The 57,671-nt window shown below is 43.4% G+C and carries 43 protein-coding genes, 1 tRNA gene, 1 rRNA gene and 1 pseudogene (1 of these 46 running past the window's edge); 21 read left to right on the top strand and 25 right to left on the bottom strand.

Going from position 1 to position 57,671, the window contains the following annotated elements; all coding sequences use genetic code 11:
* From BW947_RS00240 to BW947_RS00220, 4 genes are all read left to right on the top strand, one after another.
* Window positions 1-860, top strand: the 3' portion of a protein-coding gene (locus BW947_RS00240) for a methyl-accepting chemotaxis protein (protein WP_076496250.1). 772 nt of this gene lie to the left of the window's left edge; only the last 860 of its 1,632 coding nucleotides appear in the window; its start codon lies beyond the left edge, outside the window; the stop codon is at window positions 858-860.
* Between the two features lie 549 nt (window positions 861-1,409).
* Entirely contained in the window at window positions 1,410-2,747 is a 1,338-nt protein-coding gene (locus BW947_RS00235; protein ID WP_076496247.1) for a Na+/H+ antiporter NhaC family protein, read from the top strand.
* Window positions 2,748-2,876: 129 nt separating this feature from the next.
* Entirely contained in the window at window positions 2,877-3,605 is a 729-nt protein-coding gene (locus BW947_RS00230) for a 23S rRNA pseudouridine(2604) synthase RluF (protein ID WP_076496245.1), read from the top strand.
* A 621-nt stretch (window positions 3,606-4,226) separates the two neighbouring features.
* A complete protein-coding gene (locus tag BW947_RS00220; RefSeq protein WP_076496242.1) occupies window positions 4,227-4,841 on the top strand; it encodes an FMN-binding negative transcriptional regulator in 615 nt (204 codons plus the stop codon).
* Window positions 4,842-5,291: 450 nt separating this feature from the next.
* On the opposite strand, the gene BW947_RS00215 is transcribed toward BW947_RS00220, so the two are convergent.
* On the bottom strand, window positions 5,292-7,448 hold the full coding sequence (locus BW947_RS00215) for a S46 family peptidase (protein WP_076496239.1): 2,157 nt from the start codon (window positions 7,446-7,448) through the stop codon (window positions 5,292-5,294).
* Between the two features lie 284 nt (window positions 7,449-7,732).
* Entirely contained in the window at window positions 7,733-8,908 is a 1,176-nt protein-coding gene (locus BW947_RS00210) for an aromatic amino acid transport family protein (RefSeq protein ID WP_076496717.1), read from the bottom strand.
* 675 nt (window positions 8,909-9,583) lie between these two features.
* Between BW947_RS00210 and BW947_RS00200 the strand changes: the two genes are divergently transcribed.
* Window positions 9,584-10,138, top strand: coding sequence for a TMEM165/GDT1 family protein (locus BW947_RS00200; RefSeq protein ID WP_076496235.1), 555 nt, complete (start codon window positions 9,584-9,586; stop codon window positions 10,136-10,138).
* Window positions 10,139-10,185: 47 nt separating this feature from the next.
* Here the strand turns inward: BW947_RS00200 and norR are convergent, their stop codons facing one another.
* The gene (gene norR / locus BW947_RS00195; protein WP_226060100.1) at window positions 10,186-11,835 is read right to left on the bottom strand and encodes a nitric oxide reductase transcriptional regulator NorR; all 1,650 of its coding nucleotides are present in this window, start codon (window positions 11,833-11,835) and stop codon (window positions 10,186-10,188) included.
* Window positions 11,836-12,016: 181 nt separating this feature from the next.
* Here norR and norV point away from each other — a divergent pair, with 181 nt between their 5' ends.
* Together norV and norW are read left to right on the top strand one after the other, a co-directional pair.
* Window positions 12,017-13,531 (top strand): anaerobic nitric oxide reductase flavorubredoxin, encoded by a 1,515-nt coding sequence (gene norV / locus BW947_RS00190; RefSeq protein ID WP_076496234.1) that lies wholly within the window; start codon window positions 12,017-12,019, stop codon window positions 13,529-13,531.
* The gene (gene norW, locus BW947_RS00185; RefSeq protein WP_076496231.1) at window positions 13,524-14,690 is read left to right on the top strand and encodes an NADH:flavorubredoxin reductase NorW; all 1,167 of its coding nucleotides are present in this window, start codon (window positions 13,524-13,526) and stop codon (window positions 14,688-14,690) included. Before norV ends, norW begins: the two co-directional genes overlap by 8 nt.
* Before the next feature lie 163 nt (window positions 14,691-14,853).
* Here norW and katB read toward each other — a convergent pair whose 3' ends face one another.
* The 5 genes from katB to fkpA all read right to left on the bottom strand — a co-directional run bounded on the left by katB (window position 14,854) and on the right by fkpA (window position 21,711).
* Window positions 14,854-16,329, bottom strand: coding sequence for a catalase KatB (katB, locus tag BW947_RS00180; protein WP_076496228.1), 1,476 nt, complete (start codon window positions 16,327-16,329; stop codon window positions 14,854-14,856).
* Window positions 16,330-16,636: 307 nt separating this feature from the next.
* A complete protein-coding gene (locus tag BW947_RS00175; protein ID WP_076496226.1) occupies window positions 16,637-16,879 on the bottom strand; it encodes a YgjV family protein in 243 nt (80 codons plus the stop codon).
* An 82-nt stretch (window positions 16,880-16,961) separates the two neighbouring features.
* Complete coding sequence (locus BW947_RS00170) at window positions 16,962-17,399, bottom strand: PaaI family thioesterase (protein WP_076496223.1); 438 nt, start codon at window positions 17,397-17,399, stop codon at window positions 16,962-16,964.
* A gap of 345 nt (window positions 17,400-17,744) precedes the next feature.
* Window positions 17,745-20,357 carry an extracellular exonuclease ExeM gene (gene exeM, locus BW947_RS00165; protein WP_076496220.1) on the bottom strand — a complete coding sequence of 871 codons (2,613 nt, stop codon included), beginning with the start codon at window positions 20,355-20,357 and terminating at the stop codon, window positions 17,745-17,747.
* Window positions 20,358-20,940: 583 nt separating this feature from the next.
* Window positions 20,941-21,711, bottom strand: a complete 771-nt coding sequence (gene fkpA, locus BW947_RS00160; protein ID WP_076496217.1) for an FKBP-type peptidyl-prolyl cis-trans isomerase — start codon at window positions 21,709-21,711, stop codon at window positions 20,941-20,943.
* Window positions 21,712-21,865: 154 nt separating this feature from the next.
* Here fkpA and BW947_RS00155 point away from each other — a divergent pair, with 154 nt between their 5' ends.
* The 6 genes from BW947_RS00155 (at window position 21,866) to pepN (ending at window position 28,610) form a co-directional block, all read left to right on the top strand.
* Window positions 21,866-22,816, top strand: a complete 951-nt coding sequence (locus tag BW947_RS00155) for a WD40 repeat domain-containing protein (RefSeq protein ID WP_076496215.1) — start codon at window positions 21,866-21,868, stop codon at window positions 22,814-22,816.
* Window positions 22,817-22,825: 9 nt separating this feature from the next.
* Window positions 22,826-23,038, top strand: a complete 213-nt coding sequence (locus tag BW947_RS00150; RefSeq protein ID WP_076496214.1) for a SlyX family protein — start codon at window positions 22,826-22,828, stop codon at window positions 23,036-23,038.
* A gap of 63 nt (window positions 23,039-23,101) precedes the next feature.
* The gene (gene def, locus BW947_RS00145; RefSeq protein WP_076496213.1) at window positions 23,102-23,659 is read left to right on the top strand and encodes a peptide deformylase; all 558 of its coding nucleotides are present in this window, start codon (window positions 23,102-23,104) and stop codon (window positions 23,657-23,659) included.
* Window positions 23,659-25,062 carry a COG3014 family protein gene (locus tag BW947_RS00140; RefSeq protein WP_076496212.1) on the top strand — a complete coding sequence of 468 codons (1,404 nt, stop codon included), beginning with the start codon at window positions 23,659-23,661 and terminating at the stop codon, window positions 25,060-25,062. The genes def and BW947_RS00140 overlap by 1 nt, the downstream gene beginning before the upstream one ends.
* A gap of 69 nt (window positions 25,063-25,131) precedes the next feature.
* Window positions 25,132-25,725 (top strand): penicillin-binding protein activator LpoB, encoded by a 594-nt coding sequence (lpoB, locus tag BW947_RS00135; protein WP_208606960.1) that lies wholly within the window; start codon window positions 25,132-25,134, stop codon window positions 25,723-25,725.
* A 251-nt stretch (window positions 25,726-25,976) separates the two neighbouring features.
* Entirely contained in the window at window positions 25,977-28,610 is a 2,634-nt protein-coding gene (pepN, locus tag BW947_RS00130) for an aminopeptidase N (RefSeq protein WP_076496211.1), read from the top strand.
* Window positions 28,611-28,655: 45 nt separating this feature from the next.
* On the opposite strand, the pseudogene BW947_RS00125 reads toward pepN, so the two are convergent.
* Window positions 28,656-28,876, bottom strand: a pseudogene (locus BW947_RS00125) (IS4 family transposase); the annotation flags it as partial.
* 289 nt (window positions 28,877-29,165) lie between these two features.
* Here BW947_RS00125 and BW947_RS00120 point away from each other — a divergent pair.
* Window positions 29,166-31,058, top strand: coding sequence for a methyl-accepting chemotaxis protein (locus tag BW947_RS00120; RefSeq protein WP_076496210.1), 1,893 nt, complete (start codon window positions 29,166-29,168; stop codon window positions 31,056-31,058).
* 151 nt (window positions 31,059-31,209) lie between these two features.
* Here the strand turns inward: BW947_RS00120 and BW947_RS00115 are convergent, their stop codons facing one another.
* Window positions 31,210-32,646 (bottom strand): sensor domain-containing protein, encoded by a 1,437-nt coding sequence (locus BW947_RS00115; RefSeq protein ID WP_076496208.1) that lies wholly within the window; start codon window positions 32,644-32,646, stop codon window positions 31,210-31,212.
* Window positions 32,647-32,974: 328 nt separating this feature from the next.
* Here BW947_RS00115 and BW947_RS00110 point away from each other — a divergent pair, with 328 nt between their 5' ends.
* Entirely contained in the window at window positions 32,975-33,871 is an 897-nt protein-coding gene (locus BW947_RS00110; protein ID WP_076496206.1) for a DUF72 domain-containing protein, read from the top strand.
* Between the two features lie 81 nt (window positions 33,872-33,952).
* Here BW947_RS00110 and BW947_RS00105 read toward each other — a convergent pair whose 3' ends face one another.
* The 10 genes from BW947_RS00105 to ohrR all read right to left on the bottom strand — a co-directional run bounded on the left by BW947_RS00105 (window position 33,953) and on the right by ohrR (window position 49,064).
* Window positions 33,953-35,422 (bottom strand): inorganic phosphate transporter, encoded by a 1,470-nt coding sequence (locus tag BW947_RS00105; protein ID WP_076496203.1) that lies wholly within the window; start codon window positions 35,420-35,422, stop codon window positions 33,953-33,955.
* Between the two features lie 226 nt (window positions 35,423-35,648).
* Window positions 35,649-37,334 carry an OpgD/OpgG family glucan biosynthesis protein gene (locus tag BW947_RS00100; RefSeq protein WP_076496201.1) on the bottom strand — a complete coding sequence of 562 codons (1,686 nt, stop codon included), beginning with the start codon at window positions 37,332-37,334 and terminating at the stop codon, window positions 35,649-35,651.
* 465 nt (window positions 37,335-37,799) lie between these two features.
* Window positions 37,800-39,272 carry a carbon starvation CstA family protein gene (locus BW947_RS00095; protein ID WP_076496714.1) on the bottom strand — a complete coding sequence of 491 codons (1,473 nt, stop codon included), beginning with the start codon at window positions 39,270-39,272 and terminating at the stop codon, window positions 37,800-37,802.
* Between the two features lie 444 nt (window positions 39,273-39,716).
* Window positions 39,717-41,219, bottom strand: a complete 1,503-nt coding sequence (lysS, locus tag BW947_RS00090) for a lysine--tRNA ligase (protein ID WP_076496198.1) — start codon at window positions 41,217-41,219, stop codon at window positions 39,717-39,719.
* Between the two features lie 29 nt (window positions 41,220-41,248).
* Window positions 41,249-42,347, bottom strand: a protein-coding gene (prfB, locus tag BW947_RS00085; protein WP_167368899.1) for a peptide chain release factor 2 whose coding sequence is annotated in 2 segments (ribosomal slippage) — window positions 41,249-42,271 and window positions 42,273-42,347 — 1,098 coding nt in all. Because the reading frame shifts where the segments join, the coding sequence is not laid out codon by codon here.
* A gap of 474 nt (window positions 42,348-42,821) precedes the next feature.
* On the bottom strand, window positions 42,822-44,486 hold the full coding sequence (locus tag BW947_RS00080; protein ID WP_076496196.1) for a methyl-accepting chemotaxis protein: 1,665 nt from the start codon (window positions 44,484-44,486) through the stop codon (window positions 42,822-42,824).
* Between the two features lie 120 nt (window positions 44,487-44,606).
* A complete protein-coding gene (chrA, locus tag BW947_RS00075) occupies window positions 44,607-45,755 on the bottom strand; it encodes a chromate efflux transporter (protein ID WP_076496195.1) in 1,149 nt (382 codons plus the stop codon).
* Between the two features lie 203 nt (window positions 45,756-45,958).
* Window positions 45,959-47,131, bottom strand: coding sequence for a 23S rRNA (uracil(747)-C(5))-methyltransferase RlmC (rlmC, locus tag BW947_RS00070; RefSeq protein ID WP_076496713.1), 1,173 nt, complete (start codon window positions 47,129-47,131; stop codon window positions 45,959-45,961).
* Between the two features lie 123 nt (window positions 47,132-47,254).
* Window positions 47,255-48,430, bottom strand: a complete 1,176-nt coding sequence (locus BW947_RS00065) for a glycerol-3-phosphate dehydrogenase/oxidase (protein WP_076496194.1) — start codon at window positions 48,428-48,430, stop codon at window positions 47,255-47,257.
* A 136-nt stretch (window positions 48,431-48,566) separates the two neighbouring features.
* Window positions 48,567-49,064 (bottom strand): transcriptional regulator OhrR, encoded by a 498-nt coding sequence (ohrR, locus tag BW947_RS00060; protein ID WP_076496192.1) that lies wholly within the window; start codon window positions 49,062-49,064, stop codon window positions 48,567-48,569.
* A 129-nt stretch (window positions 49,065-49,193) separates the two neighbouring features.
* Here ohrR and BW947_RS00055 point away from each other — a divergent pair, with 129 nt between their 5' ends.
* The 3 genes from BW947_RS00055 to BW947_RS00045 all read left to right on the top strand — a co-directional run bounded on the left by BW947_RS00055 (window position 49,194) and on the right by BW947_RS00045 (window position 51,629).
* Window positions 49,194-49,619: an organic hydroperoxide resistance protein gene (locus BW947_RS00055; RefSeq protein ID WP_076496189.1), complete on the top strand. Its 426-nt coding sequence runs from the start codon at window positions 49,194-49,196 to the stop codon at window positions 49,617-49,619.
* Window positions 49,620-49,911: 292 nt separating this feature from the next.
* Window positions 49,912-51,357, top strand: a complete 1,446-nt coding sequence (locus BW947_RS00050) for a cytochrome C biosynthesis protein (RefSeq protein ID WP_076496186.1) — start codon at window positions 49,912-49,914, stop codon at window positions 51,355-51,357.
* A gap of 86 nt (window positions 51,358-51,443) precedes the next feature.
* Entirely contained in the window at window positions 51,444-51,629 is a 186-nt protein-coding gene (locus BW947_RS00045) for a hypothetical protein (protein WP_006080378.1), read from the top strand.
* Between the two features lie 82 nt (window positions 51,630-51,711).
* Here the strand turns inward: BW947_RS00045 and BW947_RS00040 are convergent, their stop codons facing one another.
* Genes BW947_RS00040 through BW947_RS00030 form a run of 3 tightly spaced genes read right to left on the bottom strand, consistent with a single transcriptional unit; the run spans window position 51,712 to window position 52,995 of the window.
* The gene (locus tag BW947_RS00040; RefSeq protein ID WP_076496183.1) at window positions 51,712-52,002 is read right to left on the bottom strand and encodes a hypothetical protein; all 291 of its coding nucleotides are present in this window, start codon (window positions 52,000-52,002) and stop codon (window positions 51,712-51,714) included.
* Between the two features lie 31 nt (window positions 52,003-52,033).
* Window positions 52,034-52,579: a class I SAM-dependent methyltransferase gene (locus tag BW947_RS00035; RefSeq protein ID WP_076496181.1), complete on the bottom strand. Its 546-nt coding sequence runs from the start codon at window positions 52,577-52,579 to the stop codon at window positions 52,034-52,036.
* Window positions 52,580-52,584: 5 nt separating this feature from the next.
* A complete protein-coding gene (locus BW947_RS00030) occupies window positions 52,585-52,995 on the bottom strand; it encodes a hypothetical protein (RefSeq protein ID WP_076496178.1) in 411 nt (136 codons plus the stop codon).
* Window positions 52,996-53,451: 456 nt separating this feature from the next.
* On the opposite strand from BW947_RS00030, the gene fccA reads away from it, so the two are divergent.
* The 3 genes from fccA to BW947_RS00015 all read left to right on the top strand — a co-directional run bounded on the left by fccA (window position 53,452) and on the right by BW947_RS00015 (window position 57,244).
* Window positions 53,452-55,242, top strand: a complete 1,791-nt coding sequence (fccA, locus tag BW947_RS00025; RefSeq protein WP_076496176.1) for a fumarate reductase flavoprotein subunit FccA — start codon at window positions 53,452-53,454, stop codon at window positions 55,240-55,242.
* Between the two features lie 206 nt (window positions 55,243-55,448).
* On the top strand, window positions 55,449-56,438 hold the full coding sequence (locus tag BW947_RS00020) for a 2-hydroxyacid dehydrogenase (RefSeq protein ID WP_076496173.1): 990 nt from the start codon (window positions 55,449-55,451) through the stop codon (window positions 56,436-56,438).
* 68 nt (window positions 56,439-56,506) lie between these two features.
* Complete coding sequence (locus tag BW947_RS00015) at window positions 56,507-57,244, top strand: dienelactone hydrolase family protein (protein ID WP_076496170.1); 738 nt, start codon at window positions 56,507-56,509, stop codon at window positions 57,242-57,244.
* A gap of 127 nt (window positions 57,245-57,371) precedes the next feature.
* Here the strand turns inward: BW947_RS00015 and BW947_RS00010 are convergent.
* Window positions 57,372-57,448, bottom strand: a tRNA-Asp gene (locus BW947_RS00010).
* 36 nt (window positions 57,449-57,484) lie between these two features.
* A 5S ribosomal RNA gene (gene rrf / locus BW947_RS00005) occupies window positions 57,485-57,600 on the bottom strand.
* Window positions 57,601-57,671 lie beyond the last annotated feature (71 nt).

The raw sequence follows: 57,671 nt of genomic DNA, 5'->3' as shown, positions 1-57,671 counted from the left end.
CGCAGTTACAAGAAATGGTTATCGCAATTATTAGTCAAACCAAAGATGTGAGTCACACTGTTGAAAACTTAGCAACAAAATCGGCGACAACAATTAGCATCAGCCATGAACAAGAGCAGTTTGTCGATACTATAGTCACCGCTGTTAATCAAATGAGTGCGGCGGTGAGAGAAGTTGCCACAAATGCTCAGCACACGGCCAGCGAAATCACTAAGGTGAATGATCAAACGATAGAAGGTAAAAAAGTATTATCGCAGTCAGTCGATCATATTCAGCAACTTTCTGAATCGGTAAAAAATGCGGTGGTCGTGATCGAAAAACTCGCCGTTAACTCAGCCAATATTGCCTCGGTACTCGATGTGATCCGCTCCATTGCTGAGCAAACAAATCTTTTAGCACTTAATGCTGCTATTGAGGCCGCTCGCGCAGGTGAACAAGGCCGCGGCTTTGCTGTTGTCGCCGATGAGGTGCGTACCTTGGCGAGCCGAACAGGCTCTTCAACCCAAGATATTCAGCGCATGATTGAAGAATTACAACGCGGTGTAAACGATGCGGTGAGAAGTATTGAATCAGGCGCCAGCTTAACCGCGTCCACAGTCAGCCTCGCCAACCAAACTCAAGATGCCTTAGATGAAATCTTAAATTCCACCGCTAAGGTCAGTGACATGTCCACCCAAACCGCAACTGCGACTGAAGAACAAACCCACGTGACTGAGGAAATTAACCGTAACTTGACAGAATTATCTGATAAAACAAGATACTGTAATTCAGTTATTCAAGAAACACAGCAAATCGTGATCAACACAAAAACCATTTGTAGTAATCTTCAAAAAGAAGTGGCGCGCTTTAAAGTTGCATAGTCTGGCTAGTTTATAACAGGAAACGATTGTCGCGATAAAGAGTGCTCAGTGTTGGCACTCTTTATTTAAGCCTTTTATAAGTCTGTTTATGGCACGACAGCTAAAACGGATGCCACTTTTTTAGGCTTTACAAATTGTAAGATAAATTTGAACTCACAGCAAAATGGACTCGTATCAACGCGGTAAACTCGCGCCATCATTCGTTCAAAAATCATCCTAAATATCCCAATTCAATTCTATATTTGTTTTTTATATAGAAAAAAATCATATCAAAACCATATAAAAACCAACTATTTTCCCGTTAATGAAAATAAATAAGCAGTTGATTTTTATCACCAATAATTAGTGACCATTATGTTATACAACCAAATGATAACCTCACGATCACAATGGAAGTAAGAACGTCTAGACGTCTAAATTGACACAATACTGAGGATCAAATATGCTTCGCCTTAAGTTGCTAGGATACGATGCTAAAGCGACACCCATTTAAACGAGTTTTACCGCTAAGGATATTGCGGAAAAACGCCAAGCGAAAGAGAGATAACATTGAGCGATTCATCAACAGTAACATCACAGCACAGCCCGGCATCTTTCGTTGCCCTGTTGCCATTATTTGTCTTCTTAGGTCTTTTTATTGGCGCTGGCGTATATTTTCAAAGCCAAGGTGTCGACTTTGCTTTTTATCAATTACCGAGTGTTATCGCTATTTTACCCGCGATCATGCTGGCGATAATTTTATCTAAGCAAAAATTAAATCAATCAATTGATACCTTTATTGGCGGTATTGGTCACAGCAATATTATTGCTATGTGTTTGATTTATTTGTTAGCAGGCGCCTTTGCTGCCGTTGCTAAAGCTACTGGTGGCGTCGATGCCACGGTTGCGCTAGGTTTATCATTAATCCCATCGAATCTGTTATTACCCGGATTTTTTGTCATTGCCGCTTTTATTGCAACTGCTATGGGCACCTCAATGGGCACCATAGCTGCTGTCGCACCCATCGCCCTTGGCGTCGCCGACCAAGCCCAAATCGACTATGCGCTGATGGCGGGCGCCGTGATGTCTGGTGCCCTATTTGGTGACAATTTATCGATTATTTCCGACACCACCATTGCAGCCACTCGTACCCAAGGTTGTGATATGAGAGATAAATTCCGTGAAAACCTGATTTTCGCTATCCCAGCATCATTGCTAACGTTAATTGCGTTTGTATTCGCAGGCCAAGGCCAAGCGGAGTTAGCCGCACAGAATATTGATTTTATTAAGGTCATTCCTTATCTGACCATTTTGATCTTAGCCGTGGCGGGTCTGAACGTATTTGTAGTGTTAACTTTAGGTATCTTGCTCGCGGGCGCAACCGGTTTATTGACCATGGATTACGACGTGATCCAATTTGGTAAAGATATTTATGCCGGCTTTAGTAACATGCAGGAAATTTTTATTCTGTCTATGTTGGTTGGTGGTTTAGCAGCACTGATGCAACAACAAGGTGGGCTCGCCTTCGTTAGCAAACAGATTGAAAAGCTGATTGCGCGTTTTTCAAAAGCACAAGGTGAAGCATCGTGCCGCGCAGCAGAGCTCGGTATGGCTGGCATAGTCGCAGTGACTAACACTTGCGTGGCCAACAACACGGTTTCTATCGTTGTAACCGGCGATATTGCCAAGGACTTAGCCGAAAAACATGGCGTGAGTCCAAAACGTGCCGCCAGTATATTGGATATATTCGCATGTATTATCCAAGGGTTAATCCCTTACGGCGCCCAAGCTTTACTTATCGCCTCGACCTTTAGCATCACACCACTGGCTGCGGTATCACACGCTTGGTATTGCATGATTTTAGCCGTAGTGGCCGTTGCGATTGTGATTTTACGCAAACGTCATTGATAGGTAGCACTGTACTTATCGCGTGTTTAAAAGCAGCTTGTAATAACTCATTTAAATACCGATAAGTACCATTAAAGGAGCCGGATTCGGCTCCTTTTTTATGTTTAAATTCATCAACATTGGATTACTATGCGCCTCGCAAAATACCTCGCCCAATGTGGCATAGGCTCACGCCGTGAAGCCTGCCGTTTGGTTGAGGCAGGGCGCATCACGCTCAATGGCCACATCGCCCGCCACACAGATCCTATCCATTTAGACGAGTCATTAAACTGCCTCGATAACATTGAGCTTGATGGCGCGCCCATCACTAAAGCTGAAACACTCGCCTATTGGATATTTAACAAAGCTGTGGGCACAGACTGCCGCCTGCTGGAGCAGGATGAAACTAGCCTTATACACTTGCTTCCTAAAGTGCCAAGACTCTATCCCGTCGGCAGGCTCGATAAAGATTCTCGCGGCCTACTGCTGTTAACTAATGATGGCGAACTGACCCATAAACTGATGCACCCCAGTTTTACCCACAGCAAAATCTACCATGTGCGCCTCGACAGGCCATTTAATGATGATTTTGTTGAACAAATGGCCAGTGGAGTACGTTATAAAGACCTGCAAACCCTGCCCTGCTACGTCAACCGACTCAGTTCGGACAGCTTTGAAATCGTACTGACTCAAGGACTGAATCGACAAATCCGCAGGATGTCCAAGGCGCTCGGGTATCGCGTTATCGATCTTGAGCGTATTGCCATAATGACACTGAATTTACGCGAATTGGCATTGGGTGAGTTACAAGAAGGCCAAATGCGGCCATTAACAGAATCAGAAATTGCAGAGCTAAAAGCAGTACTGGCGATAAAATAAATAGATGGTTGGTTGGGATATTACATTAAGCAAGTAGTTGTTAATCTTCTGCCCCAAAGCAAGATCTTAGAGCCTTCCAAGTTTAGTTTGAATGCTTTAATCAAAATCAAAGTCGTAGGGCTTCACCCCACACCCGACCAAGGAGGACTGCTCGTCCTATCCTCCTTGGATGCTCCAAGATGCCCCCAACGGAGTTGAAAGCCCCTTGTGCTCATTGACAAATTTGCTATCGCTTCCGAAGGATGCGTCCCTGCACCTGCGAAAGCTAGTCGGTCATCCATGACCGAACTCACGCACTCTTTATTAAATCAAGAGCTCTATTCGCCCTGCGGCAACTCCGAGGGGAGGTGTATTCCTTGGAGTTTTGAGTCGTTAGATAGCGATTCATCAGCAAAAATAAGCGCGAAAAATGAGAAAGCTAAAACGATATCAAGTAATTACCCACCAAACTGTATAAAAAACAGCTACCGCAAAAAAGCAAATTCCTATAGCATCATTTATACCAATTAACATGGATGCGGCAGTGGCCATATTTAAGATTGAGTCAACAAACGATTTATGCCCTGCAAACAGCGAAGCGCATAAATACTAAGCCGTTAACCGCTATCGTAGTAGAGAATCATGTACATACCTAAGAATCTTGAAGTAAAAGATCCATTAGTAATCAGTGAGCTAATAGCTGAAAATGGATTTGGAACACTAATCAGTGCTGATCTAACTGCTACACATTTACCACTCATTTACGAACCGGATGATAAAGGGCTTGGTTTTCTATTTGGTCACTTTGCTAAATCAAATACCCATTGGGAAATTGCTGAGAATCAGAGGGTTTTAGTTATTTTTCAAGGGCCACATGCCTATATTTCACCAAGTTGGTATGTAACTAAACCAGCTGTACCAACTTGGAATTATTCAGCGGTTCATTGTTATGGTTACCTCAGTATTCTTGATGACGATGAGAATCAGCAGGTTATGGCTGAACTTATTGTTAAATATGAACCTGAGTTGTTAAATAACATTGATATTATGCCTGCTGATTATCAGTTAAAGCTTCGTAGCGGTGTTGTCGGATTCAAAATTGCAATTGACGAGATTCAAGCTAAAGAAAAATTAGGACAACATCGCAAACCAGAAGATCAAAAGGGAGTATTTGCGAGTTTACAAAAATCTAAGGATTTAAATGCTGCCAGTTTATGTGCTTACATGGAAAAGAGAAATGTTGGTACAGGCAGTTAACAAACCGTGTTATTCGGCCCTTAGACGCTCACAAGTTCGCGAGTATACGCGGAGCGTTAATCCATAGTAATTTTAATCCGAAACTGACGAGTTAGAGCAAAGTATCAATCACGTTTATATCCAAAAGTATGTTGCGTAATCTTTTTCAATCCACAGGTTACGTTAACACTAAAAAGGTGAGCCATGGTGATTTGCGAGACGACCGTCCGCCCCATGGACGGGGCGGTCGAGCATCCACGGATGGACTTGCTGCGTGTCGGTGAGCTAATGCCATGGCAAGCCTATCAAAACTGCTACCACAAGCGATTACACAAAAAATAGCGATAAACCCAGTGAGTTTATCGCTATTTTATTATCTTGTTATGGCTGGATTCAAAGAGCACTAAGTCGCGCTTAAATACTAGTAATCCGAATAACGCTAAGCCGCACCATTGCTGGTGCGGCAATGGCTTACTTAACGATTTCCATCTCAGCTAATAAATTGTCGGCATGATCTAAATACTTCATTACCCACAACATATAGCGGCTATCCACTTGGATAGAACGGTTGATGTTATCGTCATACGCCCAGTCACCGATTATGCTTTCATACACACCATCAAACAATAAACCGACTAATTCAGCGCGGCCGTTTAGGGTGGGTGAACCTGAGTTACCGCCGGTTGTGTCTAACGTCGACAGGAAGTTAACCGGTACAGAATCGATGGCTTTCACATAGAAATCACCGTATTGCTTTTGCTTAATCAGCGCTAACTCTTTCTTCGGTGCATCGAATGGCTCAACCCCTGTGTCCTTTTGCACTATGCCTTCAAGGCGAGTGAAGGGCAAAGCTTGTAGACCATCTTTTGGCGAGTAGCCTTTCACATGACCAACCGTGACACGCAAGCTTGAGTTTGCATCGGCATACACAGGCTTACCTTGCTCTAGATTATAGGCAATGATGGCATCCATATATTGCGGACGCACTTTCATCAGCTCGCCATCCAGTTCTTTTTGTTGCTTTTCTTCAGCCATATCAGTGTCGTACATAGCGACAGCGAATTGAATAAACGGATCTTTAGAGGCTTTAAAATCGGCAACCGATTTATCCATCCACGCCAGACGCACGTCTTTTTTGCCTAACTCAGTTTTGGCATACATTTTATCCAGCATTTTCGAAAGTTTAGCTTCGCTGAACTTTTTATCGATACCAAAAGCTTTATCCAATGCTGGTAGACGTTTGTCCTCTGACAATGCAGCGTAGCGTTTTAACATATCGAACAGCACGGCTTTATCAACACTTGGCGCATAACGACGGTCAATACGTTCCATGCTGGCTGTTAGACGCGGCATATCTCGCTCTTGAAAACCTGGTTCACGTTGTATATCAGGTAGTTGTTTCTCATTCGCTAAACGATATAAATCGCGTGCTGTCGGTAATAGAGTGGTATTGCCGATGTAACTTAGCAGCATGTCACGCTCTTGATGCGCCTTGCCTTTAGCAATTAACGCGTCTAATTGCGCTAAGGTTTTGCCGTATTTCGCTTCACGCTTACTGTCTTTGGCAATCCACGCTGCAAGCTCTGCTTCACGGGCTTTACGGTCATTCAACATGGTTGATTTGCCGTAAAACTCAATCATCGAGGTGAAGTTTTTTGCGTAATTAGCAAGGCCAGCAATTTGGCTCTCGTACTTAATTCGCTCGTCACTGCCCTCTGGAGCGGTATCTTTAATGATCTCAATAAAGCGTTCGCGCAGTAACTTACCTTCTGGATAAGCCCACTCAAATTGATTTTGTACTTCATTGGCGGTGCGATAACGGTTAGTGCGACCTGGGTAGCCAGCCACCATGACAAAATCGCCATCACTCACGCCTTTAGCCGAGACTTTTAAAAAGCTTTTTGGCTCGTATGGCACGTTATCGCTGCTGAAATCGGCAGGTTTGCCCGCTTTAGACACATAGGCGCGATAGAAAGAAAAATCGCCTGTGTGACGTGGCCACATCCAGTTATCAACGTCGCCACCATATTTACCCACGCTCGCCGCGGGGTTATAAACCAAACGTACGTCGCGAATTTCTAACTGTTTTACCAGATAGTACTCAAGCCCGCCGTGGAAGCTATACACTTGGCAACGGTAGCCCTCTTCTTTTTCACATTCGGCAACTAAGGCTTTTTCTTGGTTTTCAACGCCTTGATAAAGGTCGCTACCCACTTTACCTTCAAGCCCGCTTTGTACGCGCTCAGTTACATTGGTCACATCTTCAGTGACGTATACGCGAGAGCCTGGCGTGGCAGGCAATTCATCGGCGAAGGTTTTGGCTAAGAAGCCTTCTTCAAGCAGGTTTTTTTCCGGCGTAGAATTGTATTGAATCGCACCATAGGCGCAGTGGTGGTTAGTGACCACCAATCCCTTTGGTGATACGAATGAAGCGGTACAGCCGCCAAGGCTTATTACGGCGTTCATCGGGAATTGCGTCAGTTTAGAAATTGATGTTGCATCAATTTCTAGCCCCTTTGCTTTTAGCTCATCGGCCATAGCAGGCAATTGGTGGGGCTGCCACATACCTTCGTCAGCCTGAGCGCCAAAACTGGCGGCTACGGCAACTGTGAGTAACCATTTTTTCATTGTGTTAAGTCCATTTTATATAAATGAAGCCACGCGCAAGCTGGGCTATTTTATGGTGTTAATCTTGTTGTTTTTAATTTTAAATATTTAGCGTAAAACCCTGTGATAACGCGCTTTAAAGCCTAAAAAGCAAAAAGTCAGGCACAGGGCCTGACTTTATCACATTGAGCACACGCTACAACAGACTCAGACAAATTCGCTTACAAAGCAAATACATCTCATCAACGTTACCTGATGGCATTCGCTAAAGCTACCTCTTCTAATCGCCAATTAATGACAATCAGTTAGATAGCAACAAATAGCTGGGCACCAATAATCACGGCGCCCAATAAACCTGCCAAGACTAACGCACCTACACCACCAGATACTTGATAACCGCCCAGTTGTGTTTGGCGTTGACGCAATGCCATCACAATCGGCAAGAAGATGATCATCACCACCAATGGCACGGCAGCAAATCCCAGTACCGCCACAAAACCTTCTGGTAGATATAAGGCACACAACACTGGTGGAACAAAGGTTAATAGCCAAGTCTGAATCCGGCCTACAAATGTTTCTTTCGCGCGGGTTAATTCGGCGACAAAATCATACAAGCTTAAGGTCACGCCAAGAAATGAGGTCACTAGGGCTAAATCAGCAAATAACGAGATACATTTGCTGATCCAAGGCGTATGGACAATATCTTGTAATGCAGTGATTAGCATAGGTAATGAGCCGTTAAATGCATTAATGTCGTAACCTCCAACGGTACCCAGCGTCACCAATAACCAGAGCACATAACAAGCTAATGGAATGGTCGAACCGATTAATAATACTTTACGCAGTGATACCGCATCACCATCGAGATAACGCACTAACGTCGCGATACAAACGTGGAAACCAAAAGAGGTAAATACTACCGGAATTGCCGCCATCCAACTGTTGGTCATAGACTCGGCAATGGCGCCCGTCGCCATGCTGGCAATACTGACTTCAGGCAATAAAAATAATACGACGACCACTAGCAGTAGAATCATTAACGAAAATAAGAAACGTGAAACCTTATCAACCCAAGCCACACCGAGCGCCGCAAAACCGCCAAGCACTAAGGTGAATAACAGTACCGCGGCTTGATTATCAAGCACGATATCAAACATATTTTTCGCTTTAAGCACTAATAGCGATGATCCACCGGTGAGATAAGCAGCAGTCAAAGCAAATAATAAACTTAAGAAAGAAGCGCCTTGAATTATCTGGCCTTTTTTACCCAGCAATTTACCGGTAATAACATGCAAATTATCACCTACACCAGTGCGTAAGTTAATTTCAAGCATAAGCAATGAGGTATAAGCAGATACGCCCCAAATAACCACCAGTAATACTAACGCCGGAATAATACCTAAGGCTGCAGTAGCAAGAGGTAAAGCTAACATACCTGCGCCAATGGCCGTCCCGGCAACAATGGCGACTGAACCTAACATTTTTGGATTCACACAATAGTCCTGTTCAATGATTAATTATTATTTTATTTAAATTTTAGTTGAGTGTTATCTCAGTAAGACTTGAACCAATAACCTTTTATGCCTTAAATCAAACTAAGCGACATATCACTTAAAGCATCCAATCGGATCGGTGCATAACGGATCAATTGACCCCAATAGCTTTGAATGTTTCAATCCAGTCGCCATTGAGGCTAACTAAATCGAGCGCTGAGAAATGGTATGAGTTTCAATGGTGATTATCCAAATGAACAAACCGATAACGATATCGATTAAATAGATTGTTTGGGACATTAACAGAGCCAAACCCAGTGGGCAAGCCAGTTGTGAACAAAGATGAATGGTGCTAAATACAGTAACAAGCTTATAGCGAGGCGATAAACGAAAAAACACAAACTCGCCTTCATTTAACCCACTTTCATCCGCTTCCGCTTGAAACTGTATTTCACTTAGGTATAATGCCAACCTCGCTTCGGGGGAGTAGCTAACTGGATTTCGAGCCATCGTCATCTAGGGTGAACATCAACATACTTGGCCACACGCCATGGTGTTCATAGCAAATCATCGATTTGCCCAGCAAGACCTGAGCACAATGACTGCACCTAGGGGTGGACAGTTTATTGTGCTTATGTCTTAACCACCCCTAAAGGATCACACTTGGAAGCCCTACTTGCCTCAACCTTTATGGTTGCCATCGCCGAAATTGGTGATAAAACTCAATTACTTACACTGATTCTCGCCGCAAGATTTAAAAACAAAACTACCATTATTCTTGGTATTTTTCTATCGACGTTATTCAACCATTTTGCCGCCGCTTGGATTGGCCAGTGGGCGATTAACTGGGTCAGCCCAGATCTTACTCGTTATTTAGTTGCCGCGTCGTTCTTCGCAATTGCCCTTTGGGTGTTAATCCCAGATAAAGTCGATGCAGAAGAGAGCCGTTTCTATAAAATGGGCCCCTTTTTAGCCACCTTTATCCTATTTTTTATCGCCGAAATGGGCGATAAAACGCAAATAGCAACGGTAGTGTTAGCCGCAAAATACGATTCATTAACTATGGTGGTTGCAGGCACGACCTTAGGCATGTTGCTTGCTAATGTACCGGTAGTGATTGCGGGGCATTTCAGCGCCGATAAATTACCCATGCAATGGATACACCGTGGCTGCGCGGTACTATTTGCCTTATTGGGAGTGGCAACCTTGTTTGTCTAAGAACAGCATAATGCGATTAAATGGAGATAAAACCTCTGCATTTAATTTTATGCTTTCAGACCTAACCGTTTCGCGAGTCGATGCAAATTACCGGTATCGACTTGCAATATTCTGGCGCACACCGCCCAATTTTGTTGATTCGCTGCTAAAACTTGGCGGATAAGTTGACGCTGATAGGCCTCTGTTGAGGCCCTAAGCCCTAGTATTGTGGTATCTAATAATGACGATTCGCGAAGTTCGGCCGCTATTACAGACGGGGCTTCAATGGTTTTTACCACAGGCTCGACTCGCGCCGTTGGCTCATTGCTCACATTGGCTTGGGGTTGAATGACCACAGGATCAAACTGGAAATGTTTATCACTTAAGCTGATATACGCCGTTTTTAGTTCGGCTTTTGCTAACACCGCCGCCCTGTGTATTGCATGCTCTAATTCGCGCACATTACCCGGCCAGGCATATTGTTCTAATAACTGCTGCGCTGATGGCGTGATGCTAATATGCGTAAGCCCTAGCTTTGCCCTACAGCGCTCCAGAAAAAAACCGGTTAATAACACGATATCTCGGCCACGCTCCCTCAATGGGGGAACATTAATCGGGAACACACTTAAACGATGATAGAGATCGAAACGAAAGCGGCCCTCTGTTGCCTCTTGATGTAAAATACGGTTAGTCGCCGCAATAATCCGAGTATTTACTTTTAGACTCTTATCACTCCCCACCCGTTGTAATTCACCAAATTGTAAAACTCTCAATAGTTTAGCTTGTAAGCTTAGGGGTAATTCGCCAATTTCATCTAAAAATAAAGTGCCATTATTGGCTAATTCAAACTTGCCTTGTCTGTGGCTAATGGCGCCAGTAAACGCGCCTTTGACATGACCGAAGAGTTCACTTTCGGCAACGGACTCAGGCAGTGCTGCACAGTTTAAGTAAATAAGGGGCTTATCGGCTCGCGTCGATTGATTATGTATCGCCGCTGCGACTAGCTCTTTACCTACTCCAGTTTCACCTGTGATTAAAACCGATAAATCAGTATTGGCTACCGCGCTAATCTGTTGTTTTAACGATTGGATCTCAGTCGATTGCCCAATAATCTCCTGCTGACTAGCAAGACGATTTAACACTTCAGTGCCGCTTGATACCTCCACGACTTGGGATTCTAGCTTTTGCATTAACAAAGCCGTATTTAAGCTGGCCGCGGCAAGTGCACTGATCACTCGCAGTTCGCTATCACTAAAACTATCAAACTGCTGTGGATTAAAACCGTCGATAGTTAATGCACCAATCAAGCGATCATGGGCGATTAACGGTAAGCCAATACACGCATGCACCTGTAAGTTATCGCTATGATTAGGGATTAATCCATCATATGGGTCAGGTAGTTGGCTATCAGAAGGGAAACGTACAACATCACCCGCACGAGCAATGGCCTCTAATCTTGGGTGTTCACTAATCTTAAACCGCCGCCCTAACACCTCAGTAAATAGGCCATCAATCGCCAACGGAATAAATTGCTGATCCTTAAAAACCAGTAAGGCTGCTGCGTCACAATTAACCCGGCGCCTTACAACAGCGAGCAAGCGCTCGAATCTATCCTCGGCTGAAAGACCAATCGTTAAATCTAATGCTAATTGGGTGAGATCGGCTTGAACATACATATTAAAGACTCGCGGTATCATAATGACAATAAATACTGTCATTATGATACCGCGATCAATGGTCATAATGACACTGACATTTGCATTTAAATATATAATGGATATATTTCAATTAGTTACGGATTTGGCATAAGAAGTGCAATCTTAAGGGAAGCAGAGAGTTAAGCCGCGGCTATAACATACTGATCCTCTAACGTATCTTTCTTATCTAATAGGTGTATTTATGACAATTCATGTAAAAAACAATATCCACTGGGTTGGTCAACGCGATTGGGAAGTTCAAGATTTTCATGGTACTGAATATAAAATCACCAAAGGCACGAGCTATAACAGTTATCTGATCCGCGAAGAAAAAACCGTGCTAATTGATACGGTTGATCATCGCTTTAGTCAGCAATTCTTACAAAACCTTGAAGCTGAAATTGATTTAAACGATATCGATTATATTGTGATGAATCATGCCGAAGAAGATCACTCCGGCGCGCTAACGGCTCTCATGACCAAAATCCCTAATACACCGATTTATTGCACTGAAAATGCTGTCGACTCTATCGTAGGTCACCATCACCATCCAGAATGGAATTTCATTACTGTTAAAACTGGCGACAGTCTCGATGTTGGTAATGGTAAGCAACTGATTTTTATTGAAGCGCCAATGCTGCATTGGCCTGATAGCATGATGACGTATCTGACTGAGGATGCGGTTTTGTTTAGTAATGATGCCTTTGGTCAACATTATTGTGATGAGCGTCTTTTCAACGATGAAGTCGACCAAAATGAATTGATGGAACAATGTCTACGTTACTATGCCAATATTTTAACGCCATTTAGCAGCCTAGTAACCGCTAAAATTCACGAAGTATTAAGCTTTAATTTACCAGTAGATATGATTGCGACAGCCCACGGTATTGTGTGGCGCGACAATCCTGCGCAAATTATTCATCAGTATTTGGCTTGGGCTGATGCTTATCAAGAAGACCGCATCACTATTTTCTACGATTCTATGTCAAACAACACCCGCATGATGGCAGATGGCATTGCCCAAGGTATTCATGATGTTGACCCAAATGTTGCAGTAAAAGTATATAACGTTGCCCGCCATGACAAAAATGAAATCCTAGCACAAGCATTTAGATCTAAAGGTATTTTGGTGGGCTCATCCACTATGAATAACGTGATGATGCCTAAAATTGCCGCTATGTTAGAAGAAATCACTGGCTTACGCTTTCGTAATAAAAAAGCCGCAGCTTTCGGTAGTTATGGCTGGAATGGTGGCGCTGTCGATAGAATTCATACCCGTTTAATGGATGCTGGATTTGAAACCTCTGTCGGCTTAAAAGTTAAATGGCGCCCTGATCGTGACGCGATGCAAGAATGCCGTCAACACGGACAACGTATTGCCAAAGAATGGGCATTGCGCCCACTCGACAGCGCAAATAGTCGTTCGATTATCAATCAGGTTATGTCTAAACCTAGTCAAGCCGTTAATCAAAACGCAGCACCTGCCATTACGCCAGCGCCAGCGCCAGCAAAAAATGCAAGCCTTGTAGTGGATGATGCACAATCTATGATTTGTACTGTTTGCCAATGGGTTTACGATCCTAAAGACGGTGAGCCCAATCAAGATGTCGCGGCTGGTACACCTTGGGCACAAGTGGCTGATGACTTCCTCTGCCCTGAATGTGGCCTTGGTAAAAGCGTCTTTGCGGTAAAGAAAAGTGAGGTGAACCATGCCTAGACCTATCGTCATTATTGGTAGTGGTTTTGCGGCGTATCAATTAGTGAAAACGCTACGCCGATTAAACACTGAGCAGGCTATTACCTTAATTACCGCTGACTCGGGTGATGAATACCATAAACCAGATTTAAGCCATGTATTTAGTCGCCAGCAAATGGCGGCAGATCTGATTAAATTAACAGCCGCAGAGTTTGCTAAAGAACAACAAATTGATTTGCTCAATCACAGTGAGGTCACTCACATAGACAAAGATCGCAAAGTGGTCTTTTGCACTCAGGGCCGCGAAGTCGCCTATGAGAAGTTAGCGCTCGCTACAGGCGCACGGCCTTTTATTCCTAAAATGAGTGGCGATGCCATTAATGCTATTCATACATTTAACAGCTTAAGCGAGTATCAAGCCTGCCAAGCCAATATACGCAGTGCAGCAAAAGTACTCGTTATCGGCGCGGGGTTAGTCGGAGTTGAGTTAGCAATGGATCTAGCGACTGCGGGTAAACAGGTCTTTTTAGTCGACCCGCAGGCAAGTCTAATGGCAAACTTATTGCCTGAGATGCTAAGCCAAAAACTTGCTGCGGTGTTAGCCAAGCAAGGGGTAACCGTGCAATTACAAACTCGGGTAAGTCAACTGCAACACCAAGATAGCAGTATTGCTGTAAGTCTCGATAACGACCTGCACTTTACTTGTGATGCGGTGATCTGCGCAGCAGGCCTAATACCTAACAGCCAACTTGCGCAAAATGCGGGTCTTGAGGTCAATAAAGGCATCATAGTTAATGAGTACTTACAAACAAGTGATAGCGATATTTATGCACTAGGAGACTGTGCTAACATCAATGGTCAAAGTATGGCCTATTTGCAACCAGCATTACTGAGTGCCAACGCACTGGCAAGCACCTTGTTAAATCAAGCCACTGCGGTGAATTTCCCTGCGATGCTCGTTAAAGTAAAAACCCCCTTATTACCGATGCAATTAGGCGGTATTACGGTTAGTAACGTTCACCGCTGGCGAGTCGATATTGATGCCCAAGGCACCTGTATTAAAGCATTAGATGCAGATGAAATGTTACTCGGATTTATCGTAACAGAAGATAAAATGAAACAAGCTTTTGGATTATTAAAGCAACTCAATAGCCCAAATACTGTGCTCGCTGCAGCTTAATGACGGCGTTGGCATTACCTAATTTGACATTGATTTAGACGTTACTTGCCTATTAATCAACGAATGAACGCTATTTAATGGGCGCTATTTAAAGGTAAAAAACCGAGAGTGAATATCACCTCGGTTTTTTCATTTAAGCCATTATATAAGTATGACTAATACTCTATAAACCTAACGCTTGCTTTATACGTTGGCCGTAATCAGCATCGGCTTGGGTGAAATGCCCTACCATGCGTTGCTGCACATCTAAACTCGCCTGACACAGTGAACCTGAAATAGTCGCTACTAAACGTGCTTTCTCGTCTTCACTAAAGATGCGATACAAATTACCTGCCTGAGTATAATCGTCTTGGTTATAACGACTATAACGCGCAGCCTCACCTTCTAATCGAAGTGGTGGCTCAGTAAAGCTAACCGGTTCCACTAAGGCCGATGGGGTACTGTTTGGGCCATAGTTGGGACTAGCATCACCACCGGTTTGACTATGGCTAAACGGGCATTGTGTACCTGCCATAGCACCGCCACGTTGATGATGATTTGCCTTAGCTGCGTGTGGGCAGTTTACCGGTAACTGGTTGTAGTTAGCACCTATACGGTAACGCTGAGCATCAGCATAGGCAAACAAACGCGCTTGTAACATTTTATCTGGCGAGGCGCCTATGCCGGGCACTAAATTGCTCGGTGCCAATGCCACTTGCTCAACTTCAGCAAAGTAGTTTTGTGGCATACGATTCAGTTCTAACACACCAATCTCAAGCAATGGATAGTCGCTATGTGGCCAAACCTTAGTTAAATCGAATGGGTTAATTGCGTAAGTATTCGCATCTGCCTCGGGCATAATCTGTACATTGACACTCCAGCGCGGGAAATTACCATCAGTAATCGCCGCTACCATATCGCGCTGTGATGAATCAGGATCAATTCCTTTTAATTTATCTGCCTGCTCATTGGTTAAGTTGACCACGCCTTGCTGAGATTTAAAGTGAAACTTCACCCAAAAACGTTCGCCCTTGGCATTCCATAGCGAGAACGTGTGTGAACCATAACCATGCATCTGACGGTAGTTGGCCGGAATACCACGATCCGACATTAAAATCGTAACTTGATGCATGGCTTCAGGGTTTAGCGACCAAAAGTCCCATATAGCCTGAGGATCTTTCAAGTTGGTCTGCGGATTACGTTTTTGCGTGTGAATAAAGTCAGGAAACTTTATGCCATCACGGATGAAAAACGTTGGCGTATTGTTACCCACAATATCGTGATTACCGCGAGTAGTATAAAAACGTAGACCAAAGCCGCGTGGATCGCGTTCTGCATCGGCAGAACCCATTTCGCCGCCCACGGTAGAGAAACGTATAAAGGTTTCAGTTTGCTTGCCCACACCATTGAAATGGTCGGCAATGGTAAAATCACTTAAATCTTTCGTCAGCGTAAATGTGCCATATACACCGGTACCTTTAGCATGCACGATACGCTCAGGAATACGTTCACGGTTAAAATGGGCCAATTTTTCAATCAGATGCCAATCTTGTAATAATAAAGGCCCGCGCTCACCGGCTGACAGAGAGTTTTGATCGTCTGCAACGGGGGCACCATTTTGGCTCGTTAAGTACTGATTTGTTAAATTCTGTTGACTCATATCTTGTTCCTCAATCTTGATGGGTAATTAACCACGTTTCAATTAGATCATAAACAGTAGCCATGGCTTGTCTCCTTGGCGGGCGACGTGTTGTCGATGGAGCAAGAATAGATAATCACCGCAAAACAATAAAGCGATTAAAGTAGATTCAAACAATCTACAAATAAGATTAAACATTGTTACGATAAGACAATTAAACGATGGCGTAAGCTAAGCTGCCCCAGAGCTGCGATAAGCGACTATCGAAAATCAAAGGGGCTGGTTAGGGGCTGGTTAGATACGAGCAAACAGAAGGTATAGATTGGGGTTAATGAGCGGGTGAGTCGGTTTCACGGTAAAGCTTAATCAAATAATACGCATCAATTAATACGATAAAAAAGTTAACTAAGGCAACGGGATAAGCACTAATTGCGATACCATACGCCACAAATAAAGCTGCGCCGATGAGATTCCACCAGCGTAACTTTTTGATGTTTGACATCATCAGCGAAATTGCCACTACTACCGAAGCTAAATAACCAATCCATTCCCAAATTGTTGCACTATCCATAGCGAATCCTTAATCAGATGTTATTTAGATCAAACGATTGATACGCTACTCACACTACTGGCAGTAGGCTAGTCTATTGCGTTTAGCGTTTAACAACCGCTGCTGTCATACGAGAAATACACGTCAATTCACCCGCACTGTTGTGGATTAAAATTTCCCACACTGAGCTACGTTTACCCAAATGGATAGGCTTAGCTGTAGCCGTTAATACGCCATTACGAGAAGCACGTAGATGGTTGGCGTTAATCTCTTGTCCAACACAATAATATTGTTCAAAATCAACCGCAAAATTTGCAGCATAACTGGCAACCGTTTCAGCAAGAGCAACATTCGCGCCGCCATGCACTATGCCCAAAGGATTATGTACCGCTGGGCTTGCTGGCATCGTTGCCTTTAAATAATCGTCACCAATCTCACTAATTTCTATCCCTAAGGTCTGCATTAATGTGCCTTTACCACTCATCCCAGCGTCTAAACGCACACAATCTTCTAAGGTGATGGGTCTAAACCAAATACTCATTGCAACTTCCTAGTCAATAAAACCAATCTGCAGTTTACTGCGAAGTGGATGAAGTTCAACTTATTTACTTTATACTCATGTTATTAACCTTCATGTTATTAACCTAAGTGTAAAAGCGACTCAAACTGACTAGGGCTGCAACTACCTACAGTGGCTAAATCAAGCTAAAAGAGACCTAAATCACCACGGTATTTGATATGCCAAGCCTATTCAAAATATATTTGTCCGGTGTCATTAATACACCAATATCTAAAAATAAGGCGTTAAAAACAATAAAAAAAGGATGGTTTCCCATCCTTTTTTATCAGTTTAGCTCACAAATTTACCTTGTGAGCACAAGCCAGCCTAACGGCGGCGACGCTGCAAACCAAACAAGGATAGTAAGGCTAAGCCTAAGTAGCCCAAAGCACCGCCATCATTTTTAGGTTTAGGTGTCGGTGTGGGGGTCACAACAGGGGCAGGATAGCTTAAGGCAACAATCACAGGATCGTGATCTGATGCCGAGAAAGCATTTTCAGATTTGGCCAACTTACCAGAGAACTTTTTACCATATTCAAACAGGTTAGATTCTACTGAGTTGATGTGCCAATCCTCAATATCCACTAAACGATTAGCAAGGCTAGCATTAGCTAAAGCGTGGTCTAAGTTACCTAACTCACCGTTATAGCTGTAAGAATATGTGCCTACGCCATGAGCTTTAGTGTTGAGGTTGATCAAGCCATAACCTTTTTCAATCTTACTACCTTGGCGTTCAAACACTTTGCCATCAAGCGTCGTCCAAGAAGCCGTCATGATGTCACGATCTGACTTGCTCGCATCAAAGTCAGTCAGCACTCGGATTGGATCTTCCATACCGTAGGCGTTCATATCACCAATCACCAGTATATCGCCCTTAACGTCTTTTAGCGTTTCACCCAACACTTTAGCCGCGGATACACGGAAAGCATTACACTTGCCCTGTTGATCGGCTGGATCAATTGAGTCTTCGAAATTAATCCAATCTTCTAAGCATCCTGAACCTTTAGATTTGAGATGGTTAACAACAACAGTTAAGGATTCGTTATGGATCTTAAATGCCTGCGCTAAGCTGTGACGTTGGTAAGCATCGTTACCCGGATTTACCTCAGCTTTATCATCTTTAGTGCGCGTGACAGAACCAGCACTAGCATGTTGTTCAGGGGTTATAATCGTTTGGGCTGCGCCCGCTAAGGCCACTTTGCCGCCACGATATAACATGCCGACGGTAATCGCGTCAGTACCAAAGTATTGACCGTCATATTTATCGGCATCTGCAATTTCAACAAAACTATAAGCATTTTCAGGCGTTTGTTTGTCATTCAGCGCATCAACCAAATCCTTAATCGCGCTTTTTTCGCCAAAACCGTTGTTAGCAATTTCCATCAAACCAACAATATCGGCGTTCATGGCAGTAATTGCGCTAACAATTTTAGTGCGTTGCAACACCATTTCTTCAAGCGTTAATGCGCCACGATTGCTACCAGATGGATTGGTGTTGCCACCATCGACATCGTTAAAAAAGTTCAACACGTTAAAGCTGGCAACGCGAATATCACCTTTAGTCGCAACGCTGGGCGCATCGGTTCTGTCATCACCACGAATAAAATCACCCGCTGTAATTTTGTTAGTTGCCACTAAACGATAAGCGCCGTAGCTATAACCAATAACACCCTGCAGATTAGTCAGTTGATCGCCCACACGGATGTAACCCGTTTCCACGTTGAAATCGGGGAAGTATGGGATCTCGCCATCGGCAGGTTTGTAATCGGACTCAATAAAAAGTTGGTTTTCGAGGTTAGACTTAACTAACGCTGTCGCTTCAGCAGAAAGTGCAGGGTATAACTGTGTTGGTTTCATCAAAGGCGCTTGATAAGACACTAACATGTTGTTGCGGCTACCTGCATAGTCAAAGCTAAAGGTACGGCTAATCTTAAGATCGCTACCCGCATCTAACACAACATTCATACCTTCATAGCGCTCTAACGCTTGGGCTAACGTTTCACCATCGGCCACATAAAATGGTACTGGGGCAGGAACATCACCTTTAGCGCCGACTTCAAATTTTTTATCGGCCTTAATATCGATTTGAGTTAAGCCAAAGTATTCTTTTACCTTACCCTGTACGCAAACTTCGACTCCTGGTTGAATCGATTCAGGTACGGCTTCACCTAAGAATACAAATACGCCATCGGAGGTATACGGTGAGTTATCACCCTTAACTTCTTGTAAATAAAAACCTTTAAATAAACTTTCGCCGCGGGCAGTAACTACGCCGCGCACAGTCACTTCAGCTTCAGATTCAAATACTCCTTCAGAAACATACGGGCTAGACTCGCCCGCACCTTGCACTTGATATATAGGCACAATTTTAGCGCCAGTGCAGCTAAAGACGGGAGTTTCTGGCTCTGCCGGCGTGTCTAGTGAACCTAAACCGGAGAAGGTATCTTTAGGTAATTGTTCCCACTGCGCCGCGTTGAATACTGTATTGGCGATTAATGAATCTAACTTACGCTTTAGGGTAACGTCTAATCCCCAACCGACAGGAGTTGGCACATCGCCAATAATATCAACAATTGCATCATCTTTAAGTAGAGCAACGGCATCACCACCATTAAAGCTTAAACTACCAGAGTAACTATCTACGCCTTGAGGAAGCGTAATTGCGCCAGCCGTATTTAAAATGACTTTAGTGGATTTAGATTTGATCGATTGACCATCGAGTGCCACCATATCTGATGCTGTTGTTGCACCATCTTTATAACGGACCAGTTTATAACCTGTAAGATCAATTGCCGTATCGCCGCTGTTATAAAGTTCAATTGCTTTGTTATTTGAGCTGCCTTCAACATACTCGGTAATCATCACATCGGCGCTTGCCATCATAGGCAAAGCCGCCGCGACAGCTAAAGAAACAGCCGTTAATTTTTTAACATTTTCCATATTACCAACCCCATTATTACAATATTACCGCTAACGTTCTGTTAACGTGCAAAGGGATTATTCCAGAGTTGGATGTGAAAAAACAGAGGTGCAGCTCGCACATTACAAACGTAACATATTGATGAGTAAGTTGTTATGCGCAAATACTTGTTCATAAAACAGAACAACATAATAAATTAAAAACATTAACTATGTAAAAACAATCAGTAAGCAAAATACATGTCGGATAAAATCTGTCGTTGAATACAACAAATTATGAACAACATTTTGATATGATATTTTTAAGACATTATTCGGTATGGGGTACTTATTAATAAATAAGAAACAGGATACTTTAGATACATAAAAAATATCATTAAAGCTTAATTTAGTGTTCATTATCTTGAAATATAATTGCAATTAACACTGATGGCGATATGTTTACTGCAACGGTAATAAATAAGAAATGAAACATTATAAAAGTCTGTAAACCCGTTAATTCTAAGTATTAAGTTAAGTCAGAATTCTGATAATTATTTTTAAAAGACAAAAAAATACCGCCCATTAAGGAGCGGTATTATTAATGGCTATATTATATGGCCAATTATTTTTTAGCAGGCTCAACAGCAGGTTCAACGGCTGCTTTTTCAACTGACTTTAATTCAACTTCAAAAATCAGTGTTGAGTTTGGTGGAATAGTACCAGTATCGCGATCACCATAAGCTAGGCTTGATGGGATAACAAACTTAAACTTAGCACCAACAGGCATTAACTGAACGCCTTCTGTCCAACCAGGAATCACGCGATTTAGCGGGAACTTAGCCGTTTCGCCACGCTTGTAAGAGCTATCAAACTCAGTGCCATCGAGTAAAGTACCCACATAATCCACTTCTACAGTGTCTTCAGCTGCTGGCTTTTCGCCCGTTGCTGGCGTTAATACTTCATATTGCAAGCCCGACTCAGTGGTAACAACACCAGGCTTCGCTTTATTTTCTTCTAGGTATTTTTTACCATCTTCAATATTTTTTGCAGAAATGGCAGTAGCTTGTTCCTGACGCTTATCGTTTAGTTTTTTATCTAAACTCTGAAGAATGGTTTGCATATCTTCTTCAGTTAATTTCAACTGGTCATTCAAGCCATTAGTGAAACCAGTGACAATTAAAGTGCGATCTACTGGTAGACCTAACTCTTCTTGCTCTTTAATGTGACCTGACATGTAGCGACCGATTGAAGCGCCGACACTGTAAGCTTCTTTTTGCGCTTCTGTCGTCAACTCAACATTAGCACCAGCACTTTCTGTTTTTTCTTCTTTATTACAAGCAGATAGCCCAATAATGGCCAATGCTACTAACGATAATTTATAAATCGATTTCATTAAAGCTTCCTCAGCATCCTCAAGCGGTTACAATAACCTAAGCGCGACAACTTTATCCTAATTATCTCGGTTATACCAACTAGATTCTTTACGGGTTAACAGTGATTAATCTCACTTGATCAACTATAAAGACAGCAACTTAGGGAGCAAGTTCATGAAGAAAAACCTACTGCTGGTAATTTGTACGGTTCTTCTTGCTGCTTGTCACCCCAAAGCAGAAGATATTAGCGTGCTCACCACAGAACCAAGCTATAGCGCTAGCTTGTCAAGTAATGGGCAATTTGCCCTAGTTGCAACCCAAAGTAGCGGAGTGCAATGTTGGGATCTCAATACTCATACACTTAAATACCAATGGATACATGGCAATATCAATACCGGAGTCACTGGCACAGCAATTTCTCCCAATGGGATATTTGCCGCGTCCTTAAGCCGAGATTCTGTCGCTATGTGGAAAATTGCCGATGGTAAATCTTTAGGTTGGTGGTCTTTACCTTCATCCGGTGAAAGCGTCGCAATAGCAGACAATGGTGCGCTGCTTATTGGTTTAAGCGATGGTTCGGTTATATCGCTCAATGCAGCCCAAAGTGCTTTAATCCAATTTCTTGGTCATAAAGATCGCGTTAATAGCGTGGCACTCTCCGCAGATGGCCGTATAGCATTAACGGGCTCAAATGATATGCAAGCAATCCTTTGGCAAGCACAAACCGGACAACCGTTACATACCTGGACCTTAGACAGCCGTATAACCAAAGTGGCACTTAACGATAGTGGCAGTTTAAGCTTTATCAATGGCAGCACCAATGAAGCAAAAATTTGGGATAGCGCTAGTGGTAACCTTTTAAATAAACTGGATATTCAGCGCCGGCAAATGAACTTTTCGGCGGTAAGGTTTGTCAATCAAGATAGCCAAATACTCACAGGAACCCCCGCCAGAGAAGTGATACTCTGGCAACGAGATACCGGTAAGGAAATCGGCAAATGGCAGATTTCACTTACTAAAAACAGCCAAAGTCGAGGAGCCGTTGTATACTCAGTAGCAATTAGAGATACCAATAAAATCGTTAGTATCAGTAGCCAAGGCTTAGTTGAAACTTGGCAGCAATAGAGGTTAGTCATGCAAGGCGTACAAACACAGATTGAAGAGCTAGAAACTAAATTGGCTTTTCAGGAGCTCACCGTCGAAGAATTAAACCAAGAAGTGATCAAGTTAAATCGGCTCGTCTCCCATCAGCAGCACCAAATTCATATGTTAATTGGTAAGTTGCAAGACATGGAGCCGAGTAATATGGCCACTCAGGCTGAAGAAACGCCGCCACCACATTATTAACCTAATACTGTTAGTGAAGACTTTGATTAACAGGCGGGCAACGCAAAATATCCAGGGAATGCGATGTTTACATTTTTAAGACCCACAGCTCCCGTTTTATTACCCATAGCGTTAGTGGGTGAAGACATTCTCACGCAACGGGCCATCACGGTGCAACACTTTGACGCGGCGCTTACTGAGCTTGCCGAGCAAATGTCTGCCAGTATGACCGCGGCCCAAGGTGTTGGCATTGCAGCCCCGCAAGTACACAGCCCTTTAGCCCTATTTATTATGGCTTCACGCCCCAACGAGCGTTATCCCGATGCACCGAACATGGCGCCTGTGGTGGTGGTTAATCCGCGCATTGTTTATGCTTCGAGTGACTTAGTCGACGGGGAAGAGGGTTGCCTGTCTGTGCCTGGACAAAGATTTAGCATACAAAGACATAAAACCATTGAAGTCCGTTATCAGAATTTACAAGGCGAGTGGCAACAGGCAGAATTAACTGACTTTATTGCACGTATTTTTCAACATGAATTCGATCACCTTCAAGGGATCACTTTGCTTGAGCGTTCGCGGATGCCAGAACAAACACACACTTTGTCAGCCCAACCTACTACCGTAAAAGGTGAAGCACAATAATGAAACTGTCCTTCGTTACCCCTTTATGCCGACCTTTTACAGCGCCAGTATTAACGCTAGGTTTAGTATTAGGCTTATCAGGATGCGCTTACAACAGTATTTTTATTAATTATCCTGCACAAATTGAGCCGATTAAACAGCAACTTAATAGTGCAACTCCATTGGCGGATATTGATAAACTAACAAGTAATATCACAGGTAAAGATGGCCTACTCTACGCCCAAGAAGCTGGCCGTATAACCCAAGTAGCAGGTGACTTTGCGCGCAGTAAACAATATTACCAACAAGCGGTCGATGCCTATATCGCCTTTGATGATAAAGCCAAAATTAGTGCTAGCGGCATTGGTGCCACCGCAAGTAGTTTAGTGTTAAACGATAATGCGATCCCCTATCGAGGTCCTGGATATGAACGTATTATGTTGCATCAATATCAGGCACTTAACTATTTGTTTAGTGGCGATTATCAAGGCGCTTTAGTTGAGGTTCGTCGCAGTAACGAGCTGCAAAGTAGCGAGCAAGAGCGCTATCAAAAATCACAACAGTCAGTGCAGGCCATGGCAAACGGCACTATCGATGCCGAAGTGAACAAGCTAGGTCAGGCGGCGGGGACAGTGACCAGCTCCTTCTTAAACGCCTACAGTTATTACACTACCGGCCTGCTGCATGAAGTGTTGGGCGAGCCTAATGATGCTTATATCGATTATCGTAAAGCCGCACAAATCACTCCCGATAATACTTATTTACAACAAGATCTTGTGCGCCTAGCTAAGCAACTTGCTATGCCACAATATGATGAGTTTAAACGCCGTTGGGGTGATGCTAAGCTACCTAATCCACAAGATGGCCAAGTTATTTTGATGGTCGAGCGTGGCTTTGTGCCCGCAAAACAATCTCTCACAGTACCCTTTACCATCCACGGCAACTGGCAGACCGTGTCGTTAGCGACTTATATGCCAAACAATACTTTTGTACCAGAGACGCAAGTACAAGGCTTAGGTACAGTGCTGAAAACAGAACCAATTGCTAATATAGATGCGTTAGCTATCACTGCACTGAAAGAAGAACTGCCCGCCACGTTAGTGCGCCAAGTGGCTCGGGTGTACGCTAAGTCGGAAATGGCATATCAAGTCGAAAAAAGTGGCAGCCCTGGTAATAATGCCGCGAATATCGGAAGTATTGCCATGCAGATTTTTAACGTAGTAACGGAGCAAGCTGACCGCCGTAGTTGGTTAACGCTTCCAAAACAAGCACAAATCGGGCGGCGTTATCTAAACGCAGGTGAATACACTTTGCAGATAGATAAAGCGCCACCGGCAAAAATTGATGTTGCAGCAGGCAAAACCACTCTAGTCTGGGCAATTGATACTGGTAATTACACCCGTATTTATTCAATAATCATCTAGTCTAGCGCAAGATGAATTTGGATAAGACGCGTGTTATTGGGTTTATACAATCACAAAATGGAACTGACTATGAAACAATTTAAACTGATTTTTGTGCTGGCTGCGGTGATCGGGCTGGCTGCATGTCAATCTAAAGTTGAGTATGGCGATGCCACCGAAGTTGAAACCGTCAACGAAAACTTTGGCTCAACCGATCTTCAAGCTATTGCGGCCAAAATGGTCGATAGCATGATGACATTCCCACCGATTGTGGCAATGACAGCCAACAATCGCCCGATTCTGTTCGTCGATAGCATCAAAAATAAAACCTCTGAGCATATCGATACCGAATCAGTGACCGACTCTATCAGTAACAAACTATTACGTTCAGGTAAGTTCCGTTTTATCGATATGACCAAAGTAGATGCCGTTCGTAAGCAGCTAGATTACCAAAACAACACTGGCATGGTTGATCCCTCAACCGCTATTAAGTTTGGTCGTCAAATCGGCGCTCAATACATGTTATACGGCAATTTATCCAGCATCGTTAAGCAAGACGGTAGCACTAAAGACGTGTACTACAAGATGACAATGCGTTTAATGGATTTAGAAACAGGCTTAATTGAATGGTCTGATGAAAAAGAAATCCGTAAAACAAAGTCTAAGTCTTTCTTGGGCTTATAATTATCTTATCGAACTCAATACTGCAGGTATCGAGTTTTCACAAAGCCAGCTTAAATGCTGGCTTTTTTTTACATATTTAACATTGGTTATCCTAGGTAAATAAGGTAGTGTACTCGGCCAAAATACCCTGCAATGATGACGCTATAAATTACCCCTGCTGCCAGCTAAGGGCCCACCTTAGCCATGCAAGCTTGTGTGATAGCGAACGCTCACTCTGCAGCTTAAAAATCAATTTTTGAAGGATTTAAGTTGTGAACTTGTTTAAAGCCAGTTTGGTTGCCCTTACCTGTAGTGTATTAATGTCGTGCGCAACGCATAGCACGCTGAATACCGCACCGCGCGATACCAGTGCTTATATCAGTCAATATCAGGCGGCACTTCGCTCACAGCTCATTTCAGATGTTCGTTATGAACTGGATTTTAAACTCACGGGTGAGGCTGAGTTTTCTGCCACGTCAAAGGTCACATTTAGGTTAAGTGAAGTCCCAAAACAGTTAAGCCTAGACTTAAATAAAGCACAGATAAAACGATTTTTAATCAATGGCACAGCGATATACCCCAACTATAATGGCGCCTACATCAGTTTAAATACGCGTCTACTAACCTCGGGAGAAAACACTGTTGAGGTGCAATTTACCCGCGCTCACAGTACCAACGGTGAAGGTTTACATCGTTTCCAAGATCCGGTAGATGGCAAAGTTTATCTTTATTCTCATTTTGAACCCGCTGCAGCTCAACAGATGTTTGCGGTGTTTGATCAACCCGATATCAAAGCTAACTATCAAATTACTGTCACCGCCCCTAAAGACTGGCAAGTGATTAGCTCAATGCGTGAAACACAAGTCACTCCAGCAGGTGCTTATAACCGCTGGAGCTTTCCTGACACGCCTAAACTGAGTCCATATAACTTCTCGATGCACGCTGGCCCCTACCATGTGTGGCAAGATAATTCAGGTCGTTATCCAATGCGTTTATTTGCCCGTGAATCAGTGGCAAATCAAGTGACACCACAAGATTGGTTTACCTACACTAAACAAGGGTTAACTTTCTTTGATAACTACTTTGGCATTGCTTACCCGTTTAAGAAATACGATCAAATTCTAGTACCAGACTTTCTCTATGGCGCCATGGAAAACGCAGCCGCAGTGACTTTTTCTGAAGATATTTTCCTGCATAAAGCGGCGATGACAGCCGATCAAAAGCAAAGTCTTGCTGGCGTTATCATGCACGAAATGGCACATCAATGGTTTGGCGATCTCGTCACCATGAAATGGTGGAATGGTCTATGGCTTAATGAAAGCTTTGCTTCTTTCATGGGCACACTCGCGACTCAAGAAGCAACTGAGTTTACTAATGCGTGGCGTAATTTTTATGCCACCGGTAAACAAAAAGCCTACGAGCAAGATAGCCTAGTCACCACTCACCCCATTGAAGTGCCTGTCGCGACAACCCAAAATGCCTTTGATAATATCGATGCGATTACTTATCAAAAAGGCGCATCAACACTAAAACAACTGCGCCACTTGCTAGGCGATATGGTGTTTCGCCGTGGCGTAAGTAATTATTTAAAGCAATACAGCTATCAAAATGCTGAATTAGACGATTTTATCAATAGCCTCAGTAAAGCCGCAGGCCGTGATTTAACCGCGTGGACTCAAGAATGGCTCTATAGCGCTGGTGTCAATACGATTAAAGCGGAATACCGTTGTAATGGTAACCGCATTAGCGCGTTTAGTCTGGTGCAGCTGCCAGCAAGTGCTGAACTGCCCACCTTGCGCGAACAAAAAGTTCAAGTGGCCCTGTTTACTCAATCACGTTCTGGCTTGAGAAATGACATTACCGTGCCTGTGACTTACAAGGGCAGCCGTACTGAAGTCAGCCAACTGGTTGGCGAACGCTGCCCTGATTTAGTGTATCCAAACTTTGATGATTGGGGTTTTGTCAAAGTAGAGCTCGATAAAAAATCCTTTAAAACTGCTCAGCAACAACTGAGTAATGTATCAGATCCACTGCTGCGTTCTATGCTATGGCAAAGCCTGTGGGACAGTGTTCGCGAGGGGAAATTAAGCCTAGAACAATATCTCAGTACTGTTTTTGTCAACGCGCCAGCAGAGTCTGATTACACTATCGTCGGTCAGATTATTGATAGCATGTTGCGCTCAAAGGAATATTTAGCGCAAATTGCACCGATTCAACAAAATTACGCTGAAAATGCCATCAAAGGCTTAAGCCAAATGAGCCTGAGAAAGACGATGGAAAGTAAAGACGATAATGACTTTCAGCGCCGCTGGTTTAATGCCTATGTCAGTTTAGCGAGCGATAGGGATTCACTGCGTCATTTAGCGCAGCTACTGGACGGCGATACCAAAATTAAAGGATTAACCTTAGATCAAGATTTACGTTGGGCAATCATTATTCAACTGAATCGTTATGATTTCCCCAATGCATTGCAGCGTTTAAACACTGAAGCTGCAAAAGATAATTCTGATGCAGGCGAAAAAGCGGCACTTGCTGCAGAGGTTATTCGCCCAGAGGTTAGCGCAAAACGTCGTTGGTTAAGTAAAGTCCACCAAGACAGCTTGCCCTTTGCTAAACAACGGATTATCATGGCCAACCTTTATCCTGCAGAGCAAAAGCTATTAAGTGCTGCAACCACTGAAGAACGCCTGTCGAGCTTAAACGATATGGACAAAAAAGGGCCGGTATTTATGCGCAACTACGGTTACAACCTGATCCCTACAGATTGTAATTACACAAGTATTGCAGCATTAAATAACGTCCTCGATAGTCAAACTGGATTATCGAATCTCGCTCGCCGCACTTTACTCGAGACCCGCCAAAAAGAGCAGCGTTGTGTACTCATAAAAAATACTATGGCTCACTAAAGGCCATACCCTAAAGAAGAAGCTCTACCAAGTAATGCCGTTCACTTAAAAGTGTACGGCATTTTTATTTGGTCTAATTGGATACTTTTTTTGCTCATTTTAAGCACTCTTGGATAAACCCTTTCCCGTTTACCATCCAACTTAAATTGCAGTGCATTGTGTCCTATATCCAATACGTCTCACAGGACACTCCCCGGCGCTTGTGATGGCAGTTGTGCCAGTTTGAAGATGATATGACTCGCAGCATCCCGAAAGCTCAGTTGATGAATGATGTTTGATGAATGATAGAAATACAGCCTTCAGTGCTGTGTCATTCTCCATAACATTTACGTTATTTAAGACTATATTGTATTTGAGGAAATAACTGGCTTTACTGTCGGCTTAATCTCTGCCTCTCTAATCTAGGTTATCAGTATATAAGTACTGAGGATTAGACACCGTTAAATCAAGGTTATCCGTACTGGAACATCTCATTCATGGCTAATGTTTTTGTGATTACAGTCGCTATACTATAACAAAGCCAAAATGATAACCAAATGTTAAAGGTAATGAATTATGCAAACAACACTCAAAGCAAGACTGCTGTTAAGCAGTCTTTTTGCAGTACTGCTCACGATTGCAGTGCTAGTCAGCATATCCAGTTATTTCATTAGAAATAATGCATTGATAAATACTCAAAACGAGATTGATCAATTAGCCAATACTTTTGCGCAAGGGATTGGTTTATGGGTACAAGATAGAAAGACAGCCATAACGAGCTTGAAGAAAACTATCGAAGCAAATCCTAATACTGACGTTACACCATTTTTACTACAAGCCCATAATGCTATGGGCTTTGCCCTCACCTACTATGGTGACGAGCAAGGTAATATGTACCGCCAAGATCCAGCGCTATATGTAGCAAATTATGACCCTAGAGTTCGGAGCTGGTACACAGATGCAAAGGCTGCTAATGCGACAATCATGACTGCCCCATATATCAGCGCAACATTAAAAAAACAAGTTGTCACTATTGCTGAGCCAGTGATGACTGCGGGGAAACTAATAGGTGTTGCAGCGGCTAACTTAACCATAGATCAGTTAACAGATGCAGTACAACGCTTAGAAGTACCAGGTAAAGGTTATGCATTGATGGTTGATAATAAAGGACTTATCATCAGCCACCCTAATAGTCAGCTAAATACTCAACAACTGACTAAAATTGATGATAATTTTAGTAACAGCTGGTTAGCACTGCGTACCAATGCCAACACTATGGAAGAACGTAACCTCGATGGGGCGACTAAATTAGTCTATGTAGCAGCAATTCCATCAACGGATTGGGCGCTAGTATTCGTGATGGATAAAAAAGAAATAATGACACACGCCACGACATTAGCTTGGTGGATGTCTGCCGTGGGTATCGCTCTTTTAATACTATTTGGTTTAATTTTATTCGCTATATTCAAAGTACAATTTAAAGACCTCGAACGCGTTGCTCAAGCCCTCAATGACATAGCCGAAGGTGAAGGTGATTTGACCGTGCGTATTCATACAGCAAACAAGCACGATGAAATTGGTATGTTAGCATCGGGCTTTAACCGCTTTGTCGAACGCCTTCACGGCATGATCTCTCGCATGCATAAGATTGCAGGTCAACTCGAGTATCAAGCCAAAGGCAGCAGTGCATCGGCAACCGATAACAGCCAGCGTATTGAAGTACAACAGGATGAAGTGACAATGGTAGCCACCGCCGTGACCGAAATGGCCAGCGCAACCGAAGAAATTGCCAGCAATGCAGAGCATACAGCGCAGACAGCACAAAATGCGGTTGGGCTGTCAAATAATGGTCATAAACAAGTCGCCCAAAGCCAACTATCCATCCGTAATTTAGCCAGTGAAGTTGAAACTGCTGGGCGTATTATTGGTGAGCTGAATGAGCACTCACAAAAAATCAACAGTATCTTGCTGACTATCAGTGGTATCGCCGAGCAAACCAACTTACTCGCACTTAATGCAGCCATTGAAGCCGCACGAGCAGGTGAACAAGGTCGTGGCTTTGCAGTAGTTGCAGATGAGGTTCGTGTACTGTCACAGCGCACTCATTCATCGACACAAGAAATTCAGGCGATGATCGAAACCTTACAACAAACTGCAGCCAAAGCCGTTAAGTCTATGACTCAGAGCCATGAAATGGCAGAAACTAGCGTGAATGATGCCAATTCAGCCAGCGAAAGTTTAATACTCATCAGCAAAGCGATTAATGATATTTCAGATATGGCTAGCCAGATAGCAACAGCAGCGGAAGAACAAACTTCGGTCACTAGCGAAATTAATCGCAATACTGAGTCGATTCGTGAGGTATCGGAAAACCTTTCGATTGAAGCACAAACCTCTATGGTCCAAGCTCAAGAACTAGCACATTTAGCTGCGTCACTACAGCAGGAAGTGAATAGCTTTAAGCTTTAAAGCAAGACGCTACCTGACCGCTAGTATAATAATACCCGCGAATGTCACTGATATTCGCGGGTATTTAATTAGTGACGTTATGCTTTTTAACTCTTAGTTGTTAAACGATAAAATGGTTCTAACCCAATAAATTACCTAAATAAATTGGGGCTTAATTCATTTTAGCCGCGACTTCATCGGGAGCATCAAAGTCAGAACGAACTGATTGAGACATCACATGTACGGTTCTTAATCCTTGATAGCCCATTTCAATTCGATTTCCGCCATTCTTTTTTGCTTTATACATAGCTGCATCTGCACAGGAAAGTAACTGCTTTTCATCCAAGCCATGCTCTGGATACAAGGCAATGCCAATACTTGGCAGTATGAATTGCTGTTGTTCAGCAAGTTCAAAAGGTTGATTCAATGCTTGTAATATTTTTTGAGCAGCAATCAAAGTATTCTGAGCAGAGTCAACACGTTCGAGTAAAATAACAAACTCATCCCCGCCAAAACGTGCAACCGTATCTGTGCCCCTCACACAACTCACTATCCGCTGGGCTGTTTCTTGCAGTAATAAATCCCCTACGCTGTGTCCAAAGGTGTCATTAATCCATTTAAATTTATCTAAGTCCAAATAAAGCAAGGAGAAGTAACTTGATTCTCTATGAGCGCGATATAACGCCTTTTGAAACCTATCATAGAAGAGCTCTCTATTGGGTAACTGTGTCAGTTGATCATAAAGTGCAATATGCTCTAGCCGGGCAAGCATCTGGCGGCGCTCAATAGCAAAGGCAATTTGTGTCGATACAAATTCCAATAGTTCACGGTCTTGATGGGTATAAGAAGCAGAATCAGGCTCACTATGCATCATCAAAGCACCAATAACGCCTTTTTGTAGTTTTAACGGCACGCCTAGCCAGCTTAAATTGTGACTATCGAGCTCCTCCTGCATCATCTCGGGATAGCCAGCTAAACATGATGGACACAGTAATAATGATTCTGCACTGTGGATAACTTGCTCTGTGAATACACAAAAGCGACTAATATCAAGATGTACATTTTCTTGGGCCATCACTTTATAGGGGAAACTGAGATCGTTTAAATCTTGATCATACAATGCGATAGCAAAATTTGTAGCCGGTAGGAGTTTAGCAATAATTTCGTGAATTCTGCGATATAGCGCAAGGAGATCTTCTGCAACATGCACGGCTTCAGAAATCTGGTATAAGGCGGTTTGTCTGCGCTCTGCATTTCTATTTTTAGTGACATCTCTGGCAACGGCTACCCGCTGTTGGTAAGTCTCAGACCAACGGGCAGACCATAGAATATCAATAACAACACCATCTTTACGCACATAACGGTTTTCAAAATCGACTTTAAATCGACCTGCCATAATTTCATTAGCCGTTGCAAGGGTGCGCGCTCTATCCTCAGGTAAGACAAGCTCAAGCATTTGCATACCGACCATTTCGTCAGGAGTATAACCAAAGATACGCTCGGCCCCAGCACTAACAAACTCAAATCGTCCCGTTTTATCAACAACACAGATAGCATCTAAAAGAAGGTCTATAAAATTACTTAAGGAAGTGTAGCCATCATTATTCACACAAGGCTCCAATAAATATCGATAACCAGCTAAATCTAATAATAAACGTAAATCATACTATTAGAGTAGGTTAATTATTTAAATCATTCCATGATAGTTCAGCTTAACTTAAACTAAATTCACAATAATCTGAACAAATGTACTGACGGATAATGTATAGCTGCCCGCTTAAGCTTAAATGAAATAATGTTAGCAGCATAAAACCAGATGATAACAACTAGGTTAAATCTCAACATTCCACAAACGCTAGTTAGACTGAAGGAATTTATTTTTGGAACAACGCTTTTCTTCCTCACATAATCCCACAAATTTACGCCTTGGACTTGCTATGTGGTCACACCCTCATTGGCAAGAGAGTATTTATGGCCAAGGGGTTAAGCAGGCTGAAAGGCTCGCACGCTATGCAACTATTTTTAATACTGTAGAAGGTAATACCAGTTTTTATGCTACGCCAGCACAGAAAACCGTGCTGAATTGGAACAGTGCCACGCCCGATGATTTTCGCTTTACCTTTAAGCTGCCGCAAACGATTACGCATCAAAAACGATTACAATATTGCGCCCAAGAATTAAAAGACTTCTTTCAAATTATGGCGCCATTAATCGACAAAACCGGCATGTGGAAAATTCAACTCCCAGCACATTTTGGCCCAGAGTTACTCTCAGTGCTGAGCCAATTTTTAGAGCAAGTCCCACAGGGATTGACCTATGGTGTTGAGGTGCGGCACCCTGCTTTTTTCGCCAAAGGTGATGCAGAGCGAGAACTGAATCGATTATTAATAAAAAAGAAGGTCAATCGTATCATCATGGACAGCCGCCCACTCTTCGCCTTACCACCGAGTAACGTAGCTATTATCGATGCCCATAAGAAAAAACCGCGAGTTCCGGTGCATGCTATCGCGACCGCTAATCACCCTGTAGTACGTTTTATTGGGCAACCTGACGATGCCGTAGCGCAACTATCACAGCAAGGTGTTAGTGCTTTACCCAAAGATAACGATGTCTTTTTCGATAATTGGCTAGCCCAACTGCCGCAGTGGCTTAAAGAAGGACGAGAACCCTATCTATTTATCCATACGCCCGATAATCACCACGCGCCCGAACTCGCGATTCGTTTATATCAAAAACTGCGAAACCAAATTGCAGCACAAATTCAACTCGCCGAGATAAACCTGCTTGAGAAAAAACCTGAAGATACTAGCGCGCAGATGGGACTCTCTTGGTAAACCTCTAAACCAAAACGCTAAACGCTAACGCAGAAAATAGTGTTAGCACTTAGTATCGAACGAGATGACTGGATAAATGAACTAGCCAAAAAGTGTATTGGCGAGAATAAACACTCCAGCAGCAAGCAGCATAGTAATGGGTAACGTGAGTATCCAAGCGAGCATGATTTGCTTAATCGTTTGACTCTGCAAACCCGAACGATTTGCAACCATAGTGCCTGCCACAGCAGAGGACAAAATATGCGTTGTCGATACAGGCATCCCCGTTAAGCTTGCAATGCCAATCGAGGCCGCTGCGGTTACCTGCGCAGCAATACCTTGGCTATAAGTCATACTCGATGAGCCAATTTTTTCTCCAACGGTATAAACGATGCGTCGCCAGCCTACTAAGGTGCCACAACCCAGCGCTGTCGCAATGGCAATGATGACCCAAAGAGGCGCATATTCAGTGGTTTTAGTAAGGTCTTGACGCCACTTAGCTAACGAACGTAAATCTTTAGCAGGCAGATCTAATTTTGCGACTTGGCGAGCAGTATCATCAATACAGAGTAATAACCGTCGCACTTCTCGTCGTTCTTCTATGCTCATGTCTTTATAAGTCGAGACTTTGGTTAAGTGATGGTCGAGTCGTGACATCGCAGGCAAAACATTGGCCGAAGAGCAATGGGCTAACATATTGTCGGGGGCATTTAAAGTAGCATTAAAATCAATCACCTCAGCGATAACCGCTTGATTGCGATCGTAAATCGCCATAATGCGTCTATTCGCATCTTGCGTTTTTTCCAAATCGTAGGCTTGGCTACCCATATCCAAAGCGAAATAAGCTGGCGCAACACAAATAAGCACCAGCATCACTAAGCCAATGCCTTTCTGCCCATCGTTAGAACCATGGGCAAAACTTACGCCCATAGCAGAGACAATCAAACTTACCCTTGCCCAAAACGGCGGATGTTTTTTGCCATTGATTTGTATCTGTTCATCTGGGGTGCGATGAATTTTATGTTTCTTCCAAATCAATTTCATCACGAGCAGGAATATCGCGGCCATCACAAACCCTAACGTAGGAGAAATGATTAAGGACAACATGATTTGTGATGCTTTAGAAAGATTAATGCCTTGTAGAATAGGTAGATGGTTCATCCATGCAAATGCCCCACCCACACCCATAATCGAGCCAATCAAGGTATGAGAGCTCGATGCCGGAATACCAAAATACCAAGTACCTAAGTTCCAGATAATGGCCGAAAATAACAACGAAAACACCATCAATAAACCTTGGCTAGAATCCATACCCAGCAAAGAGTCTACCGGCAGTAAATGCACTATCGCATAAGCAACGCCTAAGCCGCCTAACAACACACCAGCAAAGTTACATAATGCAGAGGAAACAACAGCGAGGTTTGCAGGCATAGCTTTGGTATAAATAACCGTTGCCACGGCATTGGCTGTGTCGTGAAAACCATTAATAAATTCGTATGCCAATACAAAAAGGACCGCAAGCACTAATCCCACTGACCAGCCAAAACCGAGTGTAGCGAACATCTCAAACATAAAATACTGACCCTAAATGGTAACGGCTACAGATTACGCCCAAGTTTGGCTTCTGTTACAGTGAAAAATGATTTAAATAGTCAAAAAGTGAATTAGCCCTCAATAATTCAGCGCTAAACTTGCAACAAAACAGCGTCTCTTTGCACCGTTAAACACCAAGTTTATTATTAAAATAAAAACGTCAGCTAAGTTAGCTGACGTTTTAGGTTATTCACTTATCGATTATTTATTGCAGATGACCTGCGTTATGTAGTTCACGGTCATTTTGAGCAGGTGGACTCCATTGATACATCCATGTCTCAGACAACGGCTGACCATCAACTTCTAAATACACTCGTAAATTGATCGGCTCAACGCTGTCATCTGGCGGCACTATGTCAAACATCGCGCGGTAACCATTGATAGACGCCAGCGGGCGCGCTGATTCAATTTCTACTTTGCCAGCAGAGGTACTAATCATAGCTTTAACCTGGGTGTCTTTACCTATCATAGGTAAAGTACCACCGGCAAAATCTACCACAAAACGTTTACTGTAGTATTTTCGTTTCTGACCAACCACACCACCAATGCCAGTGAAAGTATCGACAACACGAGCGCGGGGCGATTGTACTGGTGGAATGCCGCCCCAATACATGTTGTAGCTATACAGCAATTCTTGTCCTGGTAAAATCGGCTCTGCCGGATTCCAGAAAGCCACTATGTTATCGAAGGTTTCATCCAGCGTAGGGATTTCAACTAACTGCACAGAACCTTTACCCCAACTACTGGTCGGCTCAATCCATAAACTGGGGCGTTTATCATAAAACACGCCGTCGTCTTGGTAGCGATCAAAGTTACGATCACGTTGTAGTAAACCAAAACCTTTTGGGTTTTCATCACTGTATGCATTAAATCGCAGATTTTCTGGATTACCTAACGGACGCCAAATCCATTCACCGTTACCTGTGTGCATAGCTAAGCCATCAGTATCATGAATTTCAGGACGCCAATCATAGCCAGTGCGGCGATCATTCTCACCCACCATAAACATACTGGTCAGTGGCGCCACACCTAAACGTTCGATGGCTTTGCGTGGATACACAGCAACATCAACTTTCATTTTTAAACGTTCGCCTGGCTCGATATCAAAGCGATAAGCTCCTGTAACACTCGGCGAATCTAACAAGGCATATACTGTAGTAATATTCGACCCTGGTTTAGGTTTTTCTAACCAAAAGTCAGTGAACATGGGGAACTCTTCTGGCTTAGGCATCGCCGTATCTACCGCTAAACCTCGAGCAGATAGACCATATTGCATCTCTTGGCCCACAGCGCGGAAATAACTAGCACCGAGGAAAGCCACAACATCACGCTCCCAATCGGTATTGAATTGCATACGGAAACCCGCAAATCCAAGATCTTTAGGTAACTGACTGCCCTTGACCTTTGACTTACCGTAATCAAACATCGAAGGCGAATAGTCGATGGGTTTCGCCTTGCCTTCATTTAACTCATAAATATGAATTGGCGTGTCAAAATACAGCCCAAGGTGAAATAGCTCAGCGCGAAACTGAGATTCTTGATCACGCCATAAGGCGGCTTTTTTCTTGAAATGAAATTGTTGGTAATCATCCCAGCTCATGCCTTGCAGGCTTTTAGGCAATTCGCCTTTATGGCTCTCATAGGGTTGTGATGCCATAGTTCGGGCATAACCTTTAAGCCAAGCATAACTAAACTCTTCACCTTCTGGCGATGCTTGTTTGCCCGCAGCGCAAGCTGAAAGACTTAGTAATACACTACAGGTTAACAATACGCTGCCAACCATACGCTGCAAACGGCCGCGACGACTAGAGGATTGAGCTTCAATCGACGATGCTGTCATCATCGATTGCGGATAAACATTTTTTTGTTCGAGAAATAAGTTGGGTTGCATAAGCAGACTCTGAATTGGTGTAACTTCCTGACACTTCTCTGCAAGTTTAACTAATTTGCAGCGATAGCCCTATGGAGAACTGTTGATGACAGCAGTAACAATACAGCTATCGGCAGCAATTCACCAGAATCTAACATACTTTCTATTGAATGGAATATGTGATGTTAGCTATTTTCAATATTGATACTTATTTATGAAAAGAGAATTAACAAACTTAACGTTTTTTCAGCACAAAAACTTATCATACGCAAAGATCCTCACTCGTCATTAAAAGCTTGTCACAGCCAGAGTAGGCCTATTACTTTTCTTTAGCTGAAATCTGCAACATGACGATAAGCCAATCCAAACTGGTGCACTAAAAAGCTGTTGGGTCTAGCAATGGGAAAAAATAAAGGCTGCAAAATGCAGCCTTTATTTATACTAGCTCAATTATTAAATAAGCTCATTCACCTATTCGCTTGAGACCTACTTAGCCTCGGCGACAGGTTTACGCTTATTGTGCGCAATAATTAATGCGACTAAACAGACAACGCCAACAATAATACCAACTGGCTGACTCCAAGATTGTGGTAAACCTAAGCCAATACCTGCCGTCATAATATAAGACACCGTCACACTGGTGCCACCAATCGCTGGTAAACTAACAATCCAATGGAAAGTACCGCGATCAAATAAATATTTAGTCGCTAACCACAACACACTGGTCGACAACAACATATTTGAGAAGGCAAAGTAACGCCAAATCAATGTGAAATCGATTTTAGTCATAAAGTACGCAATTACCAGAATTGGTACTGCTACGAATAAGCGATTTCGCATACTCTGTGGAATGTGGAACGCATCAATGATGGTTAATCGTAGCGATCTAAATGCGGTATCACCCGAAGTTATAGGGAATACTGCCACCGCAAGAATTGCCATCACACCACCAAACACGCCAAGGTATGAGGTTGCAACCTGATTAACGACTAATCCTGGACCACCTTGTGCAAGTACGGCTTTAAGTTCAATGTAGCCACCAGGGAATGCAGCAATACCAGCAATCGCCCATACACACGCCACCACACCTTCAGCGACCATAGCGCCATAATACACAGGGCGAACATACTTCTCGTTGGTTAAACAACGGGCCATAATAGGCGCTTGAGTTGAGTGGAAACCACTAATTGCACCACACGTAATGGTTACAAATAGCAGCGGCCATACTGGCAGGCCATCAGGGTTTGGTGCGAGTAAATCGTTGTTGTAATGGCTGTGATCAAAATAAGCAAATATATCGCCAATTTCTGGCAACTGAGGCGCATTCATTAATAATGCGACCGCAATTGATGTGGTCATAACGATCATCAATAAACCGAACGCGGGGTACAATTTAGTGATGATTTTATCAATTGGCAGCATAGTAGCAAAAAAGTAATAAGCTAAAATGACTAACACCCAAAAGGTATTATTGCTAAAAATAGTATCTTTAAAAAAGTCGAGATTACTGAGTAATCCTGCTGGGCTCATGATGAAAACAACGCCTACAAAAAACAACAGCATAGCGGTGAATAACAGCATTACGCCTTTAAAGTAGATATTAAAATAATGGCCTGCAATTTCAGGCAAGCTTTTACCATCTTCTTTAATACTCAGCACACCAGAAAAGTAATCGTGTACTGCACCGCCGATAATATTACCCAGTACAATCCACACTAAAGCGATGGGGCCATATAGTGCTCCCAAAATAGGGCCAAAAATGGGACCTATACCCGCGATATTAAGAAACTGGATTAAAAACGCTTTTGCAGGATGAACTGGCACGTAATCGACGCCGTCCTGAAATTTTTCTTGTGGGGTTTTAGCTTTAGGGTCTATACCCGCTTGTCGCTCGACAAAGGGGCTATAAAACTTGTATGCAAGCACGAGAAGTGCAATACAAATAAAGAAAATCAACATTTTTTTATTATCCATGTTTTAGAAGGTCATATGACGTAGAGTTTCATTGAGTTAGCTATCTAGGTCAAGCGACTGAGCACTAGACTAAGGTCGAGTAGATTATTTGAAACCGCCACAGCAGTACTATTTTTCTAAAAAAAATATTTAAAAATGTATCGAACTGTATCTGGGTATTTTCTATTATTGTGAACTCTTCAACTGTTAGTATTCTGTATTGGCGCAAACGATTTTTTAATCGGTGTAGCTAAATCGCAATGCTTTATCGTGACATATCTCTAGCCATGCTCACCGAGGTCACTCAGCATTAATGTGTAAAAAACAAAAACCAGCCGTTGGCTGGTTTTTTTATCATATTCATATCTGTAATAGTGGAGAGCAATAATTCATTCGTTACAGTGTAAATAAACCCACACAGCGAGCGCTATCATGGGCTATTTGACAGTATTACGCCTGTGGGCGCATAGCAGGGAATAGGATCACGTCACGGATAGTATGAGTGTTAGTGAACAACATCACTAAACGGTCGATACCAATACCTTGACCTGCCGTTGGTGGCAAACCGTGTTCCAGTGCAGTGATGTAATCTGCATCGTAGAACATAGCTTCATCGTCGCCAGCATCTTTCGCATCAACCTGCGCTTTAAAGCGTTTATCTTGATCTTCAGCATCGTTCAGCTCGCTAAAGCCGTTAGCCACTTCGCGGCCACCGATGAAAAACTCAAAACGGTCGGTGATGAAATGGTTGTCATCGTTACGACGTGCCAGTGGTGAAATATCTGCTGGGTAGCCAGTGATAAAGGTAGGCTGCATTAATTGCCCTTCAGCTGTTTCACCGAAGATTTCTTCAAGCAACTGACCACAAGTCCAGAACTTTTCAATTTTCATGCCTAAGCTTTTTGCCAAATCGCGCATGAACTCAACATCTTTAACTTGTTCATAGGTCATAGCTTGGATAGTAGCGTTATCAGGATTGTATTTCTGAATCGCTTCTAACATGCTTAAACGCGCGTATGGACCGCCAAAATCAACCGTGTGCTCACCATATGGCATTTGCGCACTGCCGAGCAATTCAATCGCAATTGAGCTGAGCATTTCTTCGGTTAAGTCCATTAAATCATTGTAATCAGCGTAAGCCATATAGAATTCCATCATAGTGAATTCAGGATTATGGCGTGGCGATAGACCTTCGTTACGGAAGTTACGATTGATTTCGAACACTCGCTCAAAACCACCAACGACTAAACGCTTTAAATACAATTCTGGTGCGATACGCAAATACATTGGCATATCTAAAGCATTATGATGAGTGACAAAAGGACGGGCCGAAGCACCACCGGGGATCACGTGCATCATAGGGGTTTCAACTTCCATGAAGTCTTTTTTGATCATGAAGTTACGGATTGCAGAAACCACTTTAGAACGCATAATAAAGGCATTGCGCGAATCTTCGTTAACAATCAAATCAACGTAACGCTGACGGTAACGCATTTCTTGATCGGCAAGACCATAATAATCTGCAGGCAATGGACGCAGTGCCTTGGTCAGTAGCTCGTACTGTTCCATGTTGACGTATAAATCGCCTTTACCAGATAAATGCAACTGACCCGTCACGCCGATAATATCGCCGATATCTAGACCTTGGTAACGCTCTTTCAAATCGCCCTGTACACTCTTTTCAGCATAAGCTTGAATACGGCCAGATACGTCTTGGATCACTAAAAAAGGACCACGTTTGGCCATGATACGGCCAGCAATGCTGGTCTTAAAACCTAAGGCTTCAAGTTCTTCTTTCGTCTTATGGCCATACAACTCTTGCAGTTCAGCCGCTTTATGAGTGCGACGGAACGTATTAGGATGTGCATTAGCACTGCAGTTTGGGCGAATGCTATCTAGCTTGGCACGGCGCTCGGCGATCAGTTTGTTCTCGTCTATTACTTGTTCAGTCATCTTAATTTCTCGTCTATAGCTTGAATTAATTACAGCCCAGATTTCAAACTGGCTTCGATAAACTTGTCCAGATCACCATCGAGCACCGCCTGCGTGTTACGGGTCTCAACGCCTGTACGTAAGTCTTTAATACGGGCATCGTCTAATACATAAGAGCGAATTTGGCTACCCCAACCGATATCAGACTTTGCATCTTCAGCAGCTTGCTTATCCGCATTTTGCTTATGCATTTCTAACTCAAACAGCTTGGCTTTCAACTGTTTCATCGCAGCGTCTTTGTTTTTATGCTGAGAACGGTCGTTTTGACACTGCACGACGGTGTTTGTCGGTAAGTGAGTAATACGAATGGCTGATTCCGTTTTGTTAACGTGCTGACCACCCGCGCCAGATGCGCGGTAAGTATCAATCCGTAGATCCGATGGATTGATATCAATGGTGATATCGTCATCGATTTCTGGATAAACAAATACTGAGCAAAATGAGGTATGACGACGACCCGATGAGTCAAATGGCGATTTGCGCACTAAACGGTGTACGCCTGTTTCGGTGCGTAACCAACCAAAAGCATATTCGCCAGTGAATTTAATGGTCGCGCCTTTAATACCAGCGACATCACCATCGGTGACTTCCATTAATTCAGGGCTAAAACCATGGGCATCGCCCCAACGTAGATACATACGCAGTACCATGTTGGCCCAATCTTGGGCTTCTGTACCGCCACTGCCAGACTGAATATCTAAATAACAGTTTGACGCATCTTGCGGGCCGGAGAACATACGGCGGAACTCAAGATCAGCAAGGCGACTTTCGAGATAATCCAGCTCTTTACTGGTTTCATTGAAGGTGTCTTCGTCTTCCTCTTCAATAGCAAGCTCAAGTAAGCCTTCAACATCTTCAAGACCTGAGTCCATATCGTCGATAGTTTTAACTACAGCTTCTAAACCGGCGCGTTCTTTGCCTAAGGCTTGGGCGCGCTCAGGGTCATTCCATACTTCTGAACTTTCAAGCTCACGGGTCACTTCTTCTAGACGCTCACTTTTGGCATCGTAGTCAAAGATACCCCCTAAGAAGCTGCGTGCGCTCGGCAAGCTCCTTAATTTTGAATTTTACGGGATTAACTTCAAACATGAATTTTCAACTTTCTTTATTTGGCCGCTTTAATTGATCTTCCACTAAAAGAGGCGATGATTAACAGTATTTATAACCGCACATTTTAACCTAACACAGCGGGTAAACCTAGTGGGGCACTGTTCATAAAATGGGATAACACTGATTATTTCTAAGCATTAAGCCACATTAGCGAACCAAAAGGGTTGAATCAACTTAACCCTGATATTAAGGTGAATAAACTGGATGCTAATTCCTACCCAAAACTCATATTCAATATTAACGCGAGTTTATTAGGCAGAGCTAACGCGGTTTAGGATCTGTATCTTTGCAGTGCAAATTAGACTTTCAGTAGAATAAATACTCACTCCCGAATTCAACACCGACTAACCATTCAAACGACAGCATGGAAGCTACTGATAAATGACTATTGAAAAAGTCAAATAAAAACGGGAGACATAAAGCCTCCCGTTATTGGTTAAGATTGATTCTAGGTTAAATCTTAAACTGCCCCACCAGCTTACCTAAATGAATACCTTCCTCTGAGACTGTCAAGCTCACTCTAGCGGCATCTTCGCTTGAATGAAGCAGCTCATTCACAATCTCTTGAATTGCATACACGTTGCGGTTAATTTCTTCCGTCACTGAGCTTTGCTCTGTCGCCGCAGCCGCAATCTGGGTACTCATATCATTAATTGCCGTCACGGCAGATGTTACTGAGCCTAAACTTTCTGAAATGGTACGGGAAGAATCAACCGAACGAACACAGCTTTGTTGGCTTTCCTCCATCGCTTTAACGGCTTGCGTCACTAACTGATGTAACGCCGACAACATCTCGTTGATTTCCAAAGTACTGGCTTGAGTGCGACTTGCTAAGTTACGCACCTCATCGGCCACCACAGCAAAACCGCGGCCTTGTTCGCCAGCGCGAGCGGCTTCGATAGCAGCGTTTAACGCCAAGAGGTTGGTCTGCTCAGCAATACCGCCAATCACTGACAACACACTGTTGATCTTTTGCGATTGCTCACTCAAAGATTGAATGCTACCCGCCGCATTATTGATTTGCGACATTAACGAAGCAATCTCCTCTAGCGAAGTATCAACACAACGCTGGGCATTCGCCACGTCACCCGTAGCAGCTTGGGTTGCTTCGGCCACTTGGGTGGTATTTTTAGCCACCTCGTTAGCTGTGGACGACATTTCAGTAATCGCAGTCACCACTTGGTCAGTTTCATTGTTATGGCTCACCAACTGACTTGACATCACTTTCGTTTGGTTGTGAATCGCATTAGCGGCATCTTTAACGCGTGATGCTGCCCCCGCTACATCACCAATAATGGTTTGGAGTTTATCCACAAAAAGATTAAAGGATTTCCCTAACTGCGCAATTTCATCCTCGCCTTTTACGCTAAGTCGCTTGGTTAAGTCTCCCTCTCCCTTTGCGATATCATTTAAGTTATCGGCCATATTCTTAATTGGTGACACCATACGATGAGCCGCTATCACGATAATAAAGCCTGTGATCACGGTCAGTAATAATGCGATGACTAAAATGGTAAAGGATTTATCAGCCATGTCTGCTGCAGCTGTCGCTCGATAATCCTCAACGACCGCCTCAATATCATCAATGTAAGCTCCTGTACCTAACATCCATTCGGTACTTGGCACCATCATCACGTAACTAATTTTCTCAATCTGCTCATTGGTATTGGGTTTTTGATAGTAATAGGAAAAACTACCATCACCACGTTTCGCGGCGTCCAGCAAGCCAACAATAATTTTAGTGCCGCGAGGATCGGTCATATCCATCTTATTTTGCCCCTCAAGATTGGGCATCGTGGCATGAAAAATATTTTTTCCTTGAGAGTCATAAATAAAAAAGTAACCGGCACTGCCAAAACGTATATCCCTTAACGCTTGATTTACATCGCCCCGTTCTTTTAACGACAGTTGATAACTGACAATTCCAGCGGCTATTTCAGTGGCTTCTTTGATTTGTTGTTTACGCTCATCAACAAGCTTGGTTCTAAAGGTGCCGACTGTATTAGTAAGCGCATCTTCCTCGATATAATAAGATACCGACATCAACACCAATAGTGCCAAGATCAATGGAAATAGCGCTAACATTAATAATTTATTGCGTAAACTAAAGTCCGACATACCTAGATACTCCAAAGGGATACTGCTTATATTTATTTTTTGAGTATAGCTAAAATGAATAAATACTGATGCTATTTAGTTAACAGATTATTAGTTTTATTCAAAAAAATTAATAAAGAATCAAAGTGAATGCAGCAACATTCCGCTCAGACTAAAACCAACGACTAGTAATAGCATTGATGGTCTAAATAACTTTAAGACGCCAAAACCGAGTAGCACTAAAGCCATATCCTTAGCTGAAAATACCGCTTGGGAAAAAACCGGTTGATAGAGCGCCGCGGCGAGTAACCCCACAACACAAGCGTTGACTCCCGCGATAGCGCCAGCAATTTTGGGTCTTGCCGCAATGGCGTGCCAGCTTTTTAGGGCCACCAGCATCAATAAAAAGCCCGGTAAAAAAATGGCCGCGGTCGCAATCGCAGCGCCCTTCAATGGGCTATCGAGCAACATCTCAGCGCCTAAAAAGCTGGCAAAGGTAAACATAGGCCCAGGTACAGCTTGGGCAAAGGCATAACCCGTTAGAAAACGATCGCCACTTAAGGTATCGCCTACTGCCGTTTCTAACAGCGGCAGTACAACATGACCGCCGCCAAAAACTAAACTCCCCACACGGTAAAACTCACCAAATATCGACGTCTCAAGCCCAAGCTGCACGGTAAAAAAGCTACCAATGAGTAACACTAAAAACAGCAGTAGATAGACATAGTTCAATCGAATCGGCGCAAGTGGAGTCACATCGTCTTGCATCGCGCTCAATGTATAAATACCCACAGTCGCAGCAACCAGTAATAACGCCATTTGTGTCCACATAAATGGCGCCATCAACATTGCTGCAGCACTGACTAACATTAATAAACGTGCAGATTGACGTTGGCAAAACTGTGTAAACATTGCCAGAACAGCATCGGCAACCACAACGACTGCCATCAATTTAAGCCCGTAAATCATTCCTTGAACGTAATGGTTCGCGAGCCATGCGGCCGTCGTTACTGCCAGTAAATACATCAACACAAAGGAAGGTAAAGTAAATCCTATAAAGGCTGCCAACGCGCCAGCAAGCCCGCCTCTGTGGTAACCAATGGCAAAGCCCACTTGGCTCGAACCTGGTCCGGGTATAAATTGGCTTAAGGCGACCAAACTGGCATAACGCTTATCGTCAAGCCAACCGAGCTCATTAACAAAAGTATGCCGAAAATAACCAATGTGCGCCGCAGGCCCGCCAAAACTCATCAAGCCCAAGGTAAAAAAACGTAGGAAAATCTGTAGCATAAAATGCCGTCCATCAATGCTTAAAGTACTGAAGATTATGTCACTAAAAAGACATTATGATGAAGTATCACACGAGCAATGCTGATAAACGTAAGGCAAGAGGCTCCACACGGCAGAGCCCTTAAGATGATTAACTGGAACGAAAAGATTAATAAAATAAACCGGCACAATAAGTTAGCTTAAAATAGAGAAGCAATAAAACATCAATTTTTCACTAACATGGCTAACACTTCAAAATGATCCGTATGCGGGAATAAATCAAATAACTGCACTTTGGTTAAGTGATAACCTTTAATGTGCTCGAGATCTTTGGCTAAGGTTTTAGGGTTACAGCTGGAATAGAGAATCGCTTTAGGGGAAAACTCGCTTAAGGACTGACACAGCGCCTCACCAATACCACGCCGCGGTGGGTTGACGATAATCAAATCGGGCTTATCGGCAGCACTTTTGCCCTTGGCAAAGTCGGTGGAATCAAGCGCCATAAATTGCACATTTTCAAGTCCCATCATTTGCGCTGACATTTGTGCGCAGGCAATCGCCTCGGCTTCGATTTCAATTCCGGTCAACTTGATATCTTTCGATACACAATGCAGTCCAAAACCGCCCACACCACAGAACAAATCCCATAATGAGTCAGGGGAAAACTCGGCAACCCATTCACGGGCTGTTTGATATAACTGAGCCGCAACCTGCGGATTGGTCTGAAAAAAACTTTTAGGTCGAATAAACAAAGGTACATGATTAAAGCGCTCTTCGAGGCGGGTATTCTCAGTTAAAAAAATCTCTTCCTCGCCTTCGAGAATTGCCATGTGAACGGGTTGGATATTAACTGACACCACTTTGATCTGCGGATATTCCGCCAATAATGCAGGTAATTCGCGTTCGATACGTTCAATGCCATTGTGGGATCGCAGCACAAAACGCAGTAGATACTCGCCGCGCACTTGGCTTCGGGTGAGCAGAATAAATTTAAGTTCGCCCTTAGCTTTATCGACGCGGTAAGGAGGAATGCCTGCCTGCTGCACAAAGCGGGTTAAGCGGTGTAATAACTTTTGCATATCAGTGGGATATAACAGGCAGTCGCAAAGATTAACAGCCTCACCACTTGGGCTAATAATCCCTAACACGGGTTCATGGGCGGCACCGAGCACGACCATTTTGGCTTTATTACGAAAGCCGCTGTCATCGCCAGTAATGGGAGGTAGAAAAAGTTCTGCCGAATTTTCGGGAATAAAAGGTGTGAGTAATTGCTGTAATATTTGGCTTTTAGCCGCCACTTGCTGCGCCATAGGCAATTGAATATGTCGGCAAGAAAGACACTGGCCTTGATTAAAATAATCACATTGTTTGACGGTATTAACAATGACAGTGTTCACGGTGGCAGCACTCACAAAAAATCCTAGGTATCAGTAAAAAGCGCCACACTGTAGCGGTTTTACGGATAAAAATCACCTTGAAGCGCACTCAAATCCGCATCAAGCACACAATTTATGACGTATTCAAGATAAGGTGAGTTTATTCACATCGGCAATCGATACTCGCTTACCAATCGCCTTTTCAATCCATTCAAGCACTTCTGCCGAGGTGCTGCGAAAAGTGGTTAACTTCCCGCCATACAAACTGAGTATTCGCGGATGGGAAATCGATGTCTGCATCAGGGTATCTCGCGGCCGTTCAAAGGCTTGGCTATTTTGCTTAGGCAAAACTCGAATACCACAAAAGGTTTGGGTTATTTTGGCTTTAAGGGCATCTAACTCTGGCGCTAGTGGAAAATAATGCTTATAAATCCCCAGTAAATAATTAATCTCAGACACCGTTGCCTTGGGCGGTGTATCCAAAGAAGCTAACTCAGTTTCTGTGGTGCCAACCAAGGTTTGACCATACCAAGGCATCACAAAAATGACTCGCTGATCAAAACAAGACTCTAAGTACAAAATGCCATTGGGGGCGGGTATATCCAGTAGCACATGCGAGCCTTGCACCCAATCGAGTTCGACACCCGCTAGCGGAGGTAACACTTTACTCAAAACCGCATTCACCCAAGGCCCAGCTGCATTAATCACTAATTTAGCTTCGGCTTTGCAGATCTCGCCTCTATGGCTAAAACTCAGCTCGCAGTTCTCGTGTCTATGCGTTAATGCTACCAACTCAGCCTCTGCATAAACCTCAGCGCCAAGCGCTTGTGCGCTACGTGCGACGGCTTGTGTTAATAATTTATCGTCGGTCTGTGCATCCCAATATTGAAATACCGCTTTTAACCCTGTGAGTTTTAGCCCGGTTAAACGGTGCCAATGTACGGCGGGTAATGATACAAATTGGCCTAAGGGATCAAACTGGCTTAGCAGCGCATATAAACTCAGCCCAGCGCGTATAGTCAAAGGGCTACGCTGACTGTTGTCATATACAGGAATATAAAACGGTACTGCCTTAACAAGAGTTGGCGCCAGATTGAGTAAATGGCGTCGTTCAAGTAAAGACTTACGGACTAAATTAATTTGACCCGTTTCTAAGTAACGCAAACCGCCGTGGATAAGTTTGCTGGAATTGGCCGACGTTTGGCCGCCTATCTCGCCTTTTTCGACCAACAACGTGGAATAGCCCGCCGCAGCTGCATATTGGGCAATGCCGACACCACTAATCCCACCGCCAATAATCGCTATATCGAAACAAGCCATAACTCACTCTCGCTAATGTTCCATAGACGACCGACCTACTGAGCCTCATTCACTCAATCAATCAAGCTCAGTCGAACAGCTAATAAGCGCTAATATGTCAATAAGTTAGTCTTAAATCAAATATCGACATAAGAGTTTAATCAATACTGGCATGTAATTTTTTAAGTGCTTGATCGCACATGGCCTTTAAAGCTTGTAACTCACTCGCCTCGCCGCCGACTTTACAACGCATTAAATGGGGGATTTCACTTGCCTGTGTTTTAAGGGCAATTCCTGCTGATGTTAAGGCGAGCACTCTCACCCGTTCATCCTGTTCACTGCGACCACGCGTCACAAATCCTTTTACCTCTAATCGTTTTAGCAATGGCGTTAACGTGCCTGAATCGAGAAAAAGTTTATCGCCTAAGGTTTTAACACTAATCCCCTGCTCTTCCCACAGCACTAACATGACCAAATACTGCGGATAGGTTAAATCTAATTTATCTAACAGAGGGCGATAAACTCGCACCATCGCATTCGCAGCGCTATAAAGTGAAAAACATACTTGATTTTCAAGGCATAAGGCATCATCTGCACTAACATTTTTAGCTATATCGACAGAATTAACGCAGGTATTGGGTTGAGTTGTTGCCATAGGAAGATCCGACACATTAACTATATTGCGCACAATATACTTGCATTCACACCAAAGATCGAATTATAGTTTACCGCAATTGAGTTGCGTGCAACTTAAATTAATACTTAACCTTAGAAGGTCAATACTATGAAAACACTTTATGAAACACGTGCAACAGCAAAAGCAGGTCGTCAAGGTCAAGTTAGCACTGATGATGGTTTACTGGATGTAGCGTTAGCCTATCCAAAAGCCATGGGCGGTAGCGGACTTGCCACTAATCCAGAACAACTGTTTGCCGCAGGTTATGCAGCCTGTTTCTCAAACGCCGTTCTGCATGTCGCTAAAATCGACAAAGTGGATATTACCGAAGCGCCAGTCAGTGCCGTTGTCGGCATAGGTGCCAATGATGCAGGCGGTTTTGCATTAGCGGTTGCCTTAGAAGTCAGCTTAGATTTACCGTTAGAGGCTGCTGAAGCTTTAGTGCGTCATGCACATCAAGTTTGCCCTTACTCAAATGCTACACGTAATAATATCGACGTTAAACTGAGCGTAAATGGCGTAGTGTTAGGTTAACCCTTTCGTCGATACACATTGTTATAGCCAGCAATAAAGCACCTTAGGGTGCTTTATCTTTATCGCGCTATAAAGAGTTAAATTGGTTAGTACAACCCAAATCGTGACAAGCCGAAGTACACACTGCACTACCACAGCCAAAGATAAACTTGTTTCAGTTCCCAAAAAATGGTTATTCGCGAGTTAACTAGCACTTCTTAGTATCTAATTTAAGCAAACTGATTGATTTAAGTAGAGTAAGAGTTATCCAAATCGTGTGACGATACTTAAACCACTATGAGTGGCAGGCACTATGACAAAATATCTATCGAAATTATCCCTCTTTTGCTCACTGTTATTACTCGTTACCTTTTCTATCCCGAGCTGGGCCGAGATAACGCCATCAGATACTACAGATAAAACATGGCATTATGTGAATCAGCAGGGTGAGCTTAAAATTAAGTTGTATTTCTTTTGGTCAAAAACCTGCCCCCATTGCGCTGAAGCTCATCCTTTTATTGATTCCTTACCGCAACACTACCCTTGGATAGAGCTTGAATCCCACAAGCTATCAGATACTGGCGTGCAAGATATTTGGCAAAATGTCGCCGCAAAAACCAACACAGAAGCGCGTTCTGTACCCTACATGGCCAGTTGTGAAAAAGCGATTATCGGTTATTCAAGTGAAGCCGTGACAGGGGAGTTCTTAGTCAATCGCCTGAAGAATTGTTATTTATCCCTTGGCGGTAAATTAAGCGAAGCAGACTTACCAACTAAGGGAGTGGCTAACACAGCCCAAAACGCAGCAGCGGATGCGCCACTTTTTGGCACTTGCGGTACCGATGCTGGCGATGGCACCTGCGATGCCACAAACTTAAATGAGCCTGCTACGCAATCAAATAATCAATCAGAAGTACAACCGGTTGAACTACCCTTAATTGGCGTCGTCACACCCGAGACCATGTCGTTACCACTACTTACCTTAGTGCTTGCAGGTGTTGATGCATTTAACCCCTGCGCATTTTTCGTATTGTTATTTTTATTATCGATCATGGTCAACGCTAAGAGTCGCGGCCGCATGTTGCTAGTTGGCGGAATTTTCGTATTCTTCTCAGGTTTTATCTATTTCTTATTTATGACGGCATGGCTGAACATCTTCCAATTACTGGGCGCAAGTAGCGATGGCGGTATGATTATCCTAGCGGCGGGCTGTTTAGCCTTGATAGCTGGCGTCATCAACGTTAAGGATTACTTCTTTACTAAAGGAGACGTCACGCTGTCGATGTCAGCAGAAAATCGCACCAGTTTGATCAAGCGTATGGGTAAGCTTTCTAACTCCAGCAGTTTAGGTGCGTTACTTATCGGTTCTACCGTATTAGCCATCCTCGCCAACGCCTATGAATTGCTCTGCACCGCGGGCTTCCCGATGATTTACACCAGCGTACTGTCCATGCACAATTTGCCCGATATTGAACGCTATATGTATCTGGTTTTATACAATATTGTTTATGTGATCCCATTGGCGATTATTGTTATCGTATTCAGTGCGACATTAGGTAAACGTAAACTAACTGAAAAAGAAGGCCAAACGCTAAAACTTATGTCAGGTGTGATGATGTGCGGTATGGGGGTTGCACTGGTTATCGACCCAACAGCACTGCAAAATGTAGGATTGGCACTCGGATTAATCTTTGGTTCACTCGGGATAACCGCGATGATTTTACTGGGTCGAAAATGGCTAGCAACTTATAAAAAATAATCAAAAATAGAGAAATTGGCCTATTATGATTAAAGTAAATATAGGATATGCCGATAAAAGGGCTCAGCTTACAATCGAGGTTAGTTATGTCAATTTCACTGAACACCCAAGCTATCGCACCTAATTTAGAAAATGGTGCAGTTGGCGTTAAGGTTGCTCAATTAGCCAAAGAGCAGCAAAAAGCCGAAGGTAAAATCGCGGTAGATTTAATTGCAGCTGCAGCGCCAAAGCCAGTAGGTAATGCAGGCCACAATATCAATACTACGGCCTAATTGTTCGCTTGATAGAATTAAAAAGCGCCCCTGATTATAGGGCGCTTTTTTTATTAGTTTGTTTGTAGAACATCAGGTAAATTTAAGAAAATGCATTACCATTGACATGCATAATGGTAAATGTCCACACCACGAATGCCAGTGGGATATGCACTAAAGCATAGAAACACTGATCAAGCCTCCCCATTCCTTTTGCTAACCAAATCAAATATAAGTGTATGGTAATTACTAGCGGAAAAAGTGCTAACAGCGGATAGAGTGCCACAGGGCTAGCATCTGAAAACAAGCTATGGCTTAAGAAAGCCCAAATAACCATAGTAGCAGTGGTCAGCGGTGGTGTCGCAATGCGATATTGCTCTGGATAGGGAAACATCCTACGGCCTCTTTTATATCAATCGATAAACTTACGTTTTAGGCTTTCGTGCAATCAACTGCGCTTTATAGCTGATAGAAGTGGACTGCGGATCACATAATTGACCTTCAAAGTAATGTAAAGACTGCCAGTTAGCAAACACTGATTTAAGTTCATTTTCAGTCAGTAAGAAATCAGGGTTACGTGGCCTACCTATCTGAGCCTGTTGCGCTGTGAAGGTTTCATAGACGATAACGCCTGTAGCTTTAACCGCACTGATAATTTGTGGCCATAATGGCCGATGCAGATAATTGAACACTAGGACAATATCATATTGTTCAATCGGCAATGATGGCGCAGCTTCGGCTTCTAAATCCCATTGATATTTATGGGCATTAACATGCTCCATGTGCGACATGGCCGACAGATCTCTGTCAATAAACGTCACTTCAGCTCCCTGCGCTAAAAACCACAATCCATTACGTCCAGAGCCACAGGCGAGATCGAGTACCTTAAGTCCATCAAAGCATGAGTTAGGCCAAGCAAACTCTGTAATTAACGCTGCTGGCGTTACGGTTGACGCATGAGTGACTGACATTGCAATTAGCCCTTAATTTCTTTTTTCGAGTCGATTTGCCGACGATGCACAATAGAATAGTGTCTCAGCCCCGCGGGACCGTGGGATACGATCACAGATAGAAAAACGATCGCAACCAATAGCTCAGGCTTAAAATTTGCCAGAGGTACAAATAAGCTTAGTAAAGCGACCTTTACTATCGTTAACACACCCTTAAGCTGGATAAGCCAGCGCCAATCCCGTACGATTTCCCATAGCATTAATATGCAGCCCGTTGTCATAGCAAGATACCAATAATTTAGCCATTGCACTTTATCAACACCCAATAAAATCCCCCCGCCAACACCAATGATACCTAAAATATGTAATGCCCTTAAACTGGTTTTGCTCAAACGTTGAAACCAAAAACGTTTTTCTGATATCGTTTTTTTTTGCATCATAACTCTCTACAAAATACATAATATAAATTAAAATGTTACGAGCTAAAGATAAATGAAATAATATTGTGAGTGAAATGCCGCATATAACACTCATAAAATAAAACCAATAACTTCTATAAAAACAAATAATAACACAGAGTAAATTCATTATTATTTTTCCATTCATCACATGGTAACTCATCATCCTAATATGTTAACTCACGCAAGTTATACCGTATTCTACCAGTGATTAGCCTCTACTAAATTCATATATTCCATTCAGTTGCACACATTAAATAAGTTATTTCCGCAATAAAAAAGTTATGTGACCTGAGCACATATATACCTCTTTAGATAGTGTTAAATTTGTAAGTAGAGAATGCTCTAATAGCGCGTGATCTACATACAAGATTAATATCACGCCACGATGAATACCCCTTATTAAATAGATGAATGTACGGCGGAGGAACTATCATGTTCACAACAAAAATTCAAAAAACAGCACTAGCCATGCTGATCTCTGGTGCAATGGCAGGAACAGCCTATGCAGCACCAGAAGTGCTAGCTGATTTTCACGCTGAAATGGGCAGTTGCGATAGCTGCCATGTTTCAGACAAAGGTGGCGTCAGCGATGACAATCTTAGCCATGAAAATGCTCAGTGCGTTAGCTGTCACGGCGATTTAAAAGAACTGGCCGCCGCCGCACCTAAAGATAAAGTATCACCACATAAATCTCACCTTATAGGCGAAATTGCTTGTACCAGTTGCCATAAAGGTCACGAAAAATCAGTCACCTATTGCGATGCTTGCCATAGTTTTGACTTCAACATGCCTTACGGCGGCAAATGGGAACGTAAGTTTGTCCCTGTTGATGCCGACAAGGCAGCACAAGATAAAGCCATTGCTGCGGGCGTAAAAGAAACCACTGATGTGGTCGTTATTGGTTCAGGTGGTGCAGGTCTTGCCGCAGCGGTATCAGCCCGAGATGCTGGCGCTAAAGTTATCCTGTTAGAAAAAGAACCAGTTCCTGGCGGTAATACTAAACTTGCCGCAGGTGGTATGAACGCTGCCGAAACCAAGGCGCAAGCTAAGTTAAATATTGAAGACAAAAAGCAAATCATGATCGACGACACCATGAAAGGTGGCCGTAACATCAACGATCCTGAGCTGGTTAAAGTCCTCGCGAATAACTCTTCTGACTCTATCGATTGGCTAACCTCTATGGGTGCCGATATGACTGACGTTGGCCGTATGGGTGGCGCTAGTGTTAACCGCAGTCACCGTCCAACGGGTGGCGCCGGTGTCGGTGCACATGTGGCACAAGTCCTATGGGACAACGCCGTTAAACGCGGTACTGATATCCGTTTAAATAGCCGTGTTGTTCGCATTATTGAAGATGCTAAAGGTAATGTGACTGGTGTACTAGTCAAAGGCGAATACACTGGCTATTACGTCATCAAAGCCGATGCCGTTGTCATTGCTGCCGGTGGTTTTGCCAAAAACAACGATCGCGTAGCTAAATACGATCCTAAGCTAAAAGGCTTTAAAGCCACTAACCACCCAGGTGCAACCGGTGATGGCTTAGACGTAGCTCAGCAAGCTGGCGCGGCAACTCGTGATTTAGAGTTCATTCAAGCTCACCCAACCTATTCACCAGCGGGTGGCGTAATGATCACCGAAGCGGTTCGTGGTAACGGTGCTATTGTAGTTAACCGTGAAGGTAACCGCTTTATGAACGAGATTACTACTCGTGACAAAGCTTCTGCGGCCATTTTGCAACAAAAAGGCGAAAGTGCGTATCTAGTATTTGATGACTCCATCCGCAAGAGCTTAAAGGCGATTGAAGGTTATGTGCACCTAAACATCGTTAAAGAAGGTAAAACCGTTGAAGAGTTGGCTAAACACCTTAATGTTCCTGCTGCTGAACTAGCAAAAACTATCGCTGCATATAACGGTTTTGTGAAGTCTGGTAAAGATACTCAATTTGAACGTCCTGATTTACCGCGTGAACTTAATGTAGGGCCTTTTTACGCATTAGAAATTGCACCCGCTGTTCACCACACTATGGGTGGTGTTGTAATTGATACTAAAGCCGAAGTGAAGAGTGAAAAAACGGGTAAACCCATCCAAGGTCTCTATGCCGCGGGTGAAGTAACCGGAGGCGTTCACGGTGCTAATCGCCTAGGTGGTAACGCAGTATCCGACATCGTCACTTACGGCCGTATTGCCGGTGCTGAAGCGGCTAAATTTGCCAAGGATAACTAGTCCAAAGTTGTAAATTAAAAAGCGTAAAGCTAGGTATCATCATTCAAAGCGAGCCATCTTGGCTCGCTTTTTTATAACCATTTAAAAATTTGATGATAAAGCTCACTCTTTTAATGGTAGGTATTCTAAGGCTTAGGACAAAGAGCCTTAAGTCACTTACACTCTTTAGCAGATAACAATATCAGCAAATTCGGTGGGAGATTTAAATGAGAATTGGATTTTTTAGCGCAAAGCATTACGACATACAGTATTTTGACCGTACTAATACCGCCTTTGGCGCACAAATTGAGTATTTTGATTATCGTCTTTGCATGCAAACCGTGAAGCTTGCTGAAGGGTTTGAAATTGTCTGCGCTTTTGTCAACGACTCACTCTGCGAAGAAGTGCTCATTGAACTGGCGAAGGGCGGCACAAAAGTGATCGCAATGCGTTGTGCGGGCTTCAACAATGTTGATTTAGTCGCCGCTAAACGTTTGGGCATGCAAGTCGTTAACGTACCAGCCTATTCCCCAGAGTCTGTTGCTGAACACACAGTCGCCTTAATGTTGACACTCAATCGCAAAATTCATAAAGCTTATCAACGCACCCGCGATGCCAACTTCTCTCTTGAGGGTTTAGTCGGCTTTAATATGTTTGGCAAAACAGTCGGAGTGATCGGTACTGGTAAAATAGGTGTGGCGACGATTAAAGTGCTACTTGGCTTTGGCTGCAAAGTCGTCGCAGCGGATCCTTACATTAATCCAGAAGTGTTAGCGCTCAATGTGGAGTATCAGGATCTTGATGCGATTTATGCTAACAGCGACATTATCAGCCTACATTGCCCACTCACGGCTGATAACCATCATCTACTCAATAAAGCCAGTTTCGCCAAAATGAAACCCGGTGTGATGGTGATTAACACTAGCCGTGGTGGCCTGCTAAATGCGTTCGATGCAATGGAAGCCTTAAAGATAGGCCAAATTGGTTCACTTGGCTTAGACGTATATGAAAACGAAAAAGGCCTATTTTTTGAAGATAAATCGAATGAAATCATTCAAGATGATGTATTTCGCCGTTTATCAGCCTGCCATAACGTGATTTTTACGGGTCATCAGGCTTTCCTTACTGAAGAAGCTCTAAGCGCCATTGCCAAAACGACCTTAAGCAACATAAAAGCATTATCTGCAGGGGAACTATCAGGTAACGAACTGTTTTAACTGACAGATAAAATTCTGACTGCTAAAGTGAGGCTTCACCTTTGAAGCCTTATATAGTGGACCTTAATATGTTAGTGATCCAGGAAACTCAAGATATTGTTACGCCCTCAGGGCCAATGCGCACTTATATCTACCGCCCAGAAGCACAGGGACAATTTCCAAGCATAATCTTTTATTCTGAAATATTTCAGCAAACGGCACCTATCGCGCGCGCGGCTAATATTCTCGCTAGCCACGGTTTTGTAGTGTTAGTCCCCGAAGTATTCCACGAACTCAATCCCATAGGTACAGTGCTAGCCTACGATGAGTCAGGTAAAGATAAAGGTAACGCCGATAAATTTACTAAGCCTTTAGAGCATCATGATAGTGACACTCAAGCACTGGTAGACTTTGCTCTGCAACAAACCTATTGCACCGGCAAAATTGGCAGCATGGGCGTTTGTATCGGCGGGCACTTAGCTTACCGCGCCGCATTAAATCCCACTATACTCGGCGCATTTTGCCTCTATCCAACTGACATCCATTCGAATACCCTACCCTGTGCTCATGGTAATGACTCTCTGAGCCGCAGCGGCGATATTCAAGGGGAATTGGTACTGGTGTTTGGCAAACAAGACCCCCATGTATCCGCAGAAGGTCGAGTGTTGATTCATCAACGATTAATGGCATTAAACCGTAATGTCACTTGGCTTGAAGTCAATGCACAGCATGCTTTTATGCGTGATGAAGGCGAACGCTACGATGCCGCGCTAGCACTGCAAATGTACCTGCAAGCTGTGGCATTTTTCCAACGAGTTTTACGTTAATTTTTGAGAGAATAGAGAACTGTTGACGTCGCAAATAGATGATTCTAAGCGGCGTTTTTTGATAGATAATGACAATTTACTAAAACGAAAAAAGCCTCATCTTTCGATGAGGCTTATCTCTTTATGTTGGCGGAGCGGACGGGACTCGAACCCGCGACCCCCGGCGTGACAGGCCGGTATTCTAACCAACTGAACTACCGCTCCTTTAAGTTAACGTTTACACATTAACCTAAATTAGGCGCTTGGCGATGACCTACTCTCACATGGGGAGACCCCACACTACCATCGGCGCGTTTGCGTTTCACTGCTGAGTTCGGGATGGGATCAGGTGGTTCCACAAGGCTATTGTCACCAAGCAAATTCTGTTTATTACCGTGTCTCTTTGAGACCACGTTAATAATAATTCGGAAAGCTGATTTCTTGCTTG

The organism is Shewanella morhuae (assembly GCF_900156405.1).
Classification (GTDB): Bacteria; Pseudomonadota; Gammaproteobacteria; order Enterobacterales; family Shewanellaceae; genus Shewanella; species Shewanella morhuae.
This window is presented reverse-complemented; position numbering and strand designations above follow the sequence as displayed.

Coding starts and splice junctions, on each gene's coding strand:
- BW947_RS00230 (WP_076496245.1), top strand. CDS start 2,877: ATGCGCCTCGCAAAATACCTCGCCCAATGTGGCATAGGCTCACGCCGT.
- BW947_RS00220 (WP_076496242.1), top strand. CDS start 4,227: ATGTACATACCTAAGAATCTTGAAGTAAAAGATCCATTAGTAATCAGT.
- BW947_RS00215 (WP_076496239.1), bottom strand. CDS start 7,448: ATGAAAAAATGGTTACTCACAGTTGCCGTAGCCGCCAGTTTTGGCGCT.
- BW947_RS00210 (WP_076496717.1), bottom strand. CDS start 8,908: ATGTTAGGTTCAGTCGCCATTGTTGCCGGGACGGCCATTGGCGCAGGT.
- norR (WP_226060100.1), bottom strand. CDS start 11,835: ATGACAGTATTTATTGTCATTATGATACCGCGAGTCTTTAATATGTAT.
- norV (WP_076496234.1), top strand. CDS start 12,017: ATGACAATTCATGTAAAAAACAATATCCACTGGGTTGGTCAACGCGAT.
- norW (WP_076496231.1), top strand. CDS start 13,524: ATGCCTAGACCTATCGTCATTATTGGTAGTGGTTTTGCGGCGTATCAA.
- katB (WP_076496228.1), bottom strand. CDS start 16,329: ATGAGTCAACAGAATTTAACAAATCAGTACTTAACGAGCCAAAATGGT.
- BW947_RS00175 (WP_076496226.1), bottom strand. CDS start 16,879: ATGGATAGTGCAACAATTTGGGAATGGATTGGTTATTTAGCTTCGGTA.
- BW947_RS00170 (WP_076496223.1), bottom strand. CDS start 17,399: ATGAGTATTTGGTTTAGACCCATCACCTTAGAAGATTGTGTGCGTTTA.
- exeM (WP_076496220.1), bottom strand. CDS start 20,357: ATGGAAAATGTTAAAAAATTAACGGCTGTTTCTTTAGCTGTCGCGGCG.
- fkpA (WP_076496217.1), bottom strand. CDS start 21,711: ATGAAATCGATTTATAAATTATCGTTAGTAGCATTGGCCATTATTGGG.
- BW947_RS00155 (WP_076496215.1), top strand. CDS start 21,866: ATGAAGAAAAACCTACTGCTGGTAATTTGTACGGTTCTTCTTGCTGCT.
- BW947_RS00150 (WP_076496214.1), top strand. CDS start 22,826: ATGCAAGGCGTACAAACACAGATTGAAGAGCTAGAAACTAAATTGGCT.
- def (WP_076496213.1), top strand. CDS start 23,102: ATGTTTACATTTTTAAGACCCACAGCTCCCGTTTTATTACCCATAGCG.
- BW947_RS00140 (WP_076496212.1), top strand. CDS start 23,659: ATGAAACTGTCCTTCGTTACCCCTTTATGCCGACCTTTTACAGCGCCA.
- lpoB (WP_208606960.1), top strand. CDS start 25,132: ATGAAACAATTTAAACTGATTTTTGTGCTGGCTGCGGTGATCGGGCTG.
- BW947_RS00120 (WP_076496210.1), top strand. CDS start 29,166: ATGCAAACAACACTCAAAGCAAGACTGCTGTTAAGCAGTCTTTTTGCA.
- BW947_RS00110 (WP_076496206.1), top strand. CDS start 32,975: ATGTGGTCACACCCTCATTGGCAAGAGAGTATTTATGGCCAAGGGGTT.
- BW947_RS00105 (WP_076496203.1), bottom strand. CDS start 35,422: ATGTTTGAGATGTTCGCTACACTCGGTTTTGGCTGGTCAGTGGGATTA.
- BW947_RS00100 (WP_076496201.1), bottom strand. CDS start 37,334: ATGCAACCCAACTTATTTCTCGAACAAAAAAATGTTTATCCGCAATCG.
- BW947_RS00095 (WP_076496714.1), bottom strand. CDS start 39,272: ATGTTGATTTTCTTTATTTGTATTGCACTTCTCGTGCTTGCATACAAG.
- lysS (WP_076496198.1), bottom strand. CDS start 41,219: ATGACTGAACAAGTAATAGACGAGAACAAACTGATCGCCGAGCGCCGT.
- BW947_RS00080 (WP_076496196.1), bottom strand. CDS start 44,486: ATGTCGGACTTTAGTTTACGCAATAAATTATTAATGTTAGCGCTATTT.
- chrA (WP_076496195.1), bottom strand. CDS start 45,755: ATGCTACAGATTTTCCTACGTTTTTTTACCTTGGGCTTGATGAGTTTT.
- BW947_RS00065 (WP_076496194.1), bottom strand. CDS start 48,430: ATGGCTTGTTTCGATATAGCGATTATTGGCGGTGGGATTAGTGGTGTC.
- ohrR (WP_076496192.1), bottom strand. CDS start 49,064: ATGGCAACAACTCAACCCAATACCTGCGTTAATTCTGTCGATATAGCT.
- BW947_RS00055 (WP_076496189.1), top strand. CDS start 49,194: ATGAAAACACTTTATGAAACACGTGCAACAGCAAAAGCAGGTCGTCAA.
- BW947_RS00050 (WP_076496186.1), top strand. CDS start 49,912: ATGACAAAATATCTATCGAAATTATCCCTCTTTTGCTCACTGTTATTA.
- BW947_RS00045 (WP_006080378.1), top strand. CDS start 51,444: ATGTCAATTTCACTGAACACCCAAGCTATCGCACCTAATTTAGAAAAT.
- BW947_RS00040 (WP_076496183.1), bottom strand. CDS start 52,002: ATGTTTCCCTATCCAGAGCAATATCGCATTGCGACACCACCGCTGACC.
- BW947_RS00035 (WP_076496181.1), bottom strand. CDS start 52,579: ATGTCAGTCACTCATGCGTCAACCGTAACGCCAGCAGCGTTAATTACA.
- BW947_RS00030 (WP_076496178.1), bottom strand. CDS start 52,995: ATGCAAAAAAAAACGATATCAGAAAAACGTTTTTGGTTTCAACGTTTG.
- fccA (WP_076496176.1), top strand. CDS start 53,452: ATGTTCACAACAAAAATTCAAAAAACAGCACTAGCCATGCTGATCTCT.
- BW947_RS00020 (WP_076496173.1), top strand. CDS start 55,449: ATGAGAATTGGATTTTTTAGCGCAAAGCATTACGACATACAGTATTTT.
- BW947_RS00015 (WP_076496170.1), top strand. CDS start 56,507: ATGTTAGTGATCCAGGAAACTCAAGATATTGTTACGCCCTCAGGGCCA.